The organism is Nocardioides endophyticus, from assembly GCF_039543845.1.
In the GTDB taxonomy this organism is placed as follows: domain Bacteria; phylum Actinomycetota; class Actinomycetes; order Propionibacteriales; family Nocardioidaceae; genus Nocardioides; species Nocardioides endophyticus.
Genome location: NZ_BAABKN010000019.1, coordinates 1 through 55,872 on the forward strand (window position 1 = coordinate 1; position 55,872 = coordinate 55,872).

Genomic DNA, 55,872 nt, shown 5'->3' on the forward strand with positions numbered 1-55,872 from the left:
CCTCTACCGGCTCCTCGAAAGTGGGGCCCCAACTGCTTGACGAACCATAGGAGCGTCGCACCTCCGGGGCCGCGCCGTCCACGGCTGGAGCGGGTGCCCCTCGGGTCAAAGAGGCCAAGCCTTCATAGCGGCTGTCGCTACCCTCTCCAGTTCCGCGCGTGAGGCCCCTGAGACCGCCTGAACAGCGATCCCGTTCGCCACGGTCATCACGTAGCGGGCCAGATCCACAGGCGTGGCAGTCGCGGGCAGGTCACCCTCGTCGACGGCCCGCTGGAACCGGTCGCGCAAGTGAGTGACGCCCTCATTGCGCCAGGCGATGAGCGCGTCGCGAGCGTTGCGCGCAGTCGGGCCGGCGGCGAGGGAACCCTGCACCCCCAGGCATCCGGGTGGATAACCCGGACGGGTGCTGGCGAGCGCAGCCCCATGCAGGAACGTCTCCGCCACCTCCCGAGCCGTCGGCCGGCCCAGGGCGTCGGCGGCGTACTCGGTGCCGTCCTGTGTGTATCGCTCCAGAGCGAGCCGAAAGAGCTCATCCTTGTTGCCGAAGGCCGCGTACATGCTGGTGCGGGTGATGCCCATCGCCGCGGTCAGGTCGGCGAGGCTCGCGCCGTCGTAGCCCTGCTCCCAGAAGACTCGCGTGGCGCGCTCCAGCGCCGCCTCGGCGTCGAACCCTCGCGGTCGCCCCGGCTTCGTGCCCGCGCCACTGTCCATGTGTCTCAGCGTACAGGTTCTGTACCGATCGGTCTTGAATAGTGCTAGCGTGCCTTTAAGTACCGATCGGTACGGAATAATGAGAGGACGCCCCATGGGACAGTTCAATGGCAAGGTGGCGCTGGTCACCGGTGGCGGCACTGGCATTGGCCGAGCCACCGCCGACCGCCTCGTGCAGGAAGGCGCGCACGTCTTCATCACTGGCAGGCGTCAGGCCGAGCTCGACGCAGCTGCACGACAGATCGGCGCCCAGTCGGTCACTGCGGTGTCTGGCGACATCTCCGACCTCGCCGATCTGGATCGGCTCTTCGCTGCGATTCGAGCTCACGGGGGCGGACTGGACATCCTGTTCGCCAACGCGGCCGTCGCAGAGCTGCTGCCCCTCGAACACATCACCGAGCAGCACTTCGACCAGATCTTCGACGTCAACGTCCGCGGCACCGTCTTCACCGTGCAGAAGGCGCTCCCACTGCTGAACGACGGAGCCGCGGTGATCCTCTGCTCCTCGACTGCTGCCGAGCAGGGCATCGAAGGATTCAGCGTCTACTCGGCGTCCAAAGCGGCGGTGCGGACCCTCGCGCGGTCCTGGACCACGGAGCTCAAGGGTCGTGGCATCCGGGTCAACGCCGTCTCGCCGGGCTCGATCGACACCGCGATCGTCGAGCAGCTCGTGGGCGACGAGAACGCAGCAGCCGTCAGGGTCGGCCTCGCCGGCAGCACGCCGATCGGCCGCATCGGGCGCCCCGAGGAAGTCGCCTCAGCAGTGGCGTTCCTCGCCTCGAACGAAAGCCGGTGACATGCGTCCTTATGGGCGGGATGTCCGCCGCGGATCTCAGATCCGGAGAGGGCATTCGTTCGCTCTCAGTTGAGCGTCATCACCGTCTCGCCGTTAGTTCGAAGTCGAGGCCGGGCTTGAAGCTGTCGCCGCCGCCGCCGCTGCTGCCGGCCCGGCGTCCGGTCTCCCCGCTGATGGAGGAGTCGCCGAGCGTGGCCACCCACGGCGTACTGGCTCCCAGTAGCATGACGGCATGGCGAGGCAGAGCTGACTTGGACGCGCCCTTGACCTCGGACAACGACTCGCTGTTCGCACTCCCGCTCTCGCCCCGCGAGCGCAAGGTCGCCGCCGGGCACGACCCGCTGGCGCCGCTGTTCGAGGACGAGCCGAACTTCAAGCGCCGTTGGATCCGCACCTTTCGGGAGCTTCAGGAGCTGCGCGATAAGGTCCGCGATCGTGGCTATCGGATCGTCATGACCAGCGGGTCCTTCGACCTGCTGCACGTGGGACACTCCATGTATCTGCAGGAGGCCCGCTCGTACGGCGACTTCCTCATCGTCGGCGTCGACAGCGACGCCAAGATCAAGGAGCGCAAGGGCCCGGACCGGCCGCTGATCCCCGAGGACGAGCGGCTGAAGATGCTCGCCTACCAGCGTGCGGTCGGTGCGATGTTCCTCAAGGAGCCGGCGCACAAGCGGTGGGCGATGATCAAGAGCGTCCGGCCCGACGTCCTGGTGGTCACTTCGGAGACCTACACGCCGGAAGAGGTGGCTGAGCTGAAGAAGCGCTTCCGCTGCGAGGTGCAGGTCCTGCCCCGGATGGCCATGGTGAGCACGAGCGGACGGGTCCGCTCGCTGCAGCTCGGTCACACGGAGGGCGATCGCCCGTTCGACATCTTCGTGCAGGACGATCGTGGGTAGACAGGCGCTGCTCTACCTGCCGGTGCTGCACGCCGGCCATGTCGACTTCTTCGCCCGCCACACGGATGTCGACGGGGTCCTGCTCGTCGGACGCGGCTTCGCCCAGGACTACCGAACCGTCGAGAAGGAGATCCGCGCGGTCTCCCCGGGGCTCGCGGTGACCCTCGTCCGGGCGGCGACCGGTTTGAGCGCGCGCGTAGTCGAGCCGTCCGAGATCGTCCAGGCCGTTGGCGGCGACGACCTGGTGGTCCCCGACGACGACCTGCTGCGATCCATCGTCGACGCCTACGGACTCGCCGAGGGTCGAGAGATCCACTGGGACTCGACCTTCCTCCGCTGGGATCGCGCGTGGAGCAAGCCCCAGCCCGTCGACGGCGTCGAGCCGATGGCGGTCGTGCCGGACGCCGTACGTGCGTCGATGCGCCGAGCGGTGGAGCTCTCCGAGAGGAGCTCGGACTGGTGGCGTCAGGTGGGCGCCGTCGTCCGGCTGCCGGACGGTACGACGCTCGAGGCGTGGAACCGGCACCACCCGACGGAGCACGCGCCGTACATCGACGGCGACCCTCGCAACGAGCACCGCCGGGGCGAGCGCACGGATCTGTCCACGGCCATGCATGCCGAAGCGTCGCTGGTCGCCCAGGCTGCGCGCGAGGGTCGGTCGCTCCGCGGTGCCGAGATCTACGTGACCACGTTCCCGTGCCCGACCTGCGCCCGGCTCATCGGCGAGGCCGGGGTGTCGGTCTGCTACTTCGACACGCCCTACTCCGAGCTCGCCGGTGACCGGATCCTCCGGTCGTTCGGAGTCGAACTGCACTGGGTACGCCGCGAACCCGCACCTGTCGACTAGCCGAGTCGCATTCGCAGAGGTGTCGATCCGTCCGGCACCAGGACATGCACGTGGGCATGCGCCACGGTGGCGCGCGTCAGCTCCGGGTTGCCGTTGCGCGCCCCGATGGAGTACGTCGTGATGCCGAGGTCGTCGATCACCTGGCCGAGCGTCTGCCAGAAGCTGGCCTGCGTGGCCTCGTCGAGATCGGTGATCCGGGTGACGTGTGGCCGAGGGACCAGGAGCAAGTGCTCGCTCGTCCCCGAGTAGGGATACCGGTTGCGGATGACGATCCAACCGGGCGTCTCTCGCACGATGGTCTGACTGGTGTCGTTGAGCAGGTAGTCAGGGCAGAACAGGCACTCTCCCCGCGCCTCGAGCTCCTCCATGTACGCGCGCTGGTCTGGATCCCGCGAGGCCTGCACGTTGTAGAGCGGGGGAGTGTTGCTCAACTGATCAGACCGCCACTGGGATTCGCGGCATGGACGGGTGCGGGTCGTACTCCACCAGGCTGAAGTGCTCGGCACGGTAGTCGTGGATGTCGGACACCGCCTTGCCTTCATCGGTCAACGTGATCATGCCCAGCCGCCGCGGCGCTCGTGCGGCCAGCTCCCGCGACGCGTCGACCTGGTTCTCGTAGATGTGAGCGTCCGAGATGGTGTGGTAGTACGTCGCGGGAGGAAGCCCCGTCAGGTTGCTCAGCATCAGCATCAGGGCCGAGTACTGGACCATGTTGGACGGGACGCCGACCGGTACGTCGCCGGACCGCTGGAACATGTGCAGGTGCAACCTGCCGCCGAGGACCCTGACGTGGACCCAGCCGTGGCACGGAGCGATGGTGGCGCGTGGCGGCGTCGTACCCACCCGGGTGAGGTACTGCGGGATCCAGGGTGACACGAAGTGTGTCCGGATCGACGGATACTGCCGGAGCTGCTCGACGAGATGGGCGAACTGGTCGAACGGCTCGCCGTCCGCGGGGAAGTCGTGGAAGGCGCCGCCGTACGAACCGGGGCCGAGGTCGCCGACCTCGAGGCCACGCCGCTGGGTCTTCTTCTCGGACGCCCAGGGCGCCCACCAGTCACAGCCGAAGGAGGCGAGCTCCTCGACGGTGGTCGCACCGTTCATGAAGGCGCACAGCTCGCCGATGGCCTTGCTCCAGAAGCTGGAGATGTCCCGATCGACGATCACCGGGTACCCGTTCGAGAGATCGAAGGTCATCGTCTGCTGCATCAGGGTGAGCGCCCGGGGCCCCTGGCGCGTCTCCGACCACTCGCCGTGATCCAGGATGCGCTGGAGCACTGCGGCGTACTGGCCGTCCGGCGTCCTCTGACTGAACTCGACCATTCTCGAAACCACGGCCAGAGCCTAGAGCACGGACCCGGGGCCGCTAGCCGAAGGGAAGCGGCTCGGGCGCGAGGCTGACGGCCTTGGCGCGGGCGGCGGTGAGCCGGCGGCGGTGGTGCTGGCGGCAGAGCACCTCGTAGGCGACCTCGGCCGGGGGACCACCGCGGTCCTCGACGTCGCCGACGACGATGACCTCGCCCTCGGTGACCATGATCCCGTCCTCGGTGCGCGCGTTGTGGGTCGCACGCTTGCCGCACCAGCAGAGGGCCTCGACCTGGAGGACGTTGACCCGGTCGGCGAGCTCGATCAGCCGGAGGCTGCCCTCGAAGAGCTGAGTGCGGAAGTCGGTGAGGATGCCGAACGCGAAGACGTCGATCTGGAGCTCGTCGACGACCTTCGCCAGCTGGTCGATCTGGTCGCGGCTGTAGAACTGCGCCTCGTCGCAGATGAGGTAGTCGACCCGTCCGCCCTGGGTGAGGGTGGTGACGACGTACCGCCAGAAGTCGAACTCCGGGTTGACCTCGAGCGCTTCGTGGGTGAGGCCAAGGCGGCTCGAGAGCTGGGCCTCGCCGGACCTGTCGTGGTTGGTGAAGATCCGGCCCACCCGCCCGCGCGCGGCGTGGTTGTGGTTGGTCTGGAGCGCGAGCGTGCTCTTGCCCGAGTCCATGGTGCCGGTGAAGAAATGCAGTTCAGCCACGGATCGGGATCCTTTCATGGACTCGGCAAGATAAGCGCATGGTCTCCCCACTGATCTCTGCCACCGAGCTGCACGAACGCATCGGGGAGGTGACCGTGCTCGACGTCCGCTACCGGATGGGCGGGCCGGGAGGCCGCGGCGAGTACGAGCGCGGGCACATCCCGCGGGCGTCGTACGTCGATCTCGACGCCGACCTGGCGGCGCCTCCGGGCGACGGGGGCCGACACCCGCTGCCGGCCGTCGAGGACTTCGAGGCGGCGATGCGGCGGGTCGGCGTCCGCGACGACCGGACGGTCGTCGTCTACGACGACTGGTCCGGCCTCGCCGCCGGGCGGGCGTGGTGGCTGCTGCGACACCACGGGCACAGCGACGTGCGGGTGCTCGACGGCGCGTGGGCGGGCTGGCTGGCCGCCGGGGGAGCCGTGCACACCGGCACGGTGCTGCCGGGCCGCGGCGACTTCACGGCGCGGCCGGGCTCCATGCCGGTGGTGGAGGCCGACGACCTGCTCGGCGTACCGGTGCTGGTCGATGCCCGGGCGCCGGAGCGCTACCGCGGCGAGACCGAGCCGGTCGACCCCGTCGCCGGCCACGTCCCTGGCGCGGTCAACGTGCCGACGACGACCAACCTGGCCGCCGACGGGCGGTTCCGCTCGGCTGGCGAGCTGCGGGCGTTGTACGCCGCGGCGGGGGTCGACGGGTCGGAGGAGGTGGCCGTCTACTGCGGTTCGGGAGTCACCGCCGCCCACGACGTGCTCGCGCTGGAGATCGCCGGGATCCGGGCGGCGCTCTACCCGGGCAGCTGGTCGGGCTGGATCACGGATCCGTCGCGACCTGTCGCCTAGACCTTGTCGCCGCCGCCGAACATGATCTCGTCCCAGCTCGGGACGGAGGCGCGGCCGCGCTTCTTGGCGGGCTTGCGCGCCGGCTCGGGCTCCTCGGCCGCGGCGTCCGTGGCCTCCTCGCGCAGCTCGGCCTCCTGCACGACCACCTGCTCGTCGGTGGCCGGCTCGGTGTCGAGGAACGCCTCCATCGGCTGCTCGGTGACCAGGTCGATGGCGTCGTCGCCGAGGGCATCACCCAGCGGGAGCTGGTCGTCGTACGTCGGCTCGTCGACCGAGCCGAGGCGGCGCTCGCGTGCGGCCTGCAGGTCGTCGGCCCGGGCCGGGGGAGCGTCGGCGACGGGGATCGCGATGCCGACCAGCCAGCGGGCGTCCTCGTTGTCGAGCGTGACGTAGTTGCCGGGGGCGTCGAAGGTGAGCTCGGCGGCACCGGACCGCTCGGGGGTGTCGTAGCCGGCGATGAGCGACCAGCGGCCGTCCTCGCGACGCCAGGCGTCCCACTCGACGGTCTGCGGGTCGATGTTGTGGGAGCGCAGCTGGGCGGCGACGGCGTCACCCAGGGTGCGGGCACCCGTGGCCTGGCCGGCATCGCTGCGGCGTACCGACGAACGCTGTGCGCGCTCCGCGACGTGCTGGCGCTCGGCGAGCACCGGCGCGGCGAACGCCATGATCTTGTCGACCGACGTCTGGGCCGCCTGCGCGACCGCCTCGGGCGTCTCGCCGGAACGGATCCGGGCCTGGATGTCTCGAGGGCGGAGGGTGCTCTCCATCGTCTTCTCCATTCCTCGGCTGGTCGGGGGTGTGCTCGGTGCCACTGCTGCTCGCAGACGGTCGTCGACCGCGAGCACGTGCTCCGCACCCTCCTCGTCCACGAGGCGCAGCCGGGTGCCTTCCTCGCTGACGCCGACCAGCCTGAGGTACGCCAGGGCAGGTTGGGCCGCCGTCCCTGGGTCGGACCGGTGCGTCTGGTGCTGGATGGGTGCGGTCATCGGTGGGCCGAGCCTACGCCAGTGGGAGGCACCGGCAGCGGAGCACCGCCGCGCGTCCCCGAGTCACTCCAGTCACACCGGCAACACTCGTCAGCCGAAAGCCGCACGACACACCGTAGGCCTCCGGCGCGTCGTGCGGGTTTCCCCGGGCAGCCGGGGAAACCCGCCGCCCGAACCCCACGTACTAACGTCCGATCGTGGCCACCACCGATCCCTCCACCACCCAGATCGTGCTCGACCTGGCGGGCATCTTCGTGTTCGCGATCTCCGGCGCGTTGGTCGCCGTCCGCAAGGGCCTGGACGTGTTCGGCGTCCTCGTCCTGGCCGGTACGACGGGCCTCGGCGGCGGGTTCCTGCGCGACGTGCTGATCGGCGCGACGCCGCCGGCGGCGCTGCAGGACTGGCGCTACCTGATGGTGCCCGTGCTGGCCGGCGTGCTGGCGTTCGTCTACCACCCGGCGATCGGCCGGATGGAGCGCTCCGTCACGGTGCTCGACGCGTTCGGGCTCGGGCTCTTCTGCGTCACCGGCTCGCTCAAGGCGCTCGACTACGGGCTCGGGGTCGCGCCGGCGGCGCTGATGGGGATGGTCACCGGGATAGGTGGCGGGATGCTGCGCGACCTCCTCGCCGGACGCGTCCCGGCGGTGTTCCGCGGGGAGCTCTATGCGACCCCGGCGCTCGCTGGCTCGATCGTCGTGGTCGCCCTCTCGCACACCGACCTCAGCTACTGGACGATCGCTCTGATCGGCGGCGGCTTCTGCACCACCTGGCGGCTGGTCGCGATCTGGCGGCACTGGCAGGCGCCGGTGCCGACGGGTCCTGCGAGCGTCTGAAGTCGGGTCGTCCGCTTCACAAGCACCTATTGCTAGCGGAGAGGCGGACGACCCGAGCTCTGCTAGGCGCCGAGGACGCGGCGCAGGTAGGGGTTGGCGAAGACCCGGTCGGGGTCGAGGCGGTCGCGCAGGGAGAGGAACTCCTCGAAGCGGGGGTACGCCGGCGCGAGGTCGGCCGCCGTACGCGTGTGCACCTTCCCCCAGTGCGGGCGCCCGTCGTGCGCGCGCATGATCGGCTCGAGCAGGGCGAAGTACTCGAGGTGGTCGGCGTCGCGGTGAGTGTGGAACGCGAGGTACATCGAGTCCCGGCCGGTCGAGGTCGACATCGGGATGTCGTCGGCCGGGGTCACCCGGATCTCGACGGGGAAGGTGATGCTGAGGCGCGAGGCCTCGAGAGCGGCCCGGGCCTCGCGCAGCGCGGCGATGCCGGCCTCGCGCGGCACGGCGTACTCCATCTCCCGGAAGACCACGGTGCGCGGCGACACGAAGACCTTGTGGGCGGCGTCGCTGTAGGACCGCGCCGAGAGCATCCGGCTCGAGACCTGGTTGACCCGACGGATCGATCCCGGGAAGCGGTTGGTGACGTGGTTGAGCGCCCCGAAGAGGGTGTTGGAGAGGAACTCGTCCTCCCACCAGCCGCTGAACCGCGACAGTGGCTCGGCCTCGTCGACGCCGATGTCGAGCCGGTCGTTGGTCTTGGTCATCATCCGGTCGGTGTGCGGGAACCAATAGGTGTCGACGTGGTGGTGCTCGGCAACGCGCTGGTCGAACCCGTCGAGCGCCTCGTCCCAGCTCATCGGAGTCTCGTTGGCCTCGAGCACGAAGAGCGGCTCGACCCGGAACGTGATGGTGGTGAGTACGCCGAGGGCGCCCAGGCCGAGCCGGCCGAACTCGAGGATCTCGGGGTGCTCGTCGGACGTCGCGCGGATGACCTCGCCGGTGCCCGTGACCAGCTCGAGTCCGGCGATCTGGGCCGAGAGCGAGGCCCACACACCGCCGGTGCCGTGCGTGCCGGTCGACGTCGCGCCGGCGAGCGTCTGCTCGTCGATGTCGCCCATGTTGTGCAGGCTGAGGCCGAGTGCGGCGAGCCCGGCGTTGAGCGTCTTGAGCTGGGTGCCGGCGAGCGCGGTGACCGTCATCGCCTCACGGTCGACGGACAGGATGCCGCGCAGGTTGGTCGGGCGCAGCATGGTCGCCTCGGGGGCCGAGATCGCTGTGAAGCTGTGGCCGGTGCCGACCATCTTCACGGTCGATCCCGCCGCCCGCGCGCGCTCGATCGAGGCGACGATCGCCGCCGTGTCGGCCGGGTCCTCGATGCTGCCGGGTCGTGCCGACTCGATGCCCGACCAGTTGATCCACTCAGTCACGGCGCGATCGTAGACCCGCCGGTAACTTCGTCGGAGCGAGGTCCCGGGACCGAGGGAGCGCCTGGGCGGCGAGGGCCGCGACCAGGCCGGCACCCGCCGAGACGAGGTACGCCGCCGAGGCACCTTGGTGATCGACGACGAGACCGCTGAGCGTCGCGCCCGGGGCTACGCCGGCGACCAGGCCGGTCTGCATGATCGCCATCCCCTCGGTCAGCCGGCCGGACGGTACGACGGCCTCGGTCAGCGACATCGAGGCGATCATCGTCGGGGCTATCGCGAAGCCGGCGACGAAGAGGACCGCACCCATCAGCGGCAGCGAGTGGATGAAGTAGAGCGGCACCATGGCGCAGGCCATCGCGAAGGCGCCCCAGCGGACCCGGAACGACGGACCGCGGCGCCAGTGGATCGCACCGGTGATGACACCGGCGGCCAGGCTGCCGAAGGCCCAGAGCGCGAGCAGGGCACCGGAGACCGCTTTGTGGCCGCGCTCCTCGGCGAAGGCGACGGTGGTGACCTCGGCGGCGCCGAAGAGCACACCGAGGCAGGCGCATACGACGGCGAGTGGGACGACCGAGCGCCAGGGCAGCGGCGGTCGCGACTCCGAGGTGCTGTCGCGTGGGTGCGGAGGCGGGGCCGTGGCGGTCTGGGCGCTGAACGCGAGGGTGCCACCGACGCAGGCGACCACCGCGACAGCGATGCCGGCGACGGGGTGCCACGCGGTCGCGAGCACGGCGACCAGGATCGGACCGAGGATGAAGACGGCCTCGTCGAGCACCGCCTCCAGCGCGAAGGCCGTCTGCACGTCGGCCGGTTGGTCCAGCACATGGGACCACCGGGTCCGCACCGACGAGCCGACCTGGGGGAGGAACGCACCCCCGATGGCGGCGAGGACGTAGGTCCAGCCGACCGGCCAGTCCTCCTGCACCGACACCACCAGCAGTGAGATGGCGAGCCCGAAGCCGATGCTCGCCGAGGCCAGTACCTTGCCCTGGCCGAGCCGGTCGAGCAGGCGACCCTGGAGGATCGCGAACCCCGCGTTGGAGATCATGTACGCCGCCGAGATCGCCCCCGCGACGCCGTACGAGCCCGTGGCCGCGGAGACGAGCAGCACGATGCCCAGACCGATCATCGAGATCGGCAGCCGGGCGACCAGGCCGGTCAGCGAGAAGCGGAGTGTGCCGGGCTGAGCCAGGATCCGGCGGTAGGACGTGAACATCAGCAGCGACGCTATCGGTGGCCGCCGACCGCCGACGAATCATTGCGACGCCCTTCCTAGGATGGCTGGCATGACCCCCGACCCCAGCCCGTACGACGCCGTCCTGCTGGTGTCGTTCGGCGGCCCGGAGAAGCCCGAGGACGTCGTCCCCTTCCTGGAGAACGTCACCCGTGGTCGCGGCATCCCGCGCGAGCGGCTCGAGGAGGTCGGGCAGCACTACTTCGGGTTCGGTGGCCGGTCGCCGATCAACGACCAGAACCGCGCCTTCCTGGCGGCCCTGCGCGAGGACCTCGCCGGCGCCGGGCTCGACCTGCCGGTCTATTGGGGCAACCGCAACTGGGACCCGTACCTGACCGACACGGTCCGGCAGATGGCGGCCGACGGGGTCACCCGCGCGGCCTGCTTCGTGACCAGCGCCTACTCGTCGTACTCCTCCTGCAGGCAGTACCGCGAGAACCTCTTCGACGCAGCGGACGCGGTCGAGGGAGCTCCGGTCCTCGACAAGCTGCGCCTCTACTTCAACCACCCGGGCTTCGTCGAGCCGGCCGTCGACGCCACGCTCGCTGCGCTGGCCGATCTGCCCGACGCCGTACGCGAGGGCGCGCACCTGGCGTTCGTCACGCACTCGATCCCGGACACCATGAACGACGGCAGCGGCCCCGAGGGTCGCGCGTACGTCGAGCAGCACCGCAGCGTGATGGCGGAGGTCGTCGAGCGGGTGCGTCAGGAGACCGGCCATCGGCACCCGCACGAGCTGGTCTTCTGCTCGCGCTCCGGCTCCCCGCAGACTCCGTGGCTCGAGCCCGACGTCAACGACCACCTCGAGGAGCTGCACGCCCAGGGAGCTCCGGGGGTGGTGATGGTGCCGATCGGGTTCGTGTCCGACCACATGGAGGTCGTCTACGACCTCGACAACGAGGCGATGGCGACTGCCGAGAAGCTCGGGCTCCCGGCCGGCCGCGCGGCCACCGCCGGCCTCGACCCGCGCTTCGTCGCGGCCGTACGAGACCTGCTGCTCGAGCGGGCCGCCGTCGAGCGGGGCGACGAGGTCGTCCGCGCATCGACCGGCTCGTGGCCCGCCTGCTGGGACCGCTGTGCGGTGGGGTGCTGCCCCAACCCCCGCGGCGAGCGCCCGGCACTGGCGGGCGTCGACTCGTGACCGGCCCTTCCCATGCGGCCCTTTCCAACAGGGAGCTCGCCGACCTCGCGCTGTCCGCGGCCCGGGCGGCCGGGGAGCTGGTCCGCGAGCGCGCCCTCGGCCACGTCACCGTAGCGGCCACGAAGTCCAGCGACGTCGACGTCGTCACTGAGGCCGACCGCGCCAGCGAGGAGCTGATCCGTGCCCACATCCGGGCGGTCCGGCCCGAGGACGGCTTCTTGGGCGAGGAGGGCGCCGACGTCACGAGCGGCACCGGCGTGCGCTGGATCGTCGACCCGATCGACGGGACCGTGAACTTCCTCTACGGCATTCCGCAGTACGCCGTCTCGATCGCGGCCGAGCGCGACGGCGAGGTCGTCGCCGGGGTCGTCCTCGACGTCCAGGGCCGCACCGAGTACGTCGGCCACCTCGGGGACGCCGACGCCCCCGAGACCGCCACCCGCGACGGCGTACCCGTCGCAGTGCGGGCGCCGGCCCCGATGTCGCAGCGGCTGATCGCGACCGGCTTCTCCTACGACCGACGGGTCCGGGTGCTCCAGGCCGAGGCCGTGACCCGGCTGCTCCCGCTGGTGCGCGACGTACGACGGCTCGGATCGTGCGCCCTCGACCTCTGCCTGGTGGCCGACGGGCGGCTCGACGGGTACGTCGAGGAGGGCGTCAACCTCTGGGACCACGCGGCCGCCGGACTGATCGCTCGCATCGCCGGCGCGAGCACTCTGGTCACCGCCGGCATCGGCGGGCTGGACCTGATGGTGTGCGCTCCGGCGGATGGCTTCGAGGAGCTCCTGGCGGTCGTCAGAAGCACCGGATTCTCACCCGTTTCGGGGGAATAGCGGCCGAGCACCCACTGTTCACGCTCCGCGAGGCCGACCGGGTGTGCCTTTTGGCAGGTTCATGGTGCACAATCTGGCCGCCGAGCCGACCAAGAATGACGATGACGAAGAAGCACGAGGCGCACCGCCCAGGCGCCTCGCAGAGTGGAGTGACGAATGGCGACTGACTACGACGCACCGCGCAAGACCGAAGAGGACCAGTCCGAGGAGAGCATCGAAGAGCTCAAGGCTCGGCGCCACGACAAGAACTCCGGCAAGGTCGACGAGGACGAGACGGAGGCGGCTGAGTCCTTCGAGCTGCCTGGCGCCGACCTCTCGAACGAGGAGCTCGCCATCGAGGTGAAGCCGAAGCAGGAGGACGAGTTCACCTGCATGAGCTGCTTCCTCGTGCACCACCGCAGCCAGCTGGCAGACCCCAAGAACATGATCTGCTATGACTGCTCCTGAGCGCGACGTAGCGAAGGGCCGCAACCCGGTGGGTTGCGGCCCTTGCTGCGTCCTGGGCTACTTGCCGTCCTTGGCCAGCTGGCCGGGCAGGTGGCCCGTCGATCGGACGTAGTACGACGTCGCCCGCCGCTGGGCGAGCATCCGGGCCAGGCCCACGGCCATGCCGCTCACGATGGCCCAAGAGACGGCCTCCCAGACATCGACGTCGGGGTCAGCGGGGTTCTCCGGCGGGTTCTTGCCGGTGGCGACCGTCCACGTCGTGTCGACCGCCTTCTTCGCGAGCGCCGCCGCCGCCAGTGCGGACGCCACCGAGAACGCGCTCCACATCTTCGATCCACCTTCAGCCATGCGGGAACAGTACCCACGACCGGTCTTCAGTGCTCGGCGGGTCAGTGCTCGGTGGGTTCTGCCTTCGACGGCCGGGAGAGGGCGCCGAGTGCGTCGGCCAGCTCCTCGGGGCGACGGGTCGACACCAGCCAGTACGGCGCCGGGTCGGCCGGGTCGGTGATCTCGACCCGCACCGCGCGCTTGAGATAGGGACGCAGCAGCAGGTAGGCCCGGGCGTCGGCGTCCATGCCGGCGATCCTGCGGGTCTGGCCTGCGTCGAGGGGGATCGCGTCGCCGATGTGGGCCACGTCGATGTGGGCGCGGCCCGCCCGGAACGTCGCGGTGTCGACGGTGATCCGCGCGGCGCCGTACGCCCAGAGACCGAGCGAGAGGACCGCCATCGCGACAGCGGTGATGATCCAGGCTGCGACCGCGGGCAGCGCCACGACGACGGCCAGCCAGAGCGTGGCGACCAGCATGGTGCCCTGGACCCACCAGCGCAGCGGCACTCCGAGGCGCTCGCTGTAGGTGGGGGTCTGGCTCACAGGTGGAATCCTGTCATTGGCGACCGCGACGCCTGCCGGTAGGGTCCGCCGACGTGAACGACACCCCTCTCGAGGTCCTCGTGCAGCGCCTCGACCTCGACCTGCCGCTGCCGTCGTACGCCCATCCGGGTGACGCGGGCGCCGACCTCGTGACCACGGTCGACGTCACGCTGGCGCCGGGGGAGCGGGCCATGGTCCCGACCGGGGTCGCGATCGCGCTGCCCGAGGGGTTCGTCGCGCTGGTGCATCCGCGCTCGGGGCTGGCGGCGCGCCACGGACTCTCGATTGTGAACACCCCGGGCACTGTGGACGCGGGCTACCGTGGAGAGATCAAGGTGATGCTGATCAACCATGATCCGCGCGAGCCGATCGAGCTGCGACGAGGCGACCGGATCGCGCAGCTGGTCATCCAGCGATTCGAGCGGGCGGCGTTCGTGGATGTCGAGGCACTCCCCGAGTCCGTTCGTGGTGACGGGGGCTACGGTTCTACCGGAGGTTTCCGATCAACAGAGAGCAACAACGAGCAAGAGTGAGTAGGTCCGCGTGAAGTTCCGTCGCAAGTCCAGCGAGCCTGCCGGTGCACCGGTCGACGAGGACATCGAGCAGGCAGCTCCGCAGGAGCCCGGCCAGCCTGTGCTGGGTGGGCCGTGGGACGCCGATGACGTCGACGAGGCCGCCGCCGCCGAGCGCATCGACCTCGGCTCCTTGCTGCTGAGCAACATCGAGGGTCTCGAGATCCGGCTCCAGGTGGACGAGGAGACCGAGGCGGTGCAGTCCGTCATGCTCGCCGGCGCCGATGGTGCCGTCGAGCTGCGCGCCTTCGCCGCCCCGCGCGGCGGCGACCTGTGGGAGGAGATCCGGCCCCGGATCGCCGCCGAGTATGCCCAGCGTGGCGGGACCGCCAGCGAGCGCGAGGGCCGCTACGGCACCGAGCTGCACTGCCAGCTGACGGTCCGCACCGAGGACGGCAAGACCGCCACCCAGCCGTCCCGCGTGGTCGGCATCAACGGCGGTCGCTGGATGCTGCGTGCCACCCTGCTGGGCCGGGCCGCCACCGAGCCGGACTCATCCGGGCCGTGGGATGACGCGATCGCCTCCACCGTCGTACGACGAGGCGCTGTGGCGATGCCGTCGGGCGCCGACCTCCCGCTGACATTGCCTCCGCGCGACCAGCTCGCGCGCCGGGAGTCCTAGTCCGATGGGCGAGAAGACCAGGCTGCGCCGCACGATCAGCCGGTGGGCGGACTCCACCGACCAGGACGAGCGCGACCTGCGGCGCACGCACGCCGAGGACGGCTGCGAGCAGATCGGTGCCGCACCGGACCGCGAGCGGGTGCGGCTGCGCGGCACCCTGCGGACCGTGACGCTCCGCCCGCGCGGCGGCGTACCCGCCCTCGAGGCGGAGCTCTCCGACGGCACCGGCTCGATCACCATCGTCTGGCTCGGGCGTCGTCGGATCACCGGCATCTCACCGGGTCGCTCCATGTCCGTGGAGGGGCGGATCGGGTCCCACGACGGGGAGCGGATCCTCTACAACCCGCGCTACGAGCTGATCCCATGACGGAGCAGCCCGAAGCCGAGACCGAGACCGACGTCGAGGTCGAGGTCGAGACTGTCGAGGCGGTCGTCCGGGCCCAGATGGCGAAGGCGCTCGGTGGCCGTCGGGGCATGATCGAGGCCGCCGTCCCGACGATCGTCTTCACCGTCCTGTGGCTGGCGACCCGCGAGCTGACCCTCGCCCTGAGCATCAGCCTGGGCGCGGCAGTCGTGCTGCTCGCGGTCCGGCTGGTGCAGCGCTCCACGGTGCAGTTCGTCCTGAACGCGATCTTCGGCATCGGGATCGGCTGGCTCTTCGTGTCGATCTCCGCGGGTCGAGGAGGCAGCGCGGACGACCAGGCGCTCGCCTACTTCCTGCCCGGCATCATCTACAACGCCGGCTACTCCGTCGTGCTCGCCGCGACCTGCCTGATCGGCTGGCCGTTGGTCGGCTTCATGGTCGGCAGCGTAACCGGCGACCCGACGGCCTGGCACGCGGACAAGCAGGTCGTGCGGCTGTGCTCCCGCCTGACCTGGCTGCTCACGATCCCGTGCCTGGTGCGGGTCGTCGTGCAGACGCCGATCTGGCTGGCCGGCAAGTCCGGGTCGATCGACGCCGACTCCGCCGTCGCCGCCCTCGGCGTCCTCAAGATCGCGATGGGGTGGCCGCTGCAGCTGGCCGCGCTCGCGGCGATGGTGTGGTTGCTCTCGCGCAATCACACCCCGATCGAGTCTGCGACTCAAAGTTCGTAGGTACGTCACCGGATCTCGACACGCCGGTCGCGACCTCGTTCCTCGGTCGCGCGGCTTGCTCGATCACCATCAGCGGATCCGCTGGCGCGTCTCCCTAACCGCCGTGGGCGGCGGGGGCGAGCATCCGCTCGAGGTTCTCCTCGACGTCCGCCGGCACCACGAACAGCAGCTCGTCGCCGGCCTCGATCGGCTGCTCGTCGTTGGGCACGTAGACCTGGCCGTCGCGCAGGATCGTGACCAGCGCGCAGTTCTCCGGGAACGGGATGAGTCCGGCGGGCTTCCCGACGTACGGCGAGTCCGCGGGCAGTGTCATCTCGACGAGGTTGGCGTTGCCCTGGCGGAAGGTGAAGAGCCGCACCAGGTCGCCGACGGTCACCGCCTCCTCGACCAGCGCCGACATGATCCGGGGGGTCGAGACGTTGACGTCGACGCCCCAGGCCTCGGTGAAGAGCCACTCGTTGTTGGGGTGGTTGACCCGGCCGACCGTGCGCGGCACACCGAACTCGGTCTTGGCGAGCAGCGATGTCACGAGGTTGACCTTGTCGTCGCCGGTCGCGGCGATGACGACGTCGCAGCGATCCAGACGGGCCTCCTCGAGCGAGGACAGCTCGCACGAGTCGGCGAGCAGCCACTCGGCGTCGGGGACACGCTCGGGCTTGATCGAGTCGGGGTTCTTGTCGATCAGCAGGACCTGGTGGCCGTTGTGGATCAGTTCGCGGGCGATGGAGCGCCCGACAGCTCCGGCTCCGGCGATGGCGACTCGCATGGCGTCCTCAGCTCTCGTCCGGGCCGGCGTCGATGACCTGGTAGGCCCCGGCTGCGTGCTCCTCGCGCATGGCGACGTGGAGGATGTCGCCCTCCTGGATCACGCTGTCGCGGCTGGGCAGCATGCCCTCGCCGAGCCGGTCGATCCAGGCGATCCGGCTCTTCGACTGCATCTGGAAGTCGACCGTGCGGTGGCCGATCCACGACTCCGGCGCCGGGATCTGATCGACCCGGATGGTGCCCGACGGATCGCGGAAGTCCGGCTCGGCGCCGGCGGGCAGCAGCCGGCGCAGCACCTGGTCGGCGGTCCACTTGACCGTCGCGACCGTGGTGATGCCGAGCCGCTGGTAGACCTCGGCGCGGCCCGGGTCGTAGATGCGGGCGACGACCTGCTGGATTCCGAAGGTCTCGCGCGCCACCCGCGCGGCGATGATGTTGGAGTTGTCACCGCTGGACACGGCCGCGAAGGCGTCGGCCCGACGGATGCCGGCCTTCTCCAGGACCTCCTGGTCGAATCCCTGGCCGGTGATCTTGTCGCCGTTGAACCCCGGGCCGACGCGGCGGAACGCGTCCGGGTCGGCGTCGATGATCGACACGGTGTGGTTGCGGTCCTCGAGGCTGCGGGCCAGCGTGGAGCCGACCCGCCCGCAACCCATGATCACGACATGCACGGGGCAGACGCTACTAGGTAGTTGCTCCGTTCGGCGCGGATGCACCGCGCGTCCCACCGTGGGTCTAACCTTTCGGCTCGTGAGTATCGGCGACGTGTCGAAGCGCGTGCTGCTCGGCCGCAAGCTGCGCAGCTCGCAGCTGGGCGAGACCCTGCTGCCCAAGCGCATCGCTTTGCCCGTCTTCGCCAGCGACGCCCTCTCGTCTGTGGCCTACGCCCCGGACGAGGTCTTCATCATGCTGTCGCTGGCGGGCGCGTCGGCGTACGTCTGGTCCTGGAAGATCGGCATCGCGGTCGCCGTGGTCATGGCGGCGGTCGTCGCGTCGTACCGCCAGACCGTGCACGCCTACCCCAGCGGCGGGGGCGACTACGAGGTCGCCACGGTCAACCTCGGTTCCAAGGCCGGCACCGTCGTCGGGAGCGCGCTGCTCGTCGACTACGTGCTGACGGTCGCGGTCTCGATCTCGTCGGGGGCGCAGTACGCCGCGTCGGCGATCGGTCCGCTCAACGAGCACGAGGCGACGTTCGCGACAGCGCTCGTGATCCTCCTGGCCGCGCTCAACCTGCGCGGCATCCGGGAGTCCGGCACGTTCTTCGCGATCCCGACGTACGCCTTCATGGTCGCGATCCTGGGGATGTGCGCCTACGGGCTCTTCGAGCTCGCCGCCGGCACCCTGCCGGACGTCGCGAGCGCCGACCTCGAGATGGCGGCGGAGCCGGGGTACGGCGACTCGATGACGACGTTCGCCCTGATCTTCCTGCTGGCCCGGGCCTTCTCGTCGGGCTGTGCGGCGCTGACCGGTGTCGAGGCGATCTCCAACGGCGTGCCGGCCTTCCGCCGTCCCAAGAGCAAGAACGCCGCGAGCACGCTGCTGCTCCTCGGTGCGATCGCGATCACGATGATGCTCAGCGTCATCGTCCTGGCGAAGCAGATGGGGCTGCAGCTGGTCGACCCCGAAGACGTCGACCGGCTGACCCGCAACGGGGAGCCGCTGCCGGACAACTATGACCAGCACACGGCGATCGCCCAGATCGCGCAGGCGATCTTCCACGACTTCTCGCTCGGCTTCTACTTCGTCGTCATCGTCACCGGCGTGATCCTGGTGCTGGCGGCCAACACCGCCTTCAACGGCTTCCCGGTGCTCGGCTCCATCCTGGCCAAGGACGGCTACGCCCCGCGCGCGCTGGCCTCGCGCGGCGACCGGCTCGCCTACAGCAATGGCATCCTCTTCCTGGCCGTGATGGCGATCATCCTGATCCAGGTGTTCAACGCGGAGCCGACCCGGCTGATCCAGCTCTACATCGTCGGCGTCTTCGTCTCGTTCAACCTCAGCCAGCTCGGCATGATCCGGCACTGGACCCGGCACCTGAAGGACGAGCGCGATCCCGCCGTACGCCGCCGGATGTACCGCTCACGGGTGATCAACGCGGTCGGGTTGACCTTCACGGCCGTCGTCCTGGTGATCGTGCTGATCACCAAGTTCTTCGCAGGTGCCTGGATCACGATCCTGGCGATGGTCGTCTTCTACATCTTGATGCGGGCGATCCGCCGCCACTACGACAGCGTCAACGAGGAGCTCGCGGCCGACGAGGAGGACAAGGTGCTGCCCACCCGGGTGCACGCCATCGTCCTCGTGTCCAAGCTGCACAAGCCCACGCTCCGCGCGCTCGCCTTCGCGAAGGCGACCCGCCCCAACGTCCTCGAGGGCGTCTACGTGTCCGTCGACGCCGACGCGACCAACCGGCTCCTCGAGGAGTGGGACGAGCGCAACATCGACGTCCCCCTCAAGGTGCTGCACTCGCCGTACCGCGAGCTGGTGCGACCGATCGTCGACTACGCCCTGGAGATCAGGAAGGCCAACCCGCGCGGTGTGGTGTCGGTCTACATCCCGGAGTACGTCGTCGGCCGCTGGTGGGAGCAGCTCCTGCACAACCAGACCGCGCTGCGGCTCAAGGGCAGGCTGCTTTTCGCCCCCGGCGTCATGGTCACCTCGGTGCCCTACCAGCTGCGCTCCTCCGAGCTGGCCCGCGAGCGCGAGGAGCGCGAGGGCGTATGGGTGCGGCCCTCCGAGCTGCGCCTGGGCAACGTCCCGACGCGGCGCGAGAACGACCGTCAGATCCCGAAATGAGCCCGCAGCGTCCCCGCAGGCGCCCGGGCCGGCGCCCGCGGCCCAAGCAGCCCAAGGGCGCGTCGCGCGTCGGTGAGCGCTTCGAGGCCGTCGTGGGGCCGGTCGCGCACGGCGGGCACTGCGTCGTACGCCTGGATCCGCCGGACGCGCGCGTGGTCTTCGTGCGGCACGCGACCCCCGGCGAGCGGGTCATCCTGGAGATCACCGAGGGCACCGACGGCGACCGGTTCTGGCGCGGTGATGCGCTCGAGGTGTTGGAGCCGTCGCCGGACCGGGTGACCCCGCCCTGCCCGTACGCCGGGCCGGGCCTGTGCGGCGGCTGCGACTTCCAGCACGTGGCGCTGCCGGCGCAGCGTGCGCTCAAGACGGCCGTCGTACGCGAGCAGCTATCGCGCCTGGCCGGCCTCACCTGGGACGGCGAGGTCGAGGCGGTCCCCGGCGACACGGACGGCCTGCGCTGGCGCACCCGTCAGCAGTACGTCCACACGCCGGCCGGTCTCGGGATGCGCAAGCACCGCTCGCGGGAGGTCGTGCTGGTCGACGACTGCCTGATCGCCCGGGTGGACGCCCGCGAGCCCGCGCCCGGGATCGTCGTCGAGACGGTCGCCCCGCACGAGTTCGAGGTCGCGGCCGACGGGTTCTGGCAGGTGCACCCCGGCGCCCCACGGATCCTCGTCGACAGCGTGCTCGGGATGCTCGCGCCGCAGCCGGGGGAGAAGGCCCTCGACCTGTACGCCGGCGTCGGCCTGTTCAGCCGGTTCCTGCTCGACGCCGTGGGGGAGCGCGGTCGCGTCGTCGCCGTCGAGGGCGACCGCACCGCCTCCGACCTCTCGGTGCGCAACTGCCCCGGCATCAAGGCCCAGGCGGGCTCCGTCGAAGACGTGCTCGCCACTGAGTTCGACGAGCGCTTCGACCTGGTCGTGCTCGATCCGCCGCGCGAGGGCGCCCGTCGTCCCGTCGTCGAGCAGGTCGTGGACCGGGCGCCGCGTGCCATCGCGTACGTCGCCTGCGACCCGGCCGCGCTGGCCCGCGACCTCGCGATCTTCGCCGAGCACGGCTACGAGCTGCGTGAGCTGCGAGGCTTCGACCTCTTCCCGATGACGCACCACGTCGAATGCGTCGCGCTGCTGGCGAAATCCGACTCTGACCTGCGCTGATGCGATTCGCACTCGCACGGCCGACCCCCGTAGACCCGCCTTATGGCTCACTTTGCGCGAGCGAGCAAGGATCTTGCGCTGGTGGATCTGGCGGGTGCTAGGGAAGCGCTGATCAACTGGCCATTCGGGCTGGGTGCACTGATGGGTGCCGTCGGTGAGCCAGGGCTCGGTCACGAGCGTGCTCAACTCGCTCCCGGGCCCCGATTCGCGTGGCCTGTGGGGTGTTGTTTCGGGCAGGCTGACGCCTGGTCGTCACCCTGCCAGGGCAACGACTCGGGCCCGCAGTCGACTCCAATGCGATGACGCACGGCGTGCATGCCATCGCGGAGCGTGACGTCCTGCAAGAAGACCCGCGGCGACGGCGGTGTCGACGGCGCGGCGGTCCGCGAGCCTCTCAGCAACCCGCAGCGCGGCGCTGGTCATGATGTCAAGGTTGCCTGCGTAGGCCGACAGGTAGTGCCGCGCCCTCCACCTCCAAGAACACCGACACCTGGTGTGTCACGCGGGCGGCCGCCTCGGCGTCGCCCAGGGTCACGAGCGGTTGATCGCTGACCCTGGGTTACGCCGGCGTCTACTCGTCGTTCTTGCGCCACGCGGAGCTGGCCGTGGCAATGGCCGCAAAGGCTGCGGAACGGAGCAGCGGATTCGCGATGGGCGACGCGCGCGTGGCCAGGCCAGAGGACCGAGTGCACTGGATCAGGAGTACGTGTGGAACCCGCGCCCGGTCTTGCGGCCGAGCAGGCCGGCGTCGACCATCCGCTGCAGGAGCGGCGGGGCGGCGTACAGCGGCTCCTTGAACTCGTCGTACAGCGACTCGGCGACGGCCTTGGTGGTGTCCAGGCCGATCAGGTCGGCCAGGGCGAGCGGGCCCTGCGGGTGGGCGGCACCGAGCACCAGGCCGCGGTCGATGTCCTCGGCGGAGGCGAAGCCGGACTCGAACATCCGGATCGCCGAGAGGATGAACGGGATCAGCAGCGCGTTGACCACGAAGCCCGCCCGGTCCTGGCAGTCGATCGCCTGCTTGCCCAGCGAGCCCTCGACCCAGGCCCGGGACCGCTCGGTGGTGTCGGTCGAGGTCAGCAGCGACGGCACCAGCTCGACCAGCTGCAGTACCGGCACCGGGTTGAAGAAGTGGATGCCGATCACCTGGGTCGGGCGGGAGGTGACCACGCCGAGCTTCATGATCGGGATCGAGGAGGTGTTGGACGCGAGGATCGCGTCCGGCGCCTCCACGATCTGGTCGAGCTGCTTGAACAGCGCGACCTTGGCCGCCTCGTCCTCGACGATCGCCTCGACCACGACGTCACGGTCCGCGACGGCACCCAGGTCGGTCTCGACCCGGATGCGGGCGAGTACGGCGGAGGCGGAGTCGATCTTGGCCTTCGCCTCGGCGCGCTGCAGCGACTTCTCCAGGCGGCCGAGCGCGGCCTTGCCGGCGTCCTCGTTGGACTCGATCACGATCACGTCGTGCCCGGCTCGGGCGCTGACCTCGGCGATGCCCGACCCCATCAGGCCGCCACCAACAACTGCCAGCTTCTTCATCTTCATCTCTTCCTGTCGGTGGTGGTCGGGTCCGGAGCGACGCCCGCGAAGACTCGGTGGGCTTCGATCATCGACGGCCCGTACCAGGTCAGGAGGCGACCGCTCACGAGCCGGGTCGGGGTGGTCGAGAAGGCCTCGGGTCCGTCGCCCGCGGTGAAGACGTACGGCTCGTCGGGGAGGAGCACGACGTCGGCGCCTGCTGCGTCGATGGTGGCGAGGTCGACGTGGGGATATCGCTCAGGACGATCCGCGAATGTGTTCTGCATTCCGGCTCGTCTGGCGAGGTCGCTGGTGAAGGTCGCTCCGCCGACCACCATCCACGGGTCGCGCCAGATGGGGATGACCACCTGCTGCCGCACGGGTGGCCGGGGCCCGCACCACAGGTCGCGCGCCTGGGCGAGCCAGGCCGGGCGGGGCCACAGGAGAGCCTCGTCGAAGACCCGCTCGAGCGAGCGGATCCCCTGCGGAACCGCCGCGATGTCGGTGACCCACACGTCGATCCCGGCGTTGCGGAGACGTCGGACGTCGAGCTCGCGGTTCTCCTCCTTGTTGGCGAGGACGAGGTCAGGTGCGAGCAGCTCGATCTTGGAGACATCGGGGTTCTTGGTTCCCCGGACCCTGGCGACGTCGAGCCCGGGTGGGTGGGTGCACCACTCGGTGGCCCCGACGATGGCGTCTCTTCGTGCGGTGGCCAGCGCCTCGGTCAGGGATGGGACCAGCGACACGACACGCCGCACCGGACCCGTGCGGCTCAGCCGTGTGCCGAGGTCATCGGACGGCGGCACCGGACTCACACGTTGCGACGGTACTGGCCACCGACCTCGAAGAAGGCCTCGGTGACCTGGCCGAGCGAGCACACCCGTGCGGCGTCCATGAGGACGGCGAACACGTTCTCGCCCGACACGGCGGCCTCTTTGAGGCGGGCGATCGCCTCGGCCGCCTCGGCGGTGTGGCTCTCCTGGAAGGCGTGGACCCGGTCGAGCTGGCCCTGCTTCTCGGTCTCGGTCGCCCGGGCGAGCTCGACCTTGGCGGGGGTACCGCCCTCGGAGTCTGGCTTGCGGAAGGTGTTGACGCCGATGATCGGGAGCGACCCGTCGTGCTTGCGGTGCTCGTAGAGCATCGACTCGTCCTGGATCCGGCCGCGCTGGTAGCCGGTCTCCATCGCACCGAGCACGCCGCCGCGCTCGTTGATCGCGTCGAACTCGGCGAGCACGGCCTCCTCGACGAGGTCGGTGAGCTCATCGATGATGAACGAGCCCTGGAGCGGGTTCTCGTTCATCGCCAGCCCCCACTCGCGGTTGATGATCATCTGGATGGCGAGGGCCCGACGGACGGACTCCTCGCCGGGCGTCGTGACGGCCTCGTCGTAGGCGTTGGTGTGCAGCGAGTTGGCGTTGTCGTAGATCGCGATCAGCGCCTGCAGGGTGGTGCGGATGTCGTTGAAGTCCATCTCCTGCGCGTGCAGGGAGCGGCCGGACGTCTGGACGTGGTACTTCAGCTTCTGCGAGCGCTCGGCGGCGCCGTACTTCTCCTTCATCGCGACGGCCCAGATGCGTCGGGCGACGCGACCGATCACGGAGTACTCCGGGTCCATGCCGTTGGAGAAGAAGAACGACAGGTTGGGGGCGAAGTCGTCGATGTCCATGCCGCGGGCGAGGTAGGCCTCGACGTAGGTGAACCCGTTGGCGAGGGTGAACGCGAGCTGGCTGATCGGGTTCGCCCCGGCCTCGGCGATGTGGTAGCCCGAGATCGAGACCGAGTAGAAGTTGCGGACCTTCTGGGCGATGAACCACTCCTGGATGTCGGCCATCATCCTCAGCGAGAACTCGGTGGAGAACAGGCAGGTGTTCTGGCCCTGGTCCTCCTTGAGGATGTCGGCCTGCACCGTGCCGCGGACGTTGGCCAGGGCGTACGCCGTGAGCTCGGCGTGCTCGTTCGCGTTGGGGTCCCGGTCGTGCTCGGCACGGAACTTCTCGACCTGCTGGTCGATGACGGTGTTGAGGAAGAACGCCAGCACGGTGGGGGCAGGGCCGTTGATGGTCATCGACACGCTGGTGGTGGGGGAGACCAGGTCGAACCCGTCGTAGAGGGCATTCATGTCGTCCAGGGTCGCGACCGAGACGCCGGAGGTGCCGACCTTGCCGTAGACGTCGGGGCGGAGGTCGGGGTCGCGGCCGTAGAGGGTCACGGAATCGAACGCGGTGGAGAGCCGCTTGGCGTCGCCGTCGGCCGAGAGGAGCTTGAAGCGCCGGTTGGTGCGGAACGGGTCGCCCTCGCCGGCGAACATCCGGGCCGGGTCCTCGCCGTCACGCTTGAACGGAAAGACGCCCGCGGTGAACGGGAAGAAGCCCGGCAGGTTCTCGCGGCGCCAGAAGCGGACCAGCTCGCCGTGGTCGGTGAAGCGGGGCAGCGACACGCGGGGGATCTTGTTGCCGGAGAGCGACTCACGGGTCAGCGTGGTGACCAGCTCCTTGTCGCGGACGTGCACGACCTGCTGGTCGCCGGAGTAGGACGCCACGACCGCGGGCCACGCCGCGAGCTGGTCGGAGACCTCGGGGGGCAGCGCCTTGCGCGACTTCTCCAGCAGCGCGGGCACATCGCCCAGGTCGCCGTCGGCGAGCTCCTCGGCGACCGCCTCGACCCGCTGCACCCGGCGGGCGGCCTCGGCCAGCTCCTCGGTCCGGGCGCGGTAGCCGCGGACGGTCTCGGTGATCTCCGCGAGGTAGCGGGCTCGGTCGGTGGGCACGACCTGACGGATGCCCGAGGAGTGGCGGACGTCGACCTCGGAGAGCGTGCCCTCGGTCGTCGCGAGCCCGGCGCCGGTCAGCAGCTCACGCAGGTGCTGGTAGAGGGCGGTGACGCCGTCGTCGTTGAAGGTGGCTGCCGAGGTGCCGAAGACTGGCATGTCGGTGGGCTGCTTGCCGAACGCCCCTTGATTGCGGACCAGCTGACGGCCCACATCGCGCAGCGCGTCCTTGGCGCCGCGGCGCTCGAACTTGTTGATCGCGACCACGTCGGCGAAGTCGAGCATGTCGATCTTCTCCAGCTGCGAAGCCGCCCCGAACTCGGGCGTCATCACGTACATCGAGGTGTCGACGAAGGGCACGATCGCCGCGTCCCCCTGGCCGATACCGGGAGTCTCGACGATCACGAGGTCGAACCCGGCGGCCTTGACGACGTCGATCACGTCGGAGAGGTGCTCGGGCAGCTCGTGGGCACCGCGGGTAGCGAGGCTGCGGAAGAAGACCCGGTCCCCGTCGAGGGAGTTCATCCGGATCCGGTCACCGAGGAGCGCACCTCCGCCCTTGCGGCGGGTCGGGTCCACCGCGATGACGGCGACCCGGAGCTTGTCCTGCTGGTCGACCCGGAACCGGCGGACCAGCTCGTCGGTCAGCGACGACTTGCCCGAGCCGCCGGTGCCGGTGATGCCGAGCACCGGGGTGACGCGGCCGCTGCTCGCGGCGCGCAGCTGGTCGAGCACCTCGGCCGGCAGCTGGCCCTGCTCGGCCCCGGTGATCGCGCGGGCGATGGCGAACCGGTCGCCGCTGATCACCTGGTCGGCACCCACCTGCCGGGTCGACCACAGGTCGAAGTCGCAGTCCTTGACGACCGAGTTGATCATCCCGACCAGGCCCATCCGCTGCCCGTCCTCGGGGGAGAAGATGGTGACCCCGGAGGCGCGGAGCCGGTCGATCTCGTCGCGCACGATCACACCACCACCGCCGCCGACCACCTTCACGTGGTCCGCGCCCGCGGCCCGCAGCGACTCCACGAGGTACTCGAAGTACTCGATGTGCCCGCCCTGGTAGGAGGAGACGGCGACGCCCTGCGCGTCCTCCTCTAGCGCCGCGTCCACGACCTCCTGGACCGACCGGTTGTGCCCGAGGTGGACGACCTCGCACCCCTGGGACTGGAAGATCCGCCGCATGATGTTGATCGAGGCGTCGTGGCCGTCGAACAGGCTTGAGGCGGTGACGAGGCGTACCGGGTGGACGGGGGTGTGGAAGTCAGGCATGGAACCCTCAGATCGAGATGGTTGGACGTCCTAGCAACCTAGATAGTAGGACGTCCAACTAAATGAGGAAAGTCCTACACCTCGGTAACCACGTCGCCGGCCGACACCCGCATCCGCTCCAGCAGGCCAGTGAGCTCGATCGTCTCGGCCTGGCCGAGTCCGGGGCTGCCGAACACGTCCCTGTTGAGGCCCTCGGAGGCGAGCTGCGCGACGTCGTGACCGCGGCTGGTGATCGAGGCGAGCACGACTCGCCGGTCCGCCTCGGGTCGGGAGCGCTGGACGAAGCCCTGACGTTCCAGTCGCGCGACCGCACTGCTCGCGCTGGTGGGATGCACCTGGAGCAGCGAGCCCAGGCGAGTCATCGGCATCGCCCCGGCCGAGGAGAAGGACAACAGCATCAGGACCTCGTACCTCGCGAAGGACAGGTCCAGCGGGCGCAGGACGACGTCGATGCGCTCCATGAGCAACTGCTGGACGCGGAAGATCGAGGTCACCATCGCCATCCCATCGGCGGTCTCGCCCCAACCGTGCTTGGCCCACTGACTCCGCGCTTCACGGATCGGATCGCGCTCTCGGTCGCTCATATGGACAGGGTAGTGAAAGTTACTTTGACATCCTAGTATCGGAGCGATGAGTGATGAGCGGATCGTACTGGTGGACGGGGCGCGGACCCCGGTGGGCAGCTTCGGGGAGTATTCAAGGACGTGCCGGGCCACGAGCTCGGCGCGGTCGCCGCACGAGACGCGCTGCACCGCTCCAGCGTCTCCGCGGCGGGCATCGAAGAGGTCGTGATGGGCTGCATCGGCCAGGTGGGGGCCGATGCCTACAATGCCCGCCGGGTCGCCGTTGCGGCCGGTCTGCCGCAGGCGGTACCGGCGTACACGGTCAACCGCCTGTGCGGGTCCGGGCTCCAGGCCATCTGGTCGGCCGTGATGGAGATGCGCTGGAACGGGCTCGACCTGACCCTCGCCGGCGGCGACGAGTCGATGACCCGGATGCCGTTCTACGACCTCGGTGCCCGCAACGGGTACAAGCTCGGCGACCGGGCCATGGCCGACGGCACCGTGATGATGCTGACCGATCCCGTCAACGACATCCACATGGGGGTCACCGCCGAGAACGTCGCGACCAAGTACGGCGTCTCGCGTGCCGAGCAGGACGAGTTCGCGGCCGAGTCCCAGCGTCGCGCCGCCACCCCCGGGGCCCGGGCAGCGTTTGCGGAGGAGATCGTCCCCGTCGAGGTCGGCGGCCGCAAGCCGTTCACAGTGACCGAGGACCAGCACCCCAAACCGGAGACGACGGTGGAGACGCTCGCCGGGCTGCGACCCGCGTTCGCCAAGGGAGGGACCGTGACCGCGGGCAACGCATCGGGCATCAACGACGGCGCCGCGGCGTCGTCTGGCGATGCGGCGCCGGTCCGAGCCGGTGAACTCGGCGCGCTCGGCGAACGGGTCGTCGATGCAGGCGAGCAGGGCGGCGGCGTCGAAGAGCTGGCGCTCGCGATCGCGGGAGTCGGTGGTGTAGGCGGCGGCCTTGAGGATCAGCGCCCCGATCGTGCCCGGTGTGATCTCCAGTCGGGCGTTCACCGTGCGGCGCAGGGCTTGGGTGCCGCCCTCGATGCGGATCATCTCGTGGCCGCGCAGCTTCTCGATCACTCGCGGTGCCGGGTGGTTGGCGATCAGGACATCGACCTGGTCCTCGTCGCCGGGCGCCGGCGACCAGATCGACCGTGGAGGTGCCGCGGACGAAGCGGTGCGCGGTGTGGTTGCGGTCGTCGATGCTGGGCTGGAACCGGTAGCCGAGTGCTTCCAGGGCGGCGGCCACCTTGTTCGGCACGCCCCGTTGGGTCTCGACGTGCAGCACGATGTCGACGTCGTTTGTCGGCCGCACGATCCCGAGCCCGTGATGGATCGCGTGGAGCTGGGCCGCGGCGCCGGCCACCCGCCAGGCGCAGACGTGGCGTCGATGGTCGGGCGCTCGGCAGTCATCGGTACGCCTCCAGCAGCTCGCCCAGCGTTCGGCGGCCGGCGCCCCGCAGCCGCGGATCGGTGCTGGTGGCGGCCTCCAAGGCCGCGACGGTCGAGGTGGCCACGAGGTCCCGGACAGTGTCGATCTCAAATCCGGTTGTGCGCAGCACGGCAGTCCCGTCGGTGGCGGTTCGTAGGCCGAGCGTGCGGACCACGCCGTCGAGGTCGGCTTCGGCGAGATAACCGTCCACGCTGTCGTCGACGGCGTCGGTGATTCCCAGCAGCCGGAGGTTGGTTGAGGTGATCAGCTCGCGAAGGCGGGGGAGTGCGGCGCGGTGCGCCTCGAAGGTATGGACCTGGGCGCGGTCTCGCATCCGGGTGAGCAGGTCGTCGACATCGTCGATCTCACGCAGAGCCGAACGCAGCCGTGAGGCTTGCGTTGTTCCGAGCCAGTCGGCGTCGCGGCTCGACAGGATCGCGACGGCACCCCAGGCAGTGTGCTCGGCCCAGGCGCGCGTGCGTCCCTGCCGCTCGCCCTCGTGCAGAGCGGTGCTGGCGAAGAAGTGACGGCGCTGGCCATCCAAGGAGCCGCCCGCCCTAGCCTCGGCTGGCTCAACGTGCTCGTGTTCCTCTTCTTCTGGAACGCCATGAAGTTCGCCTGGATGGCAGTCCTCAGCTTCCCGCTAAGGTTGGGACGGGCGCTGGCACGGTGGTTTCGGCGCCAGGGCGTGGCCTCCGCAGGCTGAACGCGAACACTGCGATGGGGCTCAGGTTGCTCCATGCCCGGCGAAACCGAGGGAGACCTCGATGAGCGCCTTGGGGTCGTTTGCCTCAGAAGTAGTCGACACCGGCGACCGTTACTACATCAACTCGATCAGCCTCACCCTCGAGCCGAGGCAGGTCTGAGGGCGCGCTCTTCTCGGAGGTCAGCCGCCCGGTGGTGGTGCAACGGACTCGCGCAGGACGACCTCGGTCGGAAGCGTGACCATGCGCTGCTCCTCTGGTCCGTCACTCTGGTCGATGATGTGGAAGAGCTGCTCGGCCGCCATGTACCCCATCTCTCGCGCGGGCTGGCGCACGGTGGACAGAGCCGGCGCTACCAGGCTGGCTGCGGAGATGTCGTCGAATCCGACCACACTGATGTCCGCCGGAATCCGTAGTCCGGCGTCGCGGCAGTAGCGGTAGATCCCGAGAGCCATGAGGTCGTTGACGCAGATGAATGCCGTCGGCCGCTCCGACTCCGGCAACTTCAGCAGCTCGGCAGCCGCTCGGATCCCGGACTCCTCCTGGTGGTCGCCGGTGAAGTACAGGGCCTCGCTCGGTGCGATGCCGAACCTCGCCATCGCCTCCCGGTATCCGGAGAGGCGCTGTTCGGAGGTCCAGAGTGATTCCGGGCCCTCGACGATCGCGACTCGACGATGTCCGTGGGAGAACACGTGCTCGGCGATCTGCCGCGCACCGCCCCGGCTGTCAGCCACCACACTGGGCACGTCGAAACCGCGAATCAGTTCGTCGACCATCACCACCGGCCCAGCCTCCGCCAGCGCCAGGGCGGTGTTCAAGGTCATCCCGTCGCCGCTGGGGAGGTAGACCAGGCCGTCGAGGGACTGGCTCCGAAGGAGCCGGACGTAGTGCTCAGGCGTCTTGCCGACCGCCTCCGGCGCGCAGAGCACCACCAGAGTTTCCTGATTCGCAGCAGCCGCTTCCACGCCCTCCGCGATCAGGGCGAAGAACTGGTTGCGCAGGTCCGGCAGCATCAGGCCAACCGTCGCAGCGCGCTTGGTACGAAGTCGACGAGCGGATTCGTTGGGTGTGTAGCCGAGAACGCGGACCGCGTCGAGCACACGTGAACGTCTGGCGTGGCCAACAGGACCGCTGTCGTTGAGGACGTAGCTCACCGTGCTGAGCGAGACGTTGGCGTGTCGCGCGACGTCCTTCATCGTGGGTCGACGCTGCTCTGACATTTCCAGACGCCCCTTGTACTTGGTCATCGTTCGAGGTGTGGATCGAGGACTCTTTGGCGACGACAGGCCCCTCTGCTTCCATCGACCGAGTGGGGAGTCTAGGGCGCATGTGTGGTGGAGGGCATAGCGGGGGACGAACTCGGCTTGTTGGTCTGGCGCCACATCGCTGACGGAATTGCCGCGGTGCCCGGGTCGTCGCTGGTTCTCAACAACGACCCGGGCCCGGACCTTCGGCTTGCGCGGGCGAACGCCCGAGACCGGCGTTACTGCTGGTAGATCCGGTCGCTCAACGGGTGAGGAAAACTCCGGCGCTCTCGATTCTGGGGATGTGTCTCCTCCCGCAGATCCCAGCCTTCCATCCGCTCGGGCGAGATCTCGAGGTAGCGCCGGCCCACCCATGCACCGAACTCGAAGTAGGACTCGGCGTGCGGGTGCCCGACGTGGAAGTACTTGTCGAACAGCGCCTGCGGCACCCACTCCAGCAGGTCGGGGTCCTCGAGGACGCGCGCCCGACCCTCGATCGCCAGGCCGTGGAGCGAGCGGTAGTCCTCGCCGTCATCGACCACAGCAGAGAAGGCACGACCGGACAGGAGGTCGTCTGCCTGCTCCGGCTCTTCGACCACGAGCACCAGTCGGCGCTCGTGGACGACGAACCAGTTCGGCAGCAGACGGATCCGGCTGTTCTCGCCCAGCGATGCGACCCGGATGGTCCGCGCCCGAGCGAGGTAGGCCCATTGCTTGTCCGGCGAGAAGACCGGCCTGCGAATGTCGTCGAAACTCACTGCCCACCCCCGACGCCGCGCCGGGCAGCCATCAGCTGATCCCCGTAGGCGCGGGCACTGAGACCCCGCGGTGCTGACGGTCCGCTCGTCCACAGCATGGTGGTGTGGAGTCCCGTCGGCACCCAGCGGTAGTGGTACCCGGCCGGCAGGAGCATGTGCTCCCCGGGGCCGGCCTCGAGGGTCACCGACGTCCCCTCCGTGTCGCGCGCTTCGACGCGAATGAGTCCCTCGAGGCAGAACTGGGACTCGTCGAAGTTCGTCCCGTGCCATTCGTACGGCTCCGCCTCGATCTCGATCGTGCAGAATCCCTGTCGGAAGTAGCGCGCGTCATCCCGCTCGCGCGTGATGAAGATGGTCGTCACGATCCCAGGGCTGTACTCCAGCGTCGGCAACTGCTCGATCTCGGTCGGTGCGATGACTCGTGGATAGCGCCGCGAGTTGGGCACGAGGTGGTCGTCGTCGCCGTCGCTCACGGACATCGTCGCCCTCAGCTGAGGTCGCCGAAGAGCGACTTGACCTCGAGGAACTCACGCATCCCGTGCTCGCCACCCTCGCGTCCGTTGCCCGACTTCTTATACCCCCCGAAGGGTGCAGCCGGGTTCGCGGAGGCGCCGTTGATGTGGACCATGCCCGTCCGCATGCGACGTGCGACCTGACGGGCGCGATCGTGGTCTGCCGAGGAGACCATGCCAGCCAGGCCGTAGTCGCTGTCGTTGGCGATCTCGACCGCCTCCGCCTCGTCGTCATAGCCGATGATCGTGAGCACAGGCCCGAAGATCTCCTCACGTGCGATCCGCATGTCGTTGCTGGCGTCGGCGAACACCGTCGGGCGAACGTAGAAGCCTGTCGACAGGCCCTCAGGCCGGCCGGTGCCGCCCGTGACCAGGGTGGCACCTGCTGCGATGCCGGACTCGATGAGCTCCTGCACCCGGTCGAACTGGATCTCCGACACGAGCGGGCCGACGTTGGTCGCCTCGTCGGCGGGCGGCCCGACGACCAGCTGGTCGACGTAGCGCGCGGCGATGGCCGCTGCCTCGTCCATACGGTCCCGGGGGACGAGGATGCGAGTACCCGCGTTGCACGACTGGCCGGAGTTGACGTACATCTTCGCCACGTCGCGCATGAGCACGGTCTCGAGGTCGGCGTCGTCCAGGACGATGTTGGCGGACTTGCCGCCCATCTCCTGGGAGACGCGCTTGAAGGTGTCGGCCGCGCGACGTGCGACATCCGCGCCGGCCCGGTTGGATCCGGTGAACGAGATGATGTCGATGTCGGGGTGCTCGGACAGTGCCGCGCCAACCGTCGGGCCGTCTCCCTGGACCAGGTTGAAGACTCCGGCCGGGACGCCTGCATCCTCGAGGATGGAGGCGAGGACGATGGAACTGAGCGGAGCGACCTCGGAGGGCTTCAAGACGATGGTGCAACCCACGGCCAGGGCCGGCGCGATCTTGAGCGCGCTCTGGTTGAGGGGCCAGTTCCAGGGAGTGATGAGGCCGGCGACGCCGATGGGCTCATGGCGCAAGGTGGTCGTCCCCATGGTCTGCTCGAAGGAGAACGCCTTCAGCGCTGCCAGGGTCGTCTTGAAGTGACCGAGGCCCGCTGGCGCCTGTCGCTGGCGGGCGACGGAGATGGGCGCGCCCATCTCCAGCATGACGGCCATGGCGATCTCGTCCATGCGGTCCTCATAGGCCGCGACGACCCTCTCGAGGAGCGCGATCCGCTCCTCGACGCTGGTCTGGGAGAAGGTGTCGAAGGCACGCTTCGCAGCGGCAACCGCCGCGTCGACGTCAGCGGCAGTGCCGAGCGAGATCGCCGCGACCGGGGTCTCGGTCGCAGGGTTGATGACATCAAGGGTCGCGGAAGAGGACGGCTCGGTCCACCGTCCGTCGATGAAAAACTGGCGTGCGTGCTCAGTCACCACGCGTGGCAGGGCGAGGCTGGCGGTGTCGATGGACATGGTCGTTACTCCAATTCGTGCAGTTTGTTGGGGCGCGGTAGAAACGTATCATGTACTACTTGAACATCCCTTCGCAATACGCTCGTAACATCGCGCAAATCACGCATGGCTGGTCGTTGACGGGAGTGTAGAAAGGATTATACTCGCCTCAGCCGTCGTCGAAATGAGGACATTCATGTCAACACTGCGAGTCAGTGACGCGGTCTGCGAGGCGCTCGCGGACGGTCGGCCGGTCGTGGCCCTGGAGTCAGCGGTCTTTCCTGCTTTCCCCGGTGAGGCCGGCCTCGATCTGGTCAGGCTGTCGCAGGACCTGGTGCGCAAGCAGGGCGCTGTTCCGGCGACGATCGCCGTCGCCGCCGGGCAGGTGCGCATCGGCCTGAGCGAAGCCGAGGAGGCTGAGTTCGCAGACATGGGTCCCAGCGTGGAGAAGATCGGTGCCCGAGACGTCTCATCGTGCCTGGTCCGGCGCACCTACGGAGCCACCACCATCGGGGCGACGCTGGCCGTCGCGCGGCTCGCAGGCATTCGCTTCGCAGCGGCCAGTGGACTCGGCGGGGTGCATCGCGGTTACAGCGAGCGTCTCGACATCTCCGCCGACATCGGTGAGTTGGCGTCGAGCCGGCTTCTCGTGGTGACGGGCGGCGTCAAGTCCTTCCTCGACGTGCGGGCCACGGCCGAAGTGCTGGAGACGCTCTCGGTGCCGATGCTCGGGTGGCGCACGGACTCTCTCCCGCTGTACTTCAGCGGAGTCGGTGGACCGGAAGTCTCCGCTCGGCTGGAGACGGCCGCAGAGGTCGCGCAGGTGGCCTGGCACCACTGGAACACGCTGCAACGACACGGAGGCATCCTGCTCGGTCGGCCCCCTCGCGAGGACCTGACGGACGTGCAGGAGCTGATAGCCGGCGCGCTCGATCGCGCGGAGATCGAGGGTGTGACCGGGCCCGGCATCACCGCGCACGTCCTCGGCGAGGTACATCGCCTGAGCGGCGGCCGCACGAAGAACGCAACCAAGCAGCTGATCCTGGACACCGCAGAACTGGCCGGCGAGATCGCCGTCGCCTATGCAGCGGTGGAGGGCCAGCAGCAGTGAAGCACGACGGAAACCGACCCAGGAGCAGGGCGCCACGCTGATGAAGAAGACGACAGAGAAGAACCTGATGATCTTCAGCGGTCGGGGGTACCCGGCGCTCGCTGAGGAGGTGGCCAAGCACCTGGGCACCCAACTGGTGCCTACGTCGGCCTACGAGTTCGCCAACTCGGAGCTCTACGTCCGGTTCGAGGAGTCGGTGCGGGGCTGCGATGCCTTCGTATTCCAGAGCCACGCCGCGCCGGTCAACAAGTGGGTCATGGAACAGCTCATCATGATCGATGCGCTGAAGAGGGCCAGCGCCAAGCGGATCACTGCGGTGATGCCCTACTACGGCTACAGCCGGCAGGACAAGAAGCATCGGGGGCGTGAGCCGATCTCGGCCCGTCTGATGGCCTCGATGTACCAGGCGGCCGGCGCTGACCGGATCATCACCGTCGATCTGCACGCGGATCAGCTCCAGGGCTTCTTCGACGGACCCATGGACCACCTGATGGCGATGCCCGTCCTCACCGACTATGTGCGCGAGCGGTACGGCACCGAAGGACTGACCGTGGTGTCGCCGGATGCCGGCCGGATCAAGGTGGCCGAGCGATGGTCCGCTCGCCTGGGGGACGCTCCACTTGCGTTCATCCATAAGACCCGGCGCACTGATCGACCCAACGAGGTTGTCGCCAACCGGGTGGTCGGCGACGTGCGCGGTCGCACCTGCGTCCTGACCGATGACATCATCGACACGGGGGGAACGATCGTCAAGGCAGCCGAGGCCCTCATGGCGGACGGTGCTGCAGCCGTCGTCATCGCCGCGACCCACGCCATCTTGTCCGATCCCGCCGTTGACCGGCTCAAGAACAGCCCAGCGGTCGAGGTCATCGTGACGAACACGCTGCCGTCGGCGACAGACTGTGAGATCGACAAGTTCACGACGCTGACGATCGCTCCTCTCCTCGGAGAGGCGATCCGGGCTGTCTTCGAGGACGGATCGGTCACGTCGCTCTTCAACGGCCTCGGGTGAACGGGGGAGAGTCGTGGTGTCACCTGGCCTGGACGCCGGTCGCGCAGGCAGCCCGGAGGCGGCCACCTTGGAGCATCGCCCCGAGCACGAGGCGAGTGCGCCGCTGGTCCGAGCGGCGGCTGCTGGGGACGAAGGTCGCTGGCGTGAACTGTGGACGGGGTACCTCGAGTTCTACGAGGTCGAATTGCCCGACCAGGTCACCGACATGACGTGGCAGCGAATGATGGACCCTCGTTCGGGGGTCGTGGGTCGGGTGGCCCTCCTGGACGACCATGTCGTGGGCTTCGCTGTTGCGGTGATCCATCCGACCACATGGTCGGTGGCTGGAACGTGCTACCTCGAGGACCTCTTCGTGGACCCGGTCGCGCGGCGTCGAGGCATCGGACGGTCCTTGATCGAGGACCTGCTTGACGTGGCGCAGGACCGCGACTGCTCCCGGCTGTACTGGCACACTCAGTCCACCAATCCGGCCCGAGGCCTCTACGACGAGTTCGTCGCCGCCGACGACTTCGTTCGCTACCGGCTGCTCGTCCAGCCCGCCGGGCCAACGAGCCAGGGAGCCGACAGGCTGCAGCGAGACGTCAAGAAACAACCATGATGACCCAGCACACCTGGAAAGCACGCCGATGCATCTGTTGACCGTGTTCTCGCACCCCTTCCGCGACAGCTACGTCGGTGCCGTGATGGATCGATTCCATGAGCCGTTCGTCGAGTTGGGGCACAGCGTCGACCTCTTGGACCTCCAGGCCGAGGGGTTCGACCCTCGGTTCAGCCAGACAGATCACGAACACTACTTCCGGGGCGGTCCGATCGATGCCGGCGTCGCCCAGATGCAACGTCGGGTCGAGGCAGCCGACCGGCTTGCCCTGGTGTTCCCGGTCTACTGGTGGTCGATGCCTGCGCTAATGAAGGGTTGGGTCGAGCGGGTGTTCACCGGCGGGTGGGCGCATCGCCGGGCGGCGAGCGAGCCGGGACTTCTTCCCGTTCCCACCCTCATCCTGGGCGTGGCTGGGTCGACCGAGCGGAGCTACGCGAAGTACGGCTACCGGGAAGCGATGCGGGCGCAGCTCGACATGGGCGTCTTCAGCTATTGCCGTCTCGATGACGTCGAGACGCGACTGATCTTCGACGTGGAGAGCGAGCGCAACACCGAGCAGCGCGAGGCCGGACTGGTGCTGGCACACGAGATCGGCGCCGGATTCGCGGCCCCGGACCGGGAGCCTCGTCGTGCCCGCGCCGAGTACTTCGCTGCCCGGGAGCGACCCGGTGAACACACCCGTGCGGATGAGGGCCTGGGTCTGGCTCAGTCCATGTCGACGAGTGACTGATCCAGACGTACGTCGAAGGCGCAACGTAACGTCGGATTTACGCAAATGGCAGGATCCGCGTAACTGGAGTCCGGTTGAGTTCTCAGTACCGAAGTGAAAACGTTTCTACCGGAGGCACTCCCGTGACCCTTTTCGACCCGAACAACATCATCACCAACACCGACAGCTACAAGAACTCGCACTACCCGCTGTACCCGCCCGGCACCGAGTACGTGTCCTCCTACATCGAGGCGCGCGGCGGAGAGATGCCGGTCGGGATGTTCGTCGGGCTGCAGGCCTTCATCCGCGAGTACCTCATGCGCCCGATCACGCTCGAGCACATCAACGAGGCCGAGTCGATCGCTCGGGAGCAGGGCATGCACTTCAATCGCGACATCTGGCTCGGCCTGCTCCGGGATCACGACGGCTACCTGCCCATCGAGATCGAGGCGGTTCCCGAAGGGTCGGTCGTCCCGATCCGCAACGTCCTGCTTCAGGTCGTCAACACCGATCCCAAGTACTACTGGCTGCCTGCCTTCATCGAGACGGCGCTGCAGCGAGCGGTGTGGTACCCGACGACGGTCGGCACCGTTGCGTGGCGCGCCAAGCAGCAGATTGCCGACATTGCTGAGGCGACGTCAGACAGTGAGGGCCTCGTTCGACGGGTTCTTCACGACTACGGCGCGCGGGGTGTCAGCTCCCACGAGTCGGCTGGCCTCGGTGGGCTGGCGAGCCTGGTCTGCTTCAGCCAGACCGACACGATCGCCGGCATCCTGGCGGCGAAGCGCTACTACAACGCCGACTACACCTCCAGTTCGGGTCCCAACACCGAGCACGCGGTGCTGTCCTCGTGGGGGCGCGAGAACGAGGTCGACGCGATGCGGAACATGATCGAGACCTACCGCGACCACGGGGTCGCGATCATCCTGACCGACACCTACGACCATGAGAACGCTGTCAAGAACATCATCGGCGGCGAGCTCAAGGAGCTGGTGGAGAACTTCCCCGGTCTCATCGGCGTGCGTCCCGATTCCGGTGACCCCGTCCAGGTGACCTCCGACACGGCGGAGTGGCTGATGGAGTGCTTCGGCTACACCGTGAACTCGAAAGGTTTCAAGGTCCTGCCGCCGTTCGTCAAGGTCGTTCAGGGCGATGGCATCAGCCGGGAGTCCTTCCCGCGGGTGCTCATGGAGATGGAGCGACGGGGCCTCGCCCTCGACAACGCGGTCTTCGGCATGGGCGGCGGCCTGCTCCAGCAGGTCAACCGCGACACCATGGCCTTCGGCATGAAGGTGAGCGCGGTGCGCGTCAACGGCGAATGGCGTGACGTGTCGAAGGCGCCGTCGGGCGATGTGGTGAAGCACTCGAAGTCCGGCCGTCTCGCGCTGATCCGGGTGGACGGCGAGTACAAGACCGTCCGCCGCGAGACGGTCAGTGCCGAGGAGAACATCCTGCAGCCGGTGTTCCGCAACGGCAAGCTCCTGAAGATGTGGGAGTTCGGCGAGGTCATCGCCAAGAGCGAGGAGCAGGTGCCCGAGTCGTACTACATCGACGCGGTCGCGGACATTCGCTCGTCCCGTGCCCTCAACTTCTCGAGCGGTCGTGCATCCGCTGCGGAGGCTGTAGCCGTCAGCTGACGGCTGCGAGGCACCAACGGATCATCTCGGTGGGGTCATGGCAGGGATGCTGTGGCCCCACCGGGCCGGTCCTCAACACTACTCAACAGAAAGTGTCGAAGCAGTGACCAGTTTCAATCTTGATGCCCAGATCGCGTCCATCCCGGGTGCGGTGAGGCAGGTCTTCGACGACCTGTGGGTGCCCGATCTGGACCCCTCGCGTCCCGTCAGCTTCGTCGGCGTCGGCACTTCGCTGCACGCAGCCAAGGTGGCGTCGGACTGGGTGACGACACTGAGCGGTGGCGCTGTCGTGTCCCGAGCCGTCGACGCTCACGACTACGGCACGTGGGCGACGATCCGCCCCGGCGAGCAGGCGGTCGTCATCAGCCACCGAGGCACCAAGACCTTCCCGCACGCCTCGCTGCGTCGTGCGAAGGAGGCTGGTGCCACCACCATCGCGGTGGTGGGTGAGGCAGCGCCTGACCAGGGAGCCGACCACACCGTCCGGACGTGTCCCGATGAGACCGCCGGCACCTTCACGGTCTCGTACCTCAGCTCCCTCGCGGTGCTCGCCCGCCTCGCCGCGGGTGTGGACACCACCTCGGCCGGGGAGTTCGAGAGCGCCCTGGCCAAGCTGCCCCAAGCGTTGGAGACCACCCTCACCCTGGGCGACCCGGCTCGCGTGGCGGCCCAGATCAAGGATGCGCAGACTCTGCTGATCATCGGATTCGGCATCGACCTGGCCACGGCACAGGAGGCGGCGCTCAAGATCAAGGAGGGGGCGTGGATGTGGACCGAGGCGATGTCCCCTGAGTTCGCCCTCCACGGAACGCCGGCGAGCTTCCACCCGGGAGTCACAGGGTTGCTGATCGACCCGCCCCACAACGACGGTGGTCGCACGGAAGAGCTCGAGCAGGTGCTGGGCGACCTCGGGATGCCCACCGTGCAGGTCATGCGTGACGACGACTCGAGCGGGCTCGGGTTCACCACGACGCACCCGCTGCTCCAGCCGATGTCGAGCATTCTCCCGCTGCAGTTGCTGACGGCGGAGCTCGCCAGGGTGCGGGGGACGAATCCCGACACCATGCATGGTGGCCGTGACCCGTGGCAGCGCGTGATGACGGGTATCACGTTGTGACGACCTCGCGTTGCGTCGTCGGGGTTGTCCAGGCTGCGGGTGTTCCGTTCGACGCCGACGCCTCGGTGGAGATCGTGCGCACGTATGCCGAGGAGGCCTCGTCGCAGGGCTGCGAGCTGGTCCTGTTCCCGGAAGCCTTTCTCGGCGGGTATCCGCGAGGCATCACCTTCGGAGCCACCATCGGGCGTCGCACGAGCGAGGGACGCGAGTGGTTCCGCCGTTACCACGCCGCGGCGGTAGAGATCGACGGGCCTCAGGTTCGTGAACTCGAGCGGATCGCTGCTGACACCAGGACAACCCTGGTTGTCGGCATCATCGAGCGTGACGGTGGCACCCTGTACTGCGCGGTGGTGTGGATCGACCCCGACGACGGACTGGTCGGAACCCGACGCAAGCTGCTCCCGACCGGCACCGAGCGGATCGTGTGGGGCCAGGGCGATCTGGCCCGCCCCACGGTCGTGGACACCGCCGTCGGACCGGTGGGTGCCGCCATCTGCTGGGAGAACTACATGCCGTTACTGCGCACTTTCATGTACGACCAGGGCGTCAAGATCTGGTGCGCTCCAACGGCCGATGACCGGCCGGGTTGGGAAGCAACGATGCGTCACATCGCTCTCGAGGGCCGCTGCTTCGTGCTCAGTGCCAACCAGTTCGTCCGGCGCAGCGATTATCCCGACGACTATCCGCTCGACGTGCCGCCCGAGACCGTCCTCAGTGAGGGCGCCAGCATGATCGTGGATCCGCTCGGCAGGGTTCTGGCCGGCCCGGAGCGGGGCGGTGAGGCGCTGCTGGTGGCCGAGCTCGATCTGGACGACATCGCTCGCTCCCAGCTCGACTTCGACGCGGTCGGCCACTACGCGAGGGCGGATCTCTTCCAGTTGGAGGTCAGCACCCGCTCCCAGCAGCTCGTTCGGGCCGGCGCGGGTGTCGCCCGTGGCCGAGCTCCCGCCGCTCGGGAGCCGTCCCCGAATCCGGCCCCGGACGGGTCCCGCCCGAGCATCGATTGGGCGAAGGTGCACCCCTGCACCACCTCCCTTTGATTCCGGACGTTCCACACACAGAGAGAGAACTGTCGTGAGAGAAAAGATGCGGGCAGCTCTGCCCCTTGCCATCGTCGTGGGCGTGATCGCCTATGCATGGACGCACTTCGCCTTCAACTTCACCTTCCACTGGTTCACAGCGGGTGACCTGGGCAACGGGCTGGAACTGCCCCGGAACTTCCAGTTGATCGTCCCGGCAGGATTCGTCGGCTGGGGCTTCTTCTTCGCGGCGGGCGCGGACAACCGGGCCATCGTGAAGGTCGCCACGGGTGTCCTGAGCGGCGGTCTGGCCGCTCTGGCGACCATCGCGCTGTCGTCGACGACCGCGGACTTCCCCGACTTCTGGGGGATCGCACTCTGGGTCGGGGTGTTCTCCGTCCCACTCGTGCTCCTCGGTGCCTTCGACGAGTGGCTGTCGGTCCCGGCGAGCTTCGGCGCGTTTGCCTCCGTCTTCTTCTACTGGATCGCCACCGGCCTCGACTTCTGGTTCCCGTCCGGCGGCGGCGGACCCAACACGGTCGCCGCGCTGGCGGACCCGACGACGGCTGGCACCGGGGCGTTCGGCGGTGTCATCTCCATGCCGTACGGGTGGATGTGGTTCAGCATCTCGGTCAGCATGCTGTGCGGCATCCTCCTGGGTGTGGCGTCGGTCCGGCTCACTGGCCTGGTGACCGGACTGTTCGGCCGCGGCGATCAGGCCATCGTCGACGGCGACGGCTCGGCGCAGCCACAGCGTGTCTGAGCCGCCTTCGATCTGGTCGGCGCCGGAGCCCACGGCTCCGGCGCCGACCGGTGGTTCCGGACAGCCCGGGCTGGTCCTGCTGGGCCGTGGCGCCGACTACCCGGAGGAGTGGGCCGGCACCGATCCACTTCGGGTGCTGCGCATCCAGGGCGAGTTCCTGGAAGGGTTCGCCCGGCTGTCCGGGCTGGGGCCGACGGTCTCGGTGTTCGGATCCGCGCGAACGCCGGAGAGCAATCCCTGGTACGCCGTGGCGGTTCGGGTGGGTGAGGAGCTCGCGCGGGCGGGCTTTGCGGTGATGACCGGAGGTGGCCCGGGCATCATGGCGGCCGCCAACCTAGGTGCGAGCAGGCAGGGTGGTGTGAGTGTCGGGCTGGACGTCGAGTTGCCCTACGAACTCGAGTTGAACCCATGGGTGAATCTGCCGGTGCGGTTCCGGTACTTCTTTGCCCGCAAGACGATGTTCGTGAAGTACTCGCAGGGCTTCATCACCCTGCCGGGCGGATTCGGCACGCTGGACGAGATCTTCGAGGCGCTGACGCTGATGCAGACAGGAAAGGTCCGGCGCTTCCCGGTCGTGCTGATGGGCGTGGACTACTGGAGCGGTGTCCTCGACTGGCTTCGCACCTCGGCCCTCGCCGAGGGGGTCATCTCGGCCGACGACCTCGATCTCGTCGTCGTGACCGATGACGTCGACGAGGCCGTCGACGCCATGCGCCGCTCCGAGGGGTCGCCGTGACGCCGCGGGGCGCCGCCCGGTCCGGCGCGGAAGGGGCGGCCGCGTGGACTCCCCGGGCGGTCGTCCTGGACTTCGACGGACTCCTGGTGGACACCGAATCCACTCTGTTCGAGAGTTGGCGCTACGAGTGGGAGCAGTGGGGCCTGGACCTACCCGTCGAGGGCTTCTTCGCCCCCCACGGTGGCGACGTCACCCATCAGCGGATGCGTCGGCTGGCGGGAGCGGTCGGCGACCACTTCGACGAGGAGCTGAGTCGGCGTCGGCGCCTCGAGTACCGCGACGGTCTTCATCAGGACCTCGACCTCCGTCAGGGCATCCGCGACTGGATCGGCGAGGCGGCAGAGCGTGGGGTTGCGCTTGCCGTTGCGTCGTCGTCCCCGACCTCGTGGCTCGAGGAGCATCTCGGGAGGGTAGGAGTCCTCGACGGCTTCGACGTCCTGGCTGGAGGGGACGAGGTCGGCGCCCACAAGCCGGACCCAGCCGTCTATAGACTGGCATTGCACCGACTCGGTGCGGCTCCCGACGACGTCGTAGCCGTCGAGGACACCCCTCATGGTGTGGCTGCGGCGCACGGCGCGGGTCTTGCCTGCATCGCCATTCCCAATCCCTACGTGGGCGCCCGCCAGGTCGAACATGCGGAGCTGGTCCTGACGTCAGCCACGTCGATGTCGCTCGTCAGCGCGGCTGCGACCGCCCACGTGCGCGTGGTGGAGAGGGGAACGGAGCAGTCCCGGTGGCGGGGCACCCGACCGTCCGCCGCTGCGAGCCCGCGACCGAGGTAATCCGGTCGACCTGTTTCTGGTCGAAGAGCGCCGGCCGGCAGGCCCCGTAGGCGTTGGTCAGATCGATCACCAGCTGACGGGTCTGGTCGAGGCTGAGGTCGATCGTCGCCGTCTCCCCGTCGATGCTGGTGACCTTGAGGTGGATGCGTTGACGTCCTCGTCGACGTAGCGGGCATGAGCCCCGATCTTCTTGGCCCGGACGGCCTCGCTGCGCTTGAAGAGTCCCACGGGTGAATCGTGGCACGCCGGGCCCCTTGGCCGGGCGGGAACAGAACGAGGCGGCCCGGGTCATGGTGGTTGGGCAGCGCGGTCGGTCGACGGAGGGCGTCGAGGTAGACCCGGGAGTCCCCGTGGAGCGCGAGGGCGTAGGGGACCCTGGGCGGATCAGCGGGCCCGACGTAGCCGGCGACCCGCGCGGGCCATTGGCGGAGCGATACGCCAGAGCTATGTCAGACGCTGCCCTTGCGGCCGCACGGGCACGTCAGATTGTCGGAGAACGCGGAGGACGGTGGACTTGCTGAGGCCAAGTTCTTCGCCAATGTTCTGTGGGCTGACGTTGCCGCGTTCGTAGCGATGCACAACCTCGGTTCGAAGTCGGTCAGTGACCCGCGTTCGTTCTGAGCCGGGAGACCGAGCGTCGGTGCGATCGGTAGGCGTGCTGAGCGACGCGGGGGTCTTGGTCTTCGCCTGTGCCAGGACTAGAACAGAGGAACAGCCCCTGACCAGCCAACATGGCAGTCAAGGGCTGTTCTGCGTCTAGGCCCGTGCCACGAATGTGCCACCGGGGTCTCGGTTGATCAAGCAGGCCCGCAGGCGTGGACAGCGGCAGGGCGCATGGCGCGATCGGCTCTGAGGACAGGTCAACGGGCGAGGTCGCGCGCGATGACCAGACGCTGGATCTGGTTGGTGCCCTCGAAGATCTGCATGACCTTGGCTTCTCGCATGTAGCGCTCGACGGGAAAGTCGCGCGTGTATCCGGCACCGCCCAGGACCTGGACGGCGTCGGTGGTCACGCGCATTGCGTTGTCGGTGCAGACGATCTTGGCGATGGAGGCCTGTCGTGAGAACGGCCTGCTGGCGTCCTTGAGCCGTGCTGCCGCGAGGTAAGTAGCCCTCGCGGATTCGACGGCCGCGGACATGTCGGCGAGCAGGAACCCCAAACCTTGGTGGTCGATGATCGCTCTTCCGAACGTCTCGCGCTGCTTGGCATAGGCGATGGCTGCGTCCAGTGCACTTTGGGCGAGCCCCGTCGCGACCGCGGCGATGCCGAGCCTCCCGGCGTCGAGTCCGGCCAGAGCGATGGGGAGACCTTGGCCCTCGTCGCCGAGCCGCCGCGCGACAGGGACCTTGACGTTGTCGAAGAGCATCGTGGCCGTCGTGGACCCCATGAGGCCCATCTTCTGCTCCGGTGTGTCGGCCGTGAGACCAGGAACTTCAGCAGGGACAAGGAAGCACGAGATGCCGCGGCCTCCGTCATCGCTCGTACGCGCCATGACCTTGTAGAAGTCCGCCTCACCGCCATGTGTCGTCCATGCCTTCGCTCCGTTGATGACGTAGCTGTCGCCATCGCGGACGGCGCGCGTCCTCATGGCTGCGGGGTCGGATCCGGCGTGTGCTTCGGAGAGACAGTAGGCGCCGAGCTGTTCCCCGGAGAGCATCTGTGGGAGCCAGTCCTCCTTCTGCTCGTCGGCGCCTGCCGTATAGAGGCCGAAGCACGAGAGCGCGTGCACAGACACCCCAACTCCGATCGAGGCGCTGACGGCGGCGATCTCCTCGAGGACCTGGAGGTAGACCTCATAGGGCTGGCCGCCACCACCGAACTCCTCCGGGTAGGGAAGCGACAGCAGGCCGGCTCGACCCAAGGTGCGGAACAGGTCCCGGGGGAACTCGGCGGTCAGTTCGATGTGCGAGACCTTGGGCTGGACCTCCTTGGACAAGATGTCGCGGGTCAGGTCGACGAGGTCGCTGGCTTCTTCGGTGGGAAGGTGACGGGTGGCGGGCATGTCGGGCTCCGGAAGAGGGTGGTACGAAGGAGGCTTGTGTTGTGGGCCTCTGCTAGGCCAGCTCCGGGAACATGTCCGTCCGCCACTCGGTGGCGATGTCCTCCTGCGCGTTCTCCTCCTCGCGGGCCCGCAGCTCGACACGCCGGATCTTGCCCGAGATGGTCTTAGGCAGCTCGAAGAACTCGATCCGGCGCACACGGAGGTAGGGAGCCAGGTTCTCCCGCGCGAAGGCGAGGATCGACAGGGCGGTCTCCCGGCTGGGCTCGTAGCCCGGGCTCAGCATGATGTAGGCCTTGGGGACTGCGAGGCGCACGGGATCAGGGGCCGGCACTACTGCCGCTTCTGCTACCGCCGGATGCTCAATCAGGACGCTTTCCAGCTCGAAGGGACTGATCTTGTAGTCACTGGCCTTAAAGACGTCATCGGTGCGTCCCACATAGGTGATGTAGCCCTCGGCGTCGATGGAGGCCACATCGCCAGTGTGGTAGTAGCCGTCCGCCATGGCCGCCTGGTTGCGCTCGTCGTCATCCTGGTAGCCAGTCATGAGTGTGAGCGGGCGGGCACTCAGGTCGAGGCAGATCTCACCCTCGGCATCCGGCTGTGAAGCATCAACCTGCTGGCCGTTCATCGGATCGACCAGGACCAGGGGGACGCCGGGGAGGGCGCGGCCCATCGAGCCGGGCCGCACAGGCTGTCCGGGGGAGTTCGCCACCGTGGCTGTCATCTCGGTCTGCCCGAAGCCGTCACGGATCGTGAGACCCCACTGCTTCTGGACTTGGCTGATGACCTCGGGGTTCAGCGGCTCACCGGCGCCGATCGCCTCGCGGAGCGAGCCGGGCCCACCGGAGAGGTCGGCGTTGATGAGCATCCGCCACACCGTGGGCGGTGCACAGAAGGACGTGACGTGCTCCCGGCGGATCTGATCGAGCAAGGCGGCCGGTTCGAAGCGACTGTAGTTGTAGATGAAGACGGTCGCTTCGGCCAGCCACGGCGCAAAGAAGTTGGACCACGCGTGCTTAGCCCAACCCGGCGAGGCGACGTTGAGATGGACGTCGCCTGGACGAAGCCCCAGCCAGTACATCGTCGTCAGATGGCCGATGGGATAGGACGTGTGGGTGTGCTCGACGAGCTTGGGCCGAGATGTGGTCCCGGAGGTGAAGTAGAGCAGAAGTCGGTCCGTGGACGAGTTGCCCGGATGCTGCGGCCGGACGTCGCCCATCGACTCGGCCTCACCGATATCAAGCCAGCCTTCCGCAGCCCCCACCGCGATTCGGGTGTAGTCACCCGGAACCTTGTCAAACTTGCTGGCGTCGGCGGGGTTGCAGATGACGTGCCGCGCATTTCCGCGAGCCAGCCGGTCCATCAGTTCCGACGACCCGACAGCAGTGGTCGTCGGCACCAACACCGCCCCAACCTTCATGAGAGCCAGCATCGACACCCACAGCTCAGACTGGTTGCCGAGCATCAGGATGACGCTGTCCCCTTGCTCCACGCCATGTTGCTGGAGCCAGACCGCAAGCCGATCCGACCGTGCGGCGATGTCGTCGAACGTGTACGACTGCCGCGATCCGTCTTCTTCGACGATGACCAGCGCGACCCCCGTGTTGCCGCGGGCCAACGGGTCGAACCAATCGTGTGCGAAGTTGAACGTGTCGCCAACGTCGGGCCACTCAAACCTCTGTACGGCGGACGCGTAGTCCTCCCGCAGCTCCAGCAACAGGTCACGGGCTTCGCGGAGGGCGGTGGTCGAGCTCGACATGGTTCTCCTCATGGTCCGGTTCCCGACCATGGTGTGGTCACCGTCACGCCCGCACCATCCCCCGATGGGGAGGTTCACCGGCGGCCCCGCGAGCTCAAAAGAGCAGGCTGACCCTCCGCGCAACCACGACTGCCTCGTGACGTCAGTGCGCCCCCAGCCGTCCCGCGATGACGCGCATGTAGATCTTCACGCGCTGCGGGCTGAGATGGAGCCGCGCCACCTCGGCGTACGAGAAGCCGAGAGCGACGAGCGAAAGAACGTCGACCTCGCGCGCAGTCAGCCAGACGGCGGAGGAGTCAGGCTCCGGTTGGAGGATGCTCGAGATGCTCCCCAGCCGGGTCAGCACATCAGGGTCGGCCACGCTCGACATGAGGGCTCGCAGTTCCGCGTGAGCCTCGCGCACCTGCTCGACGGCCCTGCGTGCGGCATCATCGGCTTGTCGTTCTGGGGCGAGCTGGGAGGCTCGTCGATCGATGAGGTCCCAGCGCTCCAGGTCCTCTCCGAGTCGAGCCTAATGCCGTCGCCCAAGACCGGAAAGTCGTTCTCGTGGCTGATGGACTCGACCGTCCGGTAGTCATCGACGGCGACCATGTGCTCACCCGCCGCGGCTCGCCTTCCGCCCCCGGATCCCCTCCGAACGGCCAAGCCAGTCAGCAGGTCGGTCGTCGTCCCGGCGAAGAGACGCGGGGCGCTGACGGCTACTTCAATGCAGAGTCACGCCAGCCATCCCAAGCAGTAGACCGAGAAGAACAGTATCGGCGACGATCGCGACCCCGTATTCGCGAGCCCTCTTGGCCTTGCCGCTGAGGGAGTCTGGATCTGCGGTAACCAGCAGGCGCGTCTTTTGGTCGGTCCGCCGACGCGAAGACCGCGTTCGACCAATGGCGATTCGAGGGCTTCGCGAGGATTGTGGCCCGAGCGGGCAAGGGCGTAACCGCAGGGCGCGCCACGTAGCCTCGATCCACCGATGAGGTTGGTCGGGTGAGCGCGTTGTGAAGTGAGAATGCCCTTACGGGCTGGGGCAACCTGTCTTCTCTAGGGACCGATTTCCACCATCACGAAGGGCATCTCGTAGATGCGACTTTGCCACACGCCCCGCGCGACCTCGGCAGTGTCCGATGATCCGAATCTCGTGTCGTCGGCCGGACTGGTCCGGTTCTCGCGCTGGCCCGCACGGCTGGACTCGGCGAGCTGGGGATGAGTGCGATTCATGATCGACCGCTCGTAGCAAGGACTTGGCCATCGCGCTCAACCTGCATCAATCCACGGCTCGTCTGGGCTACCACCGTCGGGCGGAGAGCCGCCGCTTCATGAATGCGAAGCCGCTCACAGCATCTGGCCGGCCTTGTCGAGCACGACGCGGAGGATCTGCTCGATCTCGTCGAAGTGCTCCTGAGTGCAGATGAGGGGCGGGGAGAGCTGGACGACCGGGTCGCCGCGGTCGTCGGCGCGGCAATAGAGGCCCTCGGTGTACAGCTGCTTGGAGACGAAGCCGTAGAGGATGCGCTCGCTCTCCTCGGCGCTGAAGCTCTCCTTGGTCGCCTTGTCCTTGACCAGCTCGATGCCGAAGAAGTACCCGTCGCCGCGGATGTCGCCGACGATCGGCAGGTCAAGCAGCTTCTCGAGGGTGGCGCGGAACGCGTCGGTGTTGCCGCGGACGTTCTCGAGGACCTTCTCCTCCTCGAAAATCTCGAGGTTCTTGAGGCCGACAGCCGTCGAGACCGGGTGGCCGCCGAAGGTGTAGCCGTGCAGGAAAGTGTTGCCGTCGCGCGAGAACGGCTCGAAGAGCCGGTCCGAGGCGATCATGGCGCCGAGGGGCGCGTAGCCCGAGGTGATGCCCTTGGCGCAGGTGATTATGTCGGGCTGGTAGTCGAAGCGCTCCGCGCCGAAGATGTGGCCGAGGCGGCCGAAGGCGCAGATGACCTCGTCGGAGACCAGCAGGACGTCGTACTCGTCGCAGATCTCGCGGACCCGCTGGAAGTACCCGGGCGGTGGCGGGAAGCAGCCGCCGGCGTTCTGGACGGGCTCGAGGAAGACGGCGGCGACGGTGTCGGGGCCCTCGTTCTCGATCGCGACGGCGATCTGGTCAGCTGCCCAGCGCCCGAATTGCCCTGGGCTGAGGCCTTCCGGAGCTCCCTGCTCGGTCGCTCGGTACTCATTGGTGTTGGCGACGCGGAATGTTGAGGGGACCAATGGCTCGAACTGCTGCTTGAGTGCCGGAAGACTCGTGATGGACAGCGCTCCATGAGTGGTGCCGTGGTAGGCGACCGCACGGGATATGACCTTGTGCTTCATCGGTTTGCCGGTGAGCTTGAAGTAGTTCTTGGCGAGCTTCCACGCGGTCTCGACGGCCTCGCCGCCGCCGCTGGTGAAGAACACCCGGTTGAGGTCGCCTGGCGCGTAGCCCGCGACCTTCTCGGCCAGCTCGATCGCACCCGGGTGCGCGTAGGACCACAACGGCATGAAGGCCAGCTCCCGGGCCTGCTTCGAGGCGGCCTCGGCGAGGTCGGAGCGGCCGTGGCCGAGCTGGCTCACGAACAGCCCGGCCAGCGCGTCGAGGTAGCGTTTGCCCTGGTCGTCGTAGATGTAGGCGCCCTCGCCTCGGACGATGACCGGGATGTCGGCGTCGGTGTGGCGAGCGAAGTGCATCCAGAGATGGTCGTGCGCCGACCTCTGAAGTCGCCGCCCGCCGTCAGCGGTCAGGTCGTACTGTGAAGTGCTCATGAGGCTCCGTCCTTTCGGGCTCTCGGCCTTGGTGATGTGGGTGGCGGACAGCGGCGCCCGGCAGCCGCGTTGTCCCGGCTAGTCGTCCCTGGCGATCGTGCTCCGTGTCCCAGTTCCGAGCACGTCGGTTGCGTCGACAGATGCGGCGTCGACCGATCCCGCCGACGAACCGTCATCGTCCATCAGCCCCTTCGTCTCCGCCTTGAAGATCCGGAGCGCTCTGCCGCTGCCCTGAGCCAACTCCGGCAGCTTGGTGGCACCGAAAAGCAGGACTAGCACCGCCAAGATGATGAGAAGCTCGCTGGCTCCCAGCCCACCAATCAGCAGGGGAGATGCGCTTACGACGCACCGCCAGACTGGTGCTGCTCGTACGGGTGTTCTCCAGTTCCCACCGCGAACTCGGAGATCGCCCGAGGCATCTTGATGCCGGGTCGCAGCGCGGGATCCGGCACAGCCGGAAGTGCGCGAACCTCGAGAGGGATCACCCCGGCCCATGCGTCGAGTGCCAGGTCGGCCTCCTCGTCGGCCGGGGGTCCGTTGCGCGTCTTGAGCGACACCTCGTCCAACGGCATCCGGAGGACCTTGGTGGCCTTGAGCTCCTTCTCCGTAGGCCGCCTGACATCCGACCAGCGATCGGGAACCAAGGCATTGGTGAAGGCTTCGAGGGCCAGTTCCTTCTCGGCGGCATCCTCGACCTCAGTGACAGCGCCGAGCACGACGACGGCCCGGTAGTTGACCGAGTGGAAGAACGCCGATCGCGCGAGGACGAGGCCGTCCATCAGTGATGCCGTGACGCACACGCGAGGGGCCTTGCTCATCGTCCGCAGGGCACGACTGGCCGAGGAACCGTGGAGGTAGAGGAAGTCACCGACGCGAGCACACAGTGTGGGGATCACGTACGGCTGGTCATCAACCACGAATCCCATGTGGCACACGAGCGCCTCGTCGAGGATCGGGTCGATCAAGTCCCTGTCGTACGACGCCCGCTCCGGGTAGCGCTTCAGGGTCGTGCGGTCGGTTCGTTGCATGACGCGTCCCGCCGCGCCAGTTTCGTTCGTCATATGCCTGTAGTCCTTTCCATCGGTTGCTGATGCGGGGACGATGCGGAGATGCCCGCACGTCACCGAACGCCCGTTAATGCGACTGTTACGTCGCAAGCTCTTTGAGGGGATTGACGGATGCCCGTTCACTGCTAGTCTCGCATGCCATGACACAGAACAGCAACTGTGCTGGCACAGGTCCTATCATCGGCGTGGCCGCCAATGAGGGACCGATCAGCTTCGGGCCTTGGTCGCGCCCTGCGGTATTTGTCCCGAGCGCCTATCTCGAGCGTCTGCGCGATCTGGGAGCCGTGCCGGTGTTGCTGCCACCGGGGGTGCCGGCGGAGGAGGTCGTGACGCTCCTGGACGCGCTCCTGCTGATCGGTGGTGCGGACGTCGACCCCTCACACTACGGAGCAGACCCGCACGAGATGACAGTCCCGGCTGACGAGCCGCGTGACGTCACCGACCTGGCCCTGACCCGTGCAGCGATCGCACGCGACCTCCCGATGCTGGCCATCTGCCGAGGTCTGCAAGTTTTGAACGTCGCCCTCGGGGGGTCCCTCACCCAGCACCTGCCCGAAACGGTCGGCCATCACGATCACCTGGCCAGGGCTGACGAGTTCGTCCGCCACGAGGTCAGCCTCGTGAACCCGGTCACGGGCGCCCGTGAGATCTCGTCGGTCCCCTCGTATCACCATCAGGCGCTCGATCAGGTAGCGCCTGATCTCGAGCCCTGGGCATGGGCGCCAGACGGAACGATCGAAGCCGCCTGTCACAAGACCGCGACCTGGATCCACGGGGTGCAATGGCACCCGGAGATGGGAGATGAGTTGAAGGTGTTTGACCAGTTCGTCGCGGTCGCGATCGAACGTCACGACAAAGGGGTTGAGGGCAAGCGATGAGCCAGCGACGTAATGCCGGTAACCGCGTCGGGATCGATGTCGGAGGAACGTTCACGGATGCGGTCATGCTGGACCCCGATAACGGGCTGTCCGTGACCAAGGTGCCAACGACGCCCCCGCAGTTCGCACGAGGCGTGCTCGCGGCACTCAGCGCGATCGCCGAGCGAACCCAAGTCCCTGTGGAGGCCATTCAGTACCTCTCCCATGGCTCGACCGTGGCTACCAACGCCATCGTCACCGACCAGCTCGCGAGGACCGGGCTCCTGACGACCAAGGGCTTCCGAGACGTTCTGGAGATCGGCACTCAGCAGCGCGCCACACTCTACGACCTTGGCGAGTCGAGAAAGCCGCCTGTCTCCCCGCGAGAGCTGAGGCTCGAGGTCGACGAACGCGTGGGGCCTGACGGTGACGTCGTCCGACCTCTGATGGTCGAAGACGTCGCTCAGGCCGCACAGCGATTCCGCGACGAAGGCGTCGAGGCCGTGGCCATTGCGTTCCTCTTCTCCTTCGCGAACGCCGCGCATGAACGTCAGGCTCGGGACCTGCTGCTGGAGCTCCTACCCGGGGTGCCCGTCTCGATCTCCAGCGAAGTCTCTCCAGAGTTCAGGGAGTACCAGCGCACCAGCACCACGGTCCTGAACGCATCACTCCTACCACTCGTCGGTGGGTACCTGGAAGAGGTCGTTGAGGGCGTTGAGCAGCGCGAGGTCCCCGCAACCCTGCTCATGATGCGATCAAACGGCGGCTTGGCGCCGGCCTCGGACGCGGCCAAGCTGCCGGTCAGCCTCGTCGCCTCCGGCCCGGCAGCCGGAGTGATGGGTGTGGCAACCGTCGCCCGGCACGTAGGGGTCAAGAACCTGCTCACATTCGACATGGGTGGCACCACTGCCGACGTGGCCCTGGTCCTCGATGGCCAACCCCAGTTGAATTTTCGCGGTGACGCCGGCGGCCATCCCATCAACCTTCCGCAGATGGACATCCTGTCGGTCGGAGCCGGTGGCGGGTCGATCGCGTCAGTGGATGGCTTCGGTGCTCTGAGGGTCGGCCCCGAGAGCGCGGGGGCCGACCCGGGGCCCGCTGGCTACGGCAAGGGAGGTGACCGGCCGACCATCACGGACGCGCACCTAGTCCTCGGCCTTCTCCCGACCGGCCGCGTACTCGGGGACTCGGTCCGGCTGGACGTGGCAGCAGCCTCCGCCGCCATCGAGGAGCACGTGGCCCGGCCGCTAGGCATCGGTGTCTACGAGGCGGCCGAGGGCATCATGCGGGTCGCCAACGCCAAGATGGCCACCGCGCTCCGAGTCGCCTCGGTCTCGCGAGGTCACGACCCACGAGAGCTGACGCTTGTCGCCTTCGGCGGCGCGGGGCCTATGCACGCCGCGGCATTGGCGGACGAGCTGGACATGACGACCGTGCTCATCCCTCCGGCCCCCGGCGCGGCGTGCGCCCTGGGGCTCCTCCTGAGCGACGTCCAGTACGACATCACGCAGCCCTGGACCAAGCGGGATCGTTCGCTACGCGCAGACCTCGTGGGGCCTGGCCTTGAAACGGTCAAGAAGGAGGGGGAACGACGTCTCCAAGAGGCGGGCTTCGCAGACGAGGCGTCGCGCGTCGAGCTGTCCGTGGACATCCGCTACCTCGGCCAGGCCTACGAGCTCTCCATCCCGGTCACCGAGGGCGTCGACGACGACGCCATGCTCGCGGTGACCGAGCGCTTCCATTCGGTCCACAAGGACACCTATGGCCACGACTTGCGCCATCTCGACCTCGAGGTGGTGAACCTTCGGGGGCGCGCCATCGGCCCCGTCGCGAACTCGGTGAGCCAGCTCGCGCGGGTGGCCTCGGCAGCTCCGACGGCCGAGATGGGAACCCGCGACATCGGTGGGGTGGGACAGCGGCTGCCACACCGGATCCTGAGCCGGGCTGCGATCGCGTCCGACAAGCCGGAGTCAGGCCCGCTCGTTCTGCAGGAAGACGACACCACCATCCACGTGCCGCCCGGCTGGACGGCCAGCAGGGGCGAGTTCGAAACCGTCATCCTCACCAAGGAAGAGGTCGCACGATGACCAACCCTGTCGCGGTCGCGGATCCACTCGACCCGGTCACCCAGGAAATCCTCTCCAGCGCCTTCGTCGCGATCGCTGAGGAGATGGCGGCGGTCCAGTACCGCGCGTCGTTCTCTCCGATCATCCGAGAGATGGAGGACTACTCGTGCGGGCTGTTCGACGCCGACGCGCAAATGATCGCCCACGCGGAGGCGATTCCCGCGCACCTCGGGGTCATGCAGTTCGGACTCCAGGTCGCGCTGACCAAGTTCGGCACTCTCGACGAGGGCGACGTGCTGATCGTCAACGACCCGTACCGGGGTGGCACGCACACACCGGACGTCGAGATCTTTATGCCGATCTACCACCAAGGGAAGCTGCGCGGCTACGCCGGCTCGGTCACGCACCACATCGATGTTGGCGGTGCCCAGTCAGGTGACAGTGCAGACTGCACGTCCCTCTTCCAGGAAGGGCTCGTCCTCCCTGGCGTGCTTCTCGTTCAGCGCGGTGTGCGCAACCAGGCACTGTTCGACGTCATCGCAGCCAACGTCAGGGCGCCGCAGTCCACGCTCGGCGACCTCGAAGCGCAGATCGCTGCCTGTCGCCGCGCGGCAGAACGCCTCGTCGAGCTGTGTGATCACCACGGTGGTGCCCTAGTCGCCAATGCCATGAGCGCGCTCCTCAACGACACCCGAGAGCGGGTCGTCGCCGAGCTGAGCTCCTGGCCAACTGGAGAGGCAAGCGCAGTCGGCTACCTCGACTTCGACGTCTACGACATTGACACGCCTGTTCGTGTCGCGGTCACCGTGCGGGTCGAAGACGGCATGCTCGTCGTCGACGCGAGCGAGAGTTCCGACGAGGTGAAGGGCTCGATCAACGTCCCATGGTCCAGCACCTGCTGCGCTGCGTACTTCGCCCTTCGATCACACCTCGGACCCGATCTACGGATGAACGACGGCATGATGCAGCAAGTCCGGGTGCAGGCACGTGAGGGTTCGATTCTGAATCCGCGCCACCCCGCCGGCGTCGGCGGTAGGCACGCCACAGCGCAGAGGTTCGCAGATGTTCTCTGCCTCGCCATCGGACAACTGGTTCCTGACCGAGCGGCGGCTTCGAGCCATGTGTCGTTCCCGACGTTCAACTTCCAAGCGAAGGACCCGTACACCGGCAGGCTAGTAATGATGGCAGACGTCATCGGCGGTGGTGGCGGCGCGACTCGACAGGCGCCTGGTGAAAACGGCGTCGACAGCTACCTCGGCAACTGCGCGCTCCTGCCGGTCGAGGTGGCCGAACTGGAGTACCCGTGGCGGATCGAGCGCACAGAGTTGATCGACGGATCGGGTGGGACCGGAAACCAGCCAGGCGGGATGGGCATCCGCCGGGACTACAAGTTGCTGACTGGTGAAGCAGAAGGCCCGTACTACATCGAGCAGAGCCTCCCGATCAACGTCGCTCAGGGAGCGCAGGGCGGTCACAACGGCAAGCCGGCTCGGGTTCGGCTCCAGCGCGCCGATGGCACCTGGGAGGTCATGCCTCCCAAGGGCTATCTGCGCATCAAGCAGGGCGAAACCATCTCGTTTGAGAGCGCTGGCGGGGGCGGCTACGGTGCCCCAGCCGGTTCTCAGGTGCAGGACTAAGGAGAGCAGAGACTCATGAGCAACGAATCGTCCCGCGGCAACGTCGGGTTTATCGAGAAGCACGGTCTCTGGTCCGACGAGCAGCGAGCCGCTGCCGAGGACCTGCGTGTACGCATCGAGAAGGAAGGCATCAGCCGTATCCGCATCGGTTGGGTCGACCAGCACGGGCTCATCCGTGGAAAGACTCTGCTCGTGCCGGACTTCCTCAGAAGTCTTGTCGACGGCCGTGACCTCCAGGGCGCTTTGCTGCTCATGGACACGACCAACAACCCGGTCAAGCCCTTCTTCGCTGACGGAGGTGGCCTCGGGATCGAGGAGATCGAGGGCATGTCGGACACCGTCATCGTGCCGGATCCGCTGACGTTCAAGCTCGTCCCGTGGTCAGCTGGGAGCGGCTGGATTCTCTCGGACATGTACTACACCAACGGGCGCCCCTCCAGCCTCTGCACCCGCAGCATCATGCGCAAGCAGGTCGACGAGCTGGCCCGTCGCGGCTACACCTACACCGCCGGCCTCGAGGTCGAGTTCTACATCACCAAGCTGCTGGACCCGAAGCTCTCGCCGGAGTCGTCGGGCTGGCCGCCCGAGCCGCCTGAGGTCGAGGCGATTGCGCACGGTTTTCAGTACCTCACCGACAGCCGCAACGACGAGATCGAGCACATCCTGCTTCCGCTGCAAGACGCGATCCTCGGGCTCGGGCTTCCGCTCAACAGCATGGAGGACGAGTGGGGCCCGGGTCAGTGCGAGTTCGTCTTCGACATCGCGCAGGGGCTCGAAGCCGCCGACAACATGGTGTACTTCCGCACCGCCATCAAGCAGGTCTGCCGGCGAATGGGGTACCACGCCACGTTCATGGCGAGGCCCGGACTGCCGAACTTCTTCTCCTCGGGATGGCACCTGCACGAGTCGCTGACTGACGTCGAGACCGGTGAGAACACTTTCGTCTCGGAAGGCAGTGACTACCTGTCCGAACTCGGTCAGCACTTCGTCGGTGGCGTGCTCGAGCATGCCAACGAGGCGAGCATCTTCGCGACGCCCTCGGTCAATGGCTACAAGCGGTACAAGCCGCATTCGCTGGCTCCCACGAACGCCAGTTGGACCTCGGAAAACCGCGGTGCCCTCATCCGAGTGATCGGCCAGCCCGGCGACAAGCACACGCACATCGAGAACCGGGCCGGCGAACCCATGGCCAACCCTTACCTCTACATGGCCTCGCAGATCGTCGCGGGTC

At 68.1% G+C, this 55,872-nt stretch carries 57 protein-coding genes and 1 pseudogene (1 of these 58 only partly in view); 31 read left to right on the plus strand and 27 right to left on the minus strand.

The window, feature by feature from the left end; genetic code table 11:
* Positions 1-105 precede the first annotated feature (105 nt).
* Entirely contained in the window at positions 106-711 is a 606-nt protein-coding gene (locus ABEA33_RS14655; protein ID WP_345527547.1) for a TetR/AcrR family transcriptional regulator, read from the minus strand.
* Between the two features lie 94 nt (positions 712-805).
* Here ABEA33_RS14655 and ABEA33_RS14660 point away from each other — a divergent pair, with 94 nt between their 5' ends.
* Complete coding sequence (locus ABEA33_RS14660; protein ID WP_345527549.1) at positions 806-1,507, plus strand: SDR family NAD(P)-dependent oxidoreductase; 702 nt, start codon at positions 806-808, stop codon at positions 1,505-1,507.
* Between the two features lie 79 nt (positions 1,508-1,586).
* Here the strand turns inward: ABEA33_RS14660 and ABEA33_RS14665 are convergent, their stop codons facing one another.
* Positions 1,587-1,733, minus strand: coding sequence for a hypothetical protein (locus tag ABEA33_RS14665; protein WP_345527550.1), 147 nt, complete (start codon positions 1,731-1,733; stop codon positions 1,587-1,589).
* A gap of 37 nt (positions 1,734-1,770) precedes the next feature.
* Between ABEA33_RS14665 and ABEA33_RS14670 the strand changes: the two genes are divergently transcribed.
* Together ABEA33_RS14670 and ABEA33_RS14675 are read left to right on the plus strand one after the other, a co-directional pair.
* Positions 1,771-2,406 carry an adenylyltransferase/cytidyltransferase family protein gene (locus tag ABEA33_RS14670; RefSeq protein WP_345527551.1) on the plus strand — a complete coding sequence of 212 codons (636 nt, stop codon included), beginning with the start codon at positions 1,771-1,773 and terminating at the stop codon, positions 2,404-2,406.
* Positions 2,399-3,253: a deoxycytidylate deaminase gene (locus tag ABEA33_RS14675; RefSeq protein WP_345527552.1), complete on the plus strand. Its 855-nt coding sequence runs from the start codon at positions 2,399-2,401 to the stop codon at positions 3,251-3,253. The genes ABEA33_RS14670 and ABEA33_RS14675 overlap by 8 nt, the downstream gene beginning before the upstream one ends.
* Here ABEA33_RS14675 and ABEA33_RS14680 read toward each other — a convergent pair.
* From ABEA33_RS14680 to ABEA33_RS14690, 3 genes are read right to left on the minus strand one after another with little or no spacing between them, the layout of a single operon-like run.
* Positions 3,250-3,684, minus strand: coding sequence for an HIT family protein (locus ABEA33_RS14680; RefSeq protein WP_345527553.1), 435 nt, complete (start codon positions 3,682-3,684; stop codon positions 3,250-3,252). The two genes, ABEA33_RS14675 and ABEA33_RS14680, sit on opposite strands and share 4 nt — an antisense overlap.
* Positions 3,685-3,688: 4 nt before the next feature.
* A complete protein-coding gene (gene thyA, locus ABEA33_RS14685) occupies positions 3,689-4,576 on the minus strand; it encodes a thymidylate synthase (RefSeq protein WP_345527554.1) in 888 nt (295 codons plus the stop codon).
* Between the two features lie 43 nt (positions 4,577-4,619).
* Positions 4,620-5,291: a thymidine kinase gene (locus tag ABEA33_RS14690; protein ID WP_345527556.1), complete on the minus strand. Its 672-nt coding sequence runs from the start codon at positions 5,289-5,291 to the stop codon at positions 4,620-4,622.
* 20 nt (positions 5,292-5,311) lie between these two features.
* Here ABEA33_RS14690 and ABEA33_RS14695 point away from each other — a divergent pair, with 20 nt between their 5' ends.
* Positions 5,312-6,115 (plus strand): sulfurtransferase, encoded by an 804-nt coding sequence (locus ABEA33_RS14695; RefSeq protein WP_345527558.1) that lies wholly within the window; start codon positions 5,312-5,314, stop codon positions 6,113-6,115.
* On the opposite strand, the gene sepH is transcribed toward ABEA33_RS14695, so the two are convergent.
* Positions 6,112-7,101, minus strand: coding sequence for a septation protein SepH (sepH, locus tag ABEA33_RS14700; RefSeq protein WP_345527559.1), 990 nt, complete (start codon positions 7,099-7,101; stop codon positions 6,112-6,114). The two genes, ABEA33_RS14695 and sepH, sit on opposite strands and share 4 nt — an antisense overlap.
* A gap of 197 nt (positions 7,102-7,298) precedes the next feature.
* Here sepH and ABEA33_RS14705 point away from each other — a divergent pair, with 197 nt between their 5' ends.
* Positions 7,299-7,934, plus strand: coding sequence for a trimeric intracellular cation channel family protein (locus tag ABEA33_RS14705; protein WP_345527560.1), 636 nt, complete (start codon positions 7,299-7,301; stop codon positions 7,932-7,934).
* A gap of 62 nt (positions 7,935-7,996) precedes the next feature.
* Here ABEA33_RS14705 and ABEA33_RS14710 read toward each other — a convergent pair whose 3' ends face one another.
* Both ABEA33_RS14710 and ABEA33_RS14715 read right to left on the minus strand, forming a co-directional pair.
* Entirely contained in the window at positions 7,997-9,301 is a 1,305-nt protein-coding gene (locus ABEA33_RS14710) for a D-arabinono-1,4-lactone oxidase (protein ID WP_345527561.1), read from the minus strand.
* Entirely contained in the window at positions 9,294-10,517 is a 1,224-nt protein-coding gene (locus ABEA33_RS14715) for an MFS transporter (RefSeq protein WP_345527562.1), read from the minus strand. Before ABEA33_RS14715 ends, ABEA33_RS14710 begins: the two co-directional genes overlap by 8 nt.
* Before the next feature lie 70 nt (positions 10,518-10,587).
* Here ABEA33_RS14715 and ABEA33_RS14720 point away from each other — a divergent pair, with 70 nt between their 5' ends.
* The 3 genes from ABEA33_RS14720 (at position 10,588) to ABEA33_RS14730 (ending at position 12,956) form a co-directional block, all read left to right on the plus strand.
* Positions 10,588-11,676, plus strand: coding sequence for a ferrochelatase (locus ABEA33_RS14720; RefSeq protein ID WP_345527563.1), 1,089 nt, complete (start codon positions 10,588-10,590; stop codon positions 11,674-11,676).
* Complete coding sequence (locus tag ABEA33_RS14725; protein ID WP_345527564.1) at positions 11,673-12,509, plus strand: inositol monophosphatase family protein; 837 nt, start codon at positions 11,673-11,675, stop codon at positions 12,507-12,509. Before ABEA33_RS14720 ends, ABEA33_RS14725 begins: the two co-directional genes overlap by 4 nt.
* Positions 12,510-12,665: 156 nt before the next feature.
* Entirely contained in the window at positions 12,666-12,956 is a 291-nt protein-coding gene (locus ABEA33_RS14730; protein WP_345527565.1) for a DUF4193 domain-containing protein, read from the plus strand.
* Positions 12,957-13,013: 57 nt separating this feature from the next.
* Here the strand turns inward: ABEA33_RS14730 and ABEA33_RS14735 are convergent, their stop codons facing one another.
* Positions 13,014-13,304 (minus strand): DUF4235 domain-containing protein, encoded by a 291-nt coding sequence (locus ABEA33_RS14735; protein WP_345527566.1) that lies wholly within the window; start codon positions 13,302-13,304, stop codon positions 13,014-13,016.
* A gap of 41 nt (positions 13,305-13,345) precedes the next feature.
* Positions 13,346-13,828: a DUF3093 domain-containing protein gene (locus ABEA33_RS14740; RefSeq protein ID WP_345527567.1), complete on the minus strand. Its 483-nt coding sequence runs from the start codon at positions 13,826-13,828 to the stop codon at positions 13,346-13,348.
* A 53-nt stretch (positions 13,829-13,881) separates the two neighbouring features.
* On the opposite strand from ABEA33_RS14740, the gene dut reads away from it, so the two are divergent.
* From dut to ABEA33_RS14760, 4 genes are read left to right on the plus strand one after another with little or no spacing between them, the layout of a single operon-like run.
* Positions 13,882-14,361 (plus strand): dUTP diphosphatase, encoded by a 480-nt coding sequence (dut, locus tag ABEA33_RS14745; protein ID WP_345527568.1) that lies wholly within the window; start codon positions 13,882-13,884, stop codon positions 14,359-14,361.
* A gap of 10 nt (positions 14,362-14,371) precedes the next feature.
* Complete coding sequence (locus ABEA33_RS14750) at positions 14,372-15,022, plus strand: DUF3710 domain-containing protein (RefSeq protein WP_345527569.1); 651 nt, start codon at positions 14,372-14,374, stop codon at positions 15,020-15,022.
* A gap of 4 nt (positions 15,023-15,026) precedes the next feature.
* Positions 15,027-15,389, plus strand: a complete 363-nt coding sequence (locus ABEA33_RS14755) for an OB-fold nucleic acid binding domain-containing protein (protein WP_345527570.1) — start codon at positions 15,027-15,029, stop codon at positions 15,387-15,389.
* Complete coding sequence (locus ABEA33_RS14760) at positions 15,386-16,117, plus strand: DUF3159 domain-containing protein (protein ID WP_345527571.1); 732 nt, start codon at positions 15,386-15,388, stop codon at positions 16,115-16,117. The genes ABEA33_RS14755 and ABEA33_RS14760 overlap by 4 nt, the downstream gene beginning before the upstream one ends.
* Positions 16,118-16,211: 94 nt before the next feature.
* Here ABEA33_RS14760 and ABEA33_RS14765 read toward each other — a convergent pair whose 3' ends face one another.
* A complete protein-coding gene (locus ABEA33_RS14765; protein WP_345527572.1) occupies positions 16,212-16,883 on the minus strand; it encodes a potassium channel family protein in 672 nt (223 codons plus the stop codon).
* Positions 16,884-16,890: 7 nt separating this feature from the next.
* Complete coding sequence (locus tag ABEA33_RS14770) at positions 16,891-17,553, minus strand: potassium channel family protein (RefSeq protein WP_345527573.1); 663 nt, start codon at positions 17,551-17,553, stop codon at positions 16,891-16,893.
* 79 nt (positions 17,554-17,632) lie between these two features.
* Here ABEA33_RS14770 and ABEA33_RS14775 point away from each other — a divergent pair, with 79 nt between their 5' ends.
* The 3 genes from ABEA33_RS14775 (at position 17,633) to ABEA33_RS27485 (ending at position 21,635) form a co-directional block, all read left to right on the plus strand.
* Positions 17,633-19,681, plus strand: a complete 2,049-nt coding sequence (locus ABEA33_RS14775) for an APC family permease (RefSeq protein ID WP_345527574.1) — start codon at positions 17,633-17,635, stop codon at positions 19,679-19,681.
* Complete coding sequence (locus ABEA33_RS14780; RefSeq protein WP_345527575.1) at positions 19,678-20,838, plus strand: class I SAM-dependent RNA methyltransferase; 1,161 nt, start codon at positions 19,678-19,680, stop codon at positions 20,836-20,838. Before ABEA33_RS14775 ends, ABEA33_RS14780 begins: the two co-directional genes overlap by 4 nt.
* A gap of 554 nt (positions 20,839-21,392) precedes the next feature.
* The gene (locus ABEA33_RS27485; RefSeq protein ID WP_425577437.1) at positions 21,393-21,635 is read left to right on the plus strand and encodes a hypothetical protein; all 243 of its coding nucleotides are present in this window, start codon (positions 21,393-21,395) and stop codon (positions 21,633-21,635) included.
* Here the strand turns inward: ABEA33_RS27485 and ABEA33_RS14790 are convergent.
* The 4 genes from ABEA33_RS14790 to ABEA33_RS14805 all read right to left on the minus strand — a co-directional run bounded on the left by ABEA33_RS14790 (position 21,535) and on the right by ABEA33_RS14805 (position 26,979).
* Entirely contained in the window at positions 21,535-22,380 is an 846-nt protein-coding gene (locus ABEA33_RS14790) for a 3-hydroxybutyryl-CoA dehydrogenase (RefSeq protein ID WP_345527576.1), read from the minus strand. The genes ABEA33_RS27485 and ABEA33_RS14790 overlap by 101 nt on opposite strands.
* A gap of 2 nt (positions 22,381-22,382) precedes the next feature.
* Complete coding sequence (locus ABEA33_RS14795; protein ID WP_345527577.1) at positions 22,383-23,174, minus strand: helical backbone metal receptor; 792 nt, start codon at positions 23,172-23,174, stop codon at positions 22,383-22,385.
* Positions 23,171-26,395 carry a fused isobutyryl-CoA mutase/GTPase IcmF gene (gene icmF / locus ABEA33_RS14800; RefSeq protein ID WP_345527578.1) on the minus strand — a complete coding sequence of 1,075 codons (3,225 nt, stop codon included), beginning with the start codon at positions 26,393-26,395 and terminating at the stop codon, positions 23,171-23,173. The genes ABEA33_RS14795 and icmF overlap by 4 nt, the downstream gene beginning before the upstream one ends.
* A gap of 74 nt (positions 26,396-26,469) precedes the next feature.
* Positions 26,470-26,979, minus strand: coding sequence for a MarR family winged helix-turn-helix transcriptional regulator (locus ABEA33_RS14805; protein ID WP_345527579.1), 510 nt, complete (start codon positions 26,977-26,979; stop codon positions 26,470-26,472).
* Between the two features lie 120 nt (positions 26,980-27,099).
* Between ABEA33_RS14805 and ABEA33_RS14810 the strand changes: the two are divergent.
* Positions 27,100-27,729: pseudogene (locus ABEA33_RS14810) on the plus strand (thiolase family protein); the annotation flags it as partial.
* Between the two features lie 650 nt (positions 27,730-28,379).
* Here the strand turns inward: ABEA33_RS14810 and ABEA33_RS14815 are convergent.
* The 5 genes from ABEA33_RS14815 to ABEA33_RS14835 all read right to left on the minus strand — a co-directional run bounded on the left by ABEA33_RS14815 (position 28,380) and on the right by ABEA33_RS14835 (position 33,065).
* Positions 28,380-28,946: a hypothetical protein gene (locus ABEA33_RS14815; protein WP_345528004.1), complete on the minus strand. Its 567-nt coding sequence runs from the start codon at positions 28,944-28,946 to the stop codon at positions 28,380-28,382.
* Between the two features lie 342 nt (positions 28,947-29,288).
* Positions 29,289-30,353 carry a LacI family DNA-binding transcriptional regulator gene (locus tag ABEA33_RS14820; protein WP_345527580.1) on the minus strand — a complete coding sequence of 355 codons (1,065 nt, stop codon included), beginning with the start codon at positions 30,351-30,353 and terminating at the stop codon, positions 29,289-29,291.
* A 236-nt stretch (positions 30,354-30,589) separates the two neighbouring features.
* On the minus strand, positions 30,590-31,108 hold the full coding sequence (locus ABEA33_RS14825; RefSeq protein WP_345527581.1) for a pyridoxamine 5'-phosphate oxidase family protein: 519 nt from the start codon (positions 31,106-31,108) through the stop codon (positions 30,590-30,592).
* A complete protein-coding gene (locus ABEA33_RS14830; protein WP_345527582.1) occupies positions 31,105-31,581 on the minus strand; it encodes a hypothetical protein in 477 nt (158 codons plus the stop codon). The genes ABEA33_RS14825 and ABEA33_RS14830 overlap by 4 nt, the downstream gene beginning before the upstream one ends.
* A gap of 14 nt (positions 31,582-31,595) precedes the next feature.
* Entirely contained in the window at positions 31,596-33,065 is a 1,470-nt protein-coding gene (locus ABEA33_RS14835; RefSeq protein WP_345527583.1) for an aldehyde dehydrogenase family protein, read from the minus strand.
* Positions 33,066-33,240: 175 nt separating this feature from the next.
* On the opposite strand from ABEA33_RS14835, the gene ABEA33_RS14840 reads away from it, so the two are divergent.
* From ABEA33_RS14840 to ABEA33_RS14885, 10 genes are all read left to right on the plus strand, one after another.
* Positions 33,241-34,155, plus strand: a complete 915-nt coding sequence (locus ABEA33_RS14840) for a pseudouridine-5'-phosphate glycosidase (protein ID WP_345527584.1) — start codon at positions 33,241-33,243, stop codon at positions 34,153-34,155.
* 40 nt (positions 34,156-34,195) lie between these two features.
* Complete coding sequence (locus tag ABEA33_RS14845; protein WP_345527585.1) at positions 34,196-35,167, plus strand: ribose-phosphate diphosphokinase; 972 nt, start codon at positions 34,196-34,198, stop codon at positions 35,165-35,167.
* A 67-nt stretch (positions 35,168-35,234) separates the two neighbouring features.
* A complete protein-coding gene (locus tag ABEA33_RS14850; protein ID WP_345527587.1) occupies positions 35,235-35,765 on the plus strand; it encodes a GNAT family N-acetyltransferase in 531 nt (176 codons plus the stop codon).
* 28 nt (positions 35,766-35,793) lie between these two features.
* On the plus strand, positions 35,794-36,495 hold the full coding sequence (locus ABEA33_RS14855) for an NAD(P)H-dependent oxidoreductase (protein ID WP_345527589.1): 702 nt from the start codon (positions 35,794-35,796) through the stop codon (positions 36,493-36,495).
* 122 nt (positions 36,496-36,617) lie between these two features.
* A complete protein-coding gene (locus ABEA33_RS14860; RefSeq protein WP_345527591.1) occupies positions 36,618-38,111 on the plus strand; it encodes a nicotinate phosphoribosyltransferase in 1,494 nt (497 codons plus the stop codon).
* Positions 38,112-38,214: 103 nt separating this feature from the next.
* Positions 38,215-39,228, plus strand: a complete 1,014-nt coding sequence (locus ABEA33_RS14865) for an SIS domain-containing protein (protein ID WP_345527594.1) — start codon at positions 38,215-38,217, stop codon at positions 39,226-39,228.
* Positions 39,225-40,268: a carbon-nitrogen hydrolase family protein gene (locus ABEA33_RS14870; protein WP_345527595.1), complete on the plus strand. Its 1,044-nt coding sequence runs from the start codon at positions 39,225-39,227 to the stop codon at positions 40,266-40,268. Before ABEA33_RS14865 ends, ABEA33_RS14870 begins: the two co-directional genes overlap by 4 nt.
* Before the next feature lie 34 nt (positions 40,269-40,302).
* Positions 40,303-41,010 carry a DUF1097 domain-containing protein gene (locus tag ABEA33_RS14875; protein WP_345527596.1) on the plus strand — a complete coding sequence of 236 codons (708 nt, stop codon included), beginning with the start codon at positions 40,303-40,305 and terminating at the stop codon, positions 41,008-41,010.
* Entirely contained in the window at positions 41,003-41,746 is a 744-nt protein-coding gene (locus ABEA33_RS14880; RefSeq protein WP_486348357.1) for an LOG family protein, read from the plus strand. The genes ABEA33_RS14875 and ABEA33_RS14880 overlap by 8 nt, the downstream gene beginning before the upstream one ends.
* Complete coding sequence (locus ABEA33_RS14885; RefSeq protein ID WP_345527597.1) at positions 41,743-42,528, plus strand: HAD family hydrolase; 786 nt, start codon at positions 41,743-41,745, stop codon at positions 42,526-42,528. Before ABEA33_RS14880 ends, ABEA33_RS14885 begins: the two co-directional genes overlap by 4 nt.
* A gap of 860 nt (positions 42,529-43,388) precedes the next feature.
* Here ABEA33_RS14885 and ABEA33_RS14890 read toward each other — a convergent pair.
* The 3 genes from ABEA33_RS14890 to ABEA33_RS14900 all read right to left on the minus strand — a co-directional run bounded on the left by ABEA33_RS14890 (position 43,389) and on the right by ABEA33_RS14900 (position 46,651).
* Positions 43,389-44,531 carry an acyl-CoA dehydrogenase family protein gene (locus ABEA33_RS14890; RefSeq protein ID WP_345527598.1) on the minus strand — a complete coding sequence of 381 codons (1,143 nt, stop codon included), beginning with the start codon at positions 44,529-44,531 and terminating at the stop codon, positions 43,389-43,391.
* 52 nt (positions 44,532-44,583) lie between these two features.
* Positions 44,584-46,290, minus strand: coding sequence for an AMP-binding protein (locus ABEA33_RS14895; protein WP_345527599.1), 1,707 nt, complete (start codon positions 46,288-46,290; stop codon positions 44,584-44,586).
* A gap of 142 nt (positions 46,291-46,432) precedes the next feature.
* Entirely contained in the window at positions 46,433-46,651 is a 219-nt protein-coding gene (locus ABEA33_RS14900) for a LuxR C-terminal-related transcriptional regulator (RefSeq protein WP_345527600.1), read from the minus strand.
* 27 nt (positions 46,652-46,678) lie between these two features.
* On the opposite strand from ABEA33_RS14900, the gene ABEA33_RS14905 reads away from it, so the two are divergent.
* Positions 46,679-46,864: a hypothetical protein gene (locus tag ABEA33_RS14905; protein ID WP_345527602.1), complete on the plus strand. Its 186-nt coding sequence runs from the start codon at positions 46,679-46,681 to the stop codon at positions 46,862-46,864.
* Positions 46,865-47,616: 752 nt separating this feature from the next.
* On the opposite strand, the gene ABEA33_RS14910 is transcribed toward ABEA33_RS14905, so the two are convergent.
* The 3 genes from ABEA33_RS14910 to ABEA33_RS14920 form a co-directional block, all read right to left on the minus strand.
* Positions 47,617-49,014 carry an aspartate aminotransferase family protein gene (locus tag ABEA33_RS14910; protein ID WP_345527604.1) on the minus strand — a complete coding sequence of 466 codons (1,398 nt, stop codon included), beginning with the start codon at positions 49,012-49,014 and terminating at the stop codon, positions 47,617-47,619.
* Positions 49,015-49,092: 78 nt separating this feature from the next.
* A complete protein-coding gene (gene tatA / locus ABEA33_RS14915) occupies positions 49,093-49,341 on the minus strand; it encodes a twin-arginine translocase TatA/TatE family subunit (RefSeq protein WP_345527990.1) in 249 nt (82 codons plus the stop codon).
* An 11-nt stretch (positions 49,342-49,352) separates the two neighbouring features.
* Positions 49,353-50,204 carry a pyridoxamine 5'-phosphate oxidase family protein gene (locus ABEA33_RS14920; RefSeq protein ID WP_345527605.1) on the minus strand — a complete coding sequence of 284 codons (852 nt, stop codon included), beginning with the start codon at positions 50,202-50,204 and terminating at the stop codon, positions 49,353-49,355.
* Positions 50,205-50,221: 17 nt separating this feature from the next.
* Between ABEA33_RS14920 and ABEA33_RS14925 the strand changes: the two genes are divergently transcribed.
* The 4 genes in view from ABEA33_RS14925 to ABEA33_RS14940 are tightly spaced (at most 15 nt apart) and all read left to right on the plus strand, a layout consistent with a single transcriptional unit that may run on beyond the window.
* The gene (locus tag ABEA33_RS14925; protein ID WP_345527606.1) at positions 50,222-50,959 is read left to right on the plus strand and encodes a gamma-glutamyl-gamma-aminobutyrate hydrolase family protein; all 738 of its coding nucleotides are present in this window, start codon (positions 50,222-50,224) and stop codon (positions 50,957-50,959) included.
* Positions 50,956-53,025: a hydantoinase/oxoprolinase family protein gene (locus ABEA33_RS14930; RefSeq protein ID WP_345527607.1), complete on the plus strand. Its 2,070-nt coding sequence runs from the start codon at positions 50,956-50,958 to the stop codon at positions 53,023-53,025. The genes ABEA33_RS14925 and ABEA33_RS14930 overlap by 4 nt, the downstream gene beginning before the upstream one ends.
* The gene (locus ABEA33_RS14935) at positions 53,022-54,641 is read left to right on the plus strand and encodes a hydantoinase B/oxoprolinase family protein (protein WP_345527608.1); all 1,620 of its coding nucleotides are present in this window, start codon (positions 53,022-53,024) and stop codon (positions 54,639-54,641) included. The genes ABEA33_RS14930 and ABEA33_RS14935 overlap by 4 nt, the downstream gene beginning before the upstream one ends.
* Before the next feature lie 15 nt (positions 54,642-54,656).
* Positions 54,657-55,872, plus strand: the 5' portion of a protein-coding gene (locus ABEA33_RS14940) for a glutamine synthetase family protein (protein WP_345527609.1). It continues 248 nt past the right edge of the window; only the first 1,216 of its 1,464 coding nucleotides appear in the window; the start codon lies at positions 54,657-54,659; its stop codon lies off the right edge, out of view.

Coding starts and splice junctions, on each gene's coding strand:
- ABEA33_RS14655 (WP_345527547.1), bottom strand. CDS start 711: ATGGACAGTGGCGCGGGCACGAAGCCGGGGCGACCGCGAGGGTTCGAC.
- ABEA33_RS14660 (WP_345527549.1), top strand. CDS start 806: ATGGGACAGTTCAATGGCAAGGTGGCGCTGGTCACCGGTGGCGGCACT.
- ABEA33_RS14665 (WP_345527550.1), bottom strand. CDS start 1,733: ATGCTACTGGGAGCCAGTACGCCGTGGGTGGCCACGCTCGGCGACTCC.
- thyA (WP_345527554.1), bottom strand. CDS start 4,576: ATGGTCGAGTTCAGTCAGAGGACGCCGGACGGCCAGTACGCCGCAGTG.
- ABEA33_RS14690 (WP_345527556.1), bottom strand. CDS start 5,291: ATGAAAGGATCCCGATCCGTGGCTGAACTGCATTTCTTCACCGGCACC.
- ABEA33_RS14695 (WP_345527558.1), top strand. CDS start 5,312: ATGGTCTCCCCACTGATCTCTGCCACCGAGCTGCACGAACGCATCGGG.
- sepH (WP_345527559.1), bottom strand. CDS start 7,101: ATGACCGCACCCATCCAGCACCAGACGCACCGGTCCGACCCAGGGACG.
- ABEA33_RS14715 (WP_345527562.1), bottom strand. CDS start 10,517: ATGTTCACGTCCTACCGCCGGATCCTGGCTCAGCCCGGCACACTCCGC.
- ABEA33_RS14720 (WP_345527563.1), top strand. CDS start 10,588: ATGACCCCCGACCCCAGCCCGTACGACGCCGTCCTGCTGGTGTCGTTC.
- ABEA33_RS14730 (WP_345527565.1), top strand. CDS start 12,666: ATGGCGACTGACTACGACGCACCGCGCAAGACCGAAGAGGACCAGTCC.
- ABEA33_RS14735 (WP_345527566.1), bottom strand. CDS start 13,304: ATGGCTGAAGGTGGATCGAAGATGTGGAGCGCGTTCTCGGTGGCGTCC.
- ABEA33_RS14755 (WP_345527570.1), top strand. CDS start 15,027: ATGGGCGAGAAGACCAGGCTGCGCCGCACGATCAGCCGGTGGGCGGAC.
- ABEA33_RS14760 (WP_345527571.1), top strand. CDS start 15,386: ATGACGGAGCAGCCCGAAGCCGAGACCGAGACCGACGTCGAGGTCGAG.
- ABEA33_RS14765 (WP_345527572.1), bottom strand. CDS start 16,883: ATGCGAGTCGCCATCGCCGGAGCCGGAGCTGTCGGGCGCTCCATCGCC.
- ABEA33_RS14780 (WP_345527575.1), top strand. CDS start 19,678: ATGAGCCCGCAGCGTCCCCGCAGGCGCCCGGGCCGGCGCCCGCGGCCC.
- ABEA33_RS14790 (WP_345527576.1), bottom strand. CDS start 22,380: ATGAAGAAGCTGGCAGTTGTTGGTGGCGGCCTGATGGGGTCGGGCATC.
- icmF (WP_345527578.1), bottom strand. CDS start 26,395: ATGCCTGACTTCCACACCCCCGTCCACCCGGTACGCCTCGTCACCGCC.
- ABEA33_RS14805 (WP_345527579.1), bottom strand. CDS start 26,979: ATGAGCGACCGAGAGCGCGATCCGATCCGTGAAGCGCGGAGTCAGTGG.
- ABEA33_RS14820 (WP_345527580.1), bottom strand. CDS start 30,353: ATGACCAAGTACAAGGGGCGTCTGGAAATGTCAGAGCAGCGTCGACCC.
- ABEA33_RS14835 (WP_345527583.1), bottom strand. CDS start 33,065: ATGTCCATCGACACCGCCAGCCTCGCCCTGCCACGCGTGGTGACTGAG.
- ABEA33_RS14840 (WP_345527584.1), top strand. CDS start 33,241: ATGTCAACACTGCGAGTCAGTGACGCGGTCTGCGAGGCGCTCGCGGAC.
- ABEA33_RS14845 (WP_345527585.1), top strand. CDS start 34,196: ATGAAGAAGACGACAGAGAAGAACCTGATGATCTTCAGCGGTCGGGGG.
- ABEA33_RS14855 (WP_345527589.1), top strand. CDS start 35,794: ATGCATCTGTTGACCGTGTTCTCGCACCCCTTCCGCGACAGCTACGTC.
- ABEA33_RS14890 (WP_345527598.1), bottom strand. CDS start 44,531: ATGCCCGCCACCCGTCACCTTCCCACCGAAGAAGCCAGCGACCTCGTC.
- ABEA33_RS14895 (WP_345527599.1), bottom strand. CDS start 46,290: ATGTCGAGCTCGACCACCGCCCTCCGCGAAGCCCGTGACCTGTTGCTG.
- ABEA33_RS14910 (WP_345527604.1), bottom strand. CDS start 49,014: ATGAGCACTTCACAGTACGACCTGACCGCTGACGGCGGGCGGCGACTT.
- ABEA33_RS14925 (WP_345527606.1), top strand. CDS start 50,222: ATGACACAGAACAGCAACTGTGCTGGCACAGGTCCTATCATCGGCGTG.
- ABEA33_RS14930 (WP_345527607.1), top strand. CDS start 50,956: ATGAGCCAGCGACGTAATGCCGGTAACCGCGTCGGGATCGATGTCGGA.
- ABEA33_RS14935 (WP_345527608.1), top strand. CDS start 53,022: ATGACCAACCCTGTCGCGGTCGCGGATCCACTCGACCCGGTCACCCAG.